Annotated in this window: 46 protein-coding genes and 2 tRNA genes (1 of these 48 cut by a window edge); 19 read left to right on the plus strand and 29 right to left on the minus strand. The window is 70.3% G+C overall.

Translation table 11 applies throughout. The features are described 5' to 3' along the window. Window positions 1-124: 124 nt before the first annotated feature. The 5 genes from ACFY16_RS01410 to ACFY16_RS01430 all read right to left on the minus strand — a co-directional run bounded on the left by ACFY16_RS01410 (window position 125) and on the right by ACFY16_RS01430 (window position 8,371). The gene (locus ACFY16_RS01410) at window positions 125-4,285 is read right to left on the minus strand and encodes an Rne/Rng family ribonuclease (RefSeq protein ID WP_390645023.1); all 4,161 of its coding nucleotides are present in this window, start codon (window positions 4,283-4,285) and stop codon (window positions 125-127) included. Window positions 4,286-4,558: 273 nt separating this feature from the next. After that, complete coding sequence (locus ACFY16_RS01415; RefSeq protein ID WP_390645024.1) at window positions 4,559-5,335, minus strand: TIGR03936 family radical SAM-associated protein; 777 nt, start codon at window positions 5,333-5,335, stop codon at window positions 4,559-4,561. Window positions 5,336-5,474: 139 nt separating this feature from the next. Continuing rightward, window positions 5,475-6,578 (minus strand): hypothetical protein, encoded by a 1,104-nt coding sequence (locus tag ACFY16_RS01420; protein WP_390645025.1) that lies wholly within the window; start codon window positions 6,576-6,578, stop codon window positions 5,475-5,477. 6 nt (window positions 6,579-6,584) lie between these two features. Beyond that, window positions 6,585-7,139 (minus strand): GNAT family N-acetyltransferase, encoded by a 555-nt coding sequence (locus ACFY16_RS01425; RefSeq protein WP_390645026.1) that lies wholly within the window; start codon window positions 7,137-7,139, stop codon window positions 6,585-6,587. Between the two features lie 86 nt (window positions 7,140-7,225). After that, window positions 7,226-8,371, minus strand: a complete 1,146-nt coding sequence (locus ACFY16_RS01430) for a glycosyltransferase (protein WP_390645027.1) — start codon at window positions 8,369-8,371, stop codon at window positions 7,226-7,228. Between the two features lie 361 nt (window positions 8,372-8,732). Here ACFY16_RS01430 and ACFY16_RS01435 point away from each other — a divergent pair, with 361 nt between their 5' ends. Next, complete coding sequence (locus ACFY16_RS01435; RefSeq protein WP_390645028.1) at window positions 8,733-9,680, plus strand: hypothetical protein; 948 nt, start codon at window positions 8,733-8,735, stop codon at window positions 9,678-9,680. Between the two features lie 65 nt (window positions 9,681-9,745). Here the strand turns inward: ACFY16_RS01435 and ACFY16_RS01440 are convergent, their stop codons facing one another. The 11 genes from ACFY16_RS01440 to ACFY16_RS01490 form a co-directional block, all read right to left on the minus strand. Beyond that, window positions 9,746-11,716, minus strand: coding sequence for a TIGR03960 family B12-binding radical SAM protein (locus tag ACFY16_RS01440; RefSeq protein WP_390645029.1), 1,971 nt, complete (start codon window positions 11,714-11,716; stop codon window positions 9,746-9,748). A gap of 70 nt (window positions 11,717-11,786) precedes the next feature. Continuing rightward, window positions 11,787-13,307: a CHAD domain-containing protein gene (locus tag ACFY16_RS01445; protein ID WP_390645030.1), complete on the minus strand. Its 1,521-nt coding sequence runs from the start codon at window positions 13,305-13,307 to the stop codon at window positions 11,787-11,789. A 202-nt stretch (window positions 13,308-13,509) separates the two neighbouring features. Beyond that, window positions 13,510-14,709: a rod shape-determining protein RodA gene (rodA, locus tag ACFY16_RS01450; protein WP_390645031.1), complete on the minus strand. Its 1,200-nt coding sequence runs from the start codon at window positions 14,707-14,709 to the stop codon at window positions 13,510-13,512. Continuing rightward, complete coding sequence (mrdA, locus tag ACFY16_RS01455; RefSeq protein ID WP_390645032.1) at window positions 14,706-16,955, minus strand: penicillin-binding protein 2; 2,250 nt, start codon at window positions 16,953-16,955, stop codon at window positions 14,706-14,708. Before mrdA ends, rodA begins: the two co-directional genes overlap by 4 nt. A gap of 89 nt (window positions 16,956-17,044) precedes the next feature. Continuing rightward, complete coding sequence (mreD, locus tag ACFY16_RS01460; protein WP_390645033.1) at window positions 17,045-17,716, minus strand: rod shape-determining protein MreD; 672 nt, start codon at window positions 17,714-17,716, stop codon at window positions 17,045-17,047. A gap of 12 nt (window positions 17,717-17,728) precedes the next feature. Next, a complete protein-coding gene (mreC, locus tag ACFY16_RS01465; RefSeq protein WP_390645034.1) occupies window positions 17,729-18,673 on the minus strand; it encodes a rod shape-determining protein MreC in 945 nt (314 codons plus the stop codon). Window positions 18,674-18,833: 160 nt separating this feature from the next. Continuing rightward, window positions 18,834-19,853 carry a rod shape-determining protein gene (locus tag ACFY16_RS01470; RefSeq protein ID WP_130436780.1) on the minus strand — a complete coding sequence of 340 codons (1,020 nt, stop codon included), beginning with the start codon at window positions 19,851-19,853 and terminating at the stop codon, window positions 18,834-18,836. A 303-nt stretch (window positions 19,854-20,156) separates the two neighbouring features. Beyond that, window positions 20,157-20,570 (minus strand): nucleoside-diphosphate kinase, encoded by a 414-nt coding sequence (ndk, locus tag ACFY16_RS01475; protein WP_351140203.1) that lies wholly within the window; start codon window positions 20,568-20,570, stop codon window positions 20,157-20,159. Window positions 20,571-20,636: 66 nt separating this feature from the next. Next, window positions 20,637-20,993, minus strand: a complete 357-nt coding sequence (locus ACFY16_RS01480; RefSeq protein WP_390645035.1) for a DUF4233 domain-containing protein — start codon at window positions 20,991-20,993, stop codon at window positions 20,637-20,639. A gap of 8 nt (window positions 20,994-21,001) precedes the next feature. After that, a complete protein-coding gene (locus ACFY16_RS01485) occupies window positions 21,002-22,522 on the minus strand; it encodes a bifunctional folylpolyglutamate synthase/dihydrofolate synthase (RefSeq protein ID WP_390645036.1) in 1,521 nt (506 codons plus the stop codon). A gap of 209 nt (window positions 22,523-22,731) precedes the next feature. Further along, window positions 22,732-25,356, minus strand: a complete 2,625-nt coding sequence (locus ACFY16_RS01490) for a valine--tRNA ligase (RefSeq protein WP_390645037.1) — start codon at window positions 25,354-25,356, stop codon at window positions 22,732-22,734. A gap of 135 nt (window positions 25,357-25,491) precedes the next feature. Between ACFY16_RS01490 and ACFY16_RS01495 the strand changes: the two genes are divergently transcribed. Beyond that, complete coding sequence (locus ACFY16_RS01495) at window positions 25,492-26,448, plus strand: hypothetical protein (protein WP_390645038.1); 957 nt, start codon at window positions 25,492-25,494, stop codon at window positions 26,446-26,448. A gap of 74 nt (window positions 26,449-26,522) precedes the next feature. On the opposite strand, the gene clpX is transcribed toward ACFY16_RS01495, so the two are convergent. The 5 genes from clpX to ACFY16_RS01520 form a co-directional block, all read right to left on the minus strand. Next, window positions 26,523-27,809, minus strand: a complete 1,287-nt coding sequence (gene clpX, locus ACFY16_RS01500) for an ATP-dependent Clp protease ATP-binding subunit ClpX (protein ID WP_390645039.1) — start codon at window positions 27,807-27,809, stop codon at window positions 26,523-26,525. A gap of 194 nt (window positions 27,810-28,003) precedes the next feature. Further along, window positions 28,004-28,684, minus strand: a complete 681-nt coding sequence (locus ACFY16_RS01505; protein ID WP_390645040.1) for an ATP-dependent Clp protease proteolytic subunit — start codon at window positions 28,682-28,684, stop codon at window positions 28,004-28,006. A gap of 142 nt (window positions 28,685-28,826) precedes the next feature. Next, on the minus strand, window positions 28,827-29,435 hold the full coding sequence (locus tag ACFY16_RS01510) for an ATP-dependent Clp protease proteolytic subunit (protein WP_030779489.1): 609 nt from the start codon (window positions 29,433-29,435) through the stop codon (window positions 28,827-28,829). A gap of 381 nt (window positions 29,436-29,816) precedes the next feature. Then, window positions 29,817-31,205, minus strand: coding sequence for a trigger factor (tig, locus tag ACFY16_RS01515; protein ID WP_390645041.1), 1,389 nt, complete (start codon window positions 31,203-31,205; stop codon window positions 29,817-29,819). A 177-nt stretch (window positions 31,206-31,382) separates the two neighbouring features. Next, window positions 31,383-31,459: transfer RNA gene (locus tag ACFY16_RS01520), tRNA-Pro, on the minus strand. A gap of 139 nt (window positions 31,460-31,598) precedes the next feature. Between ACFY16_RS01520 and ACFY16_RS01525 the strand changes: the two genes are divergently transcribed. Next, a tRNA-Gly gene (locus tag ACFY16_RS01525) sits at window positions 31,599-31,669 on the plus strand. 153 nt (window positions 31,670-31,822) lie between these two features. Here the strand turns inward: ACFY16_RS01525 and ACFY16_RS01530 are convergent. Beyond that, window positions 31,823-32,017 carry a hypothetical protein gene (locus tag ACFY16_RS01530; RefSeq protein ID WP_031130848.1) on the minus strand — a complete coding sequence of 65 codons (195 nt, stop codon included), beginning with the start codon at window positions 32,015-32,017 and terminating at the stop codon, window positions 31,823-31,825. Window positions 32,018-32,571: 554 nt separating this feature from the next. Between ACFY16_RS01530 and ACFY16_RS01535 the strand changes: the two genes are divergently transcribed. Next, window positions 32,572-33,690 (plus strand): acyltransferase family protein, encoded by a 1,119-nt coding sequence (locus ACFY16_RS01535; RefSeq protein WP_390646068.1) that lies wholly within the window; start codon window positions 32,572-32,574, stop codon window positions 33,688-33,690. Window positions 33,691-33,698: 8 nt separating this feature from the next. Here ACFY16_RS01535 and ACFY16_RS01540 read toward each other — a convergent pair whose 3' ends face one another. Together ACFY16_RS01540 and ACFY16_RS01545 are read right to left on the minus strand one after the other, a co-directional pair. Beyond that, window positions 33,699-34,160 (minus strand): HD domain-containing protein, encoded by a 462-nt coding sequence (locus ACFY16_RS01540; protein WP_390645042.1) that lies wholly within the window; start codon window positions 34,158-34,160, stop codon window positions 33,699-33,701. A 62-nt stretch (window positions 34,161-34,222) separates the two neighbouring features. Beyond that, window positions 34,223-35,404: a PP2C family protein-serine/threonine phosphatase gene (locus ACFY16_RS01545; RefSeq protein ID WP_390645043.1), complete on the minus strand. Its 1,182-nt coding sequence runs from the start codon at window positions 35,402-35,404 to the stop codon at window positions 34,223-34,225. Window positions 35,405-35,566: 162 nt separating this feature from the next. On the opposite strand from ACFY16_RS01545, the gene ACFY16_RS01550 reads away from it, so the two are divergent. Beyond that, window positions 35,567-36,817: a GNAT family N-acetyltransferase gene (locus tag ACFY16_RS01550; protein ID WP_390645044.1), complete on the plus strand. Its 1,251-nt coding sequence runs from the start codon at window positions 35,567-35,569 to the stop codon at window positions 36,815-36,817. A gap of 7 nt (window positions 36,818-36,824) precedes the next feature. Here ACFY16_RS01550 and ACFY16_RS01555 read toward each other — a convergent pair whose 3' ends face one another. Then, the gene (locus ACFY16_RS01555; protein ID WP_390645045.1) at window positions 36,825-37,634 is read right to left on the minus strand and encodes an Fpg/Nei family DNA glycosylase; all 810 of its coding nucleotides are present in this window, start codon (window positions 37,632-37,634) and stop codon (window positions 36,825-36,827) included. 67 nt (window positions 37,635-37,701) lie between these two features. Further along, window positions 37,702-38,187 (minus strand): ribose-5-phosphate isomerase, encoded by a 486-nt coding sequence (locus tag ACFY16_RS01560; RefSeq protein ID WP_390645046.1) that lies wholly within the window; start codon window positions 38,185-38,187, stop codon window positions 37,702-37,704. Window positions 38,188-38,392: 205 nt separating this feature from the next. Between ACFY16_RS01560 and ACFY16_RS01565 the strand changes: the two genes are divergently transcribed. Further along, the gene (locus ACFY16_RS01565; RefSeq protein ID WP_390645047.1) at window positions 38,393-39,868 is read left to right on the plus strand and encodes an amino acid permease; all 1,476 of its coding nucleotides are present in this window, start codon (window positions 38,393-38,395) and stop codon (window positions 39,866-39,868) included. Between the two features lie 63 nt (window positions 39,869-39,931). Here ACFY16_RS01565 and ACFY16_RS01570 read toward each other — a convergent pair whose 3' ends face one another. Next, complete coding sequence (locus ACFY16_RS01570; RefSeq protein WP_390646069.1) at window positions 39,932-41,983, minus strand: protein kinase; 2,052 nt, start codon at window positions 41,981-41,983, stop codon at window positions 39,932-39,934. Window positions 41,984-42,316: 333 nt separating this feature from the next. Between ACFY16_RS01570 and ACFY16_RS01575 the strand changes: the two genes are divergently transcribed. After that, window positions 42,317-43,039: an LPXTG cell wall anchor domain-containing protein gene (locus ACFY16_RS01575; RefSeq protein WP_390645048.1), complete on the plus strand. Its 723-nt coding sequence runs from the start codon at window positions 42,317-42,319 to the stop codon at window positions 43,037-43,039. A gap of 89 nt (window positions 43,040-43,128) precedes the next feature. Here the strand turns inward: ACFY16_RS01575 and ACFY16_RS01580 are convergent, their stop codons facing one another. Continuing rightward, window positions 43,129-43,713 carry a biotin transporter BioY gene (locus ACFY16_RS01580; RefSeq protein ID WP_390645049.1) on the minus strand — a complete coding sequence of 195 codons (585 nt, stop codon included), beginning with the start codon at window positions 43,711-43,713 and terminating at the stop codon, window positions 43,129-43,131. A gap of 468 nt (window positions 43,714-44,181) precedes the next feature. Between ACFY16_RS01580 and ACFY16_RS01585 the strand changes: the two genes are divergently transcribed. The 11 genes from ACFY16_RS01585 (at window position 44,182) to ACFY16_RS01635 (ending at window position 56,481) form a co-directional block, all read left to right on the plus strand. Continuing rightward, a complete protein-coding gene (locus ACFY16_RS01585; RefSeq protein WP_390645050.1) occupies window positions 44,182-45,387 on the plus strand; it encodes an ROK family protein in 1,206 nt (401 codons plus the stop codon). A 223-nt stretch (window positions 45,388-45,610) separates the two neighbouring features. Beyond that, window positions 45,611-46,678, plus strand: a complete 1,068-nt coding sequence (locus ACFY16_RS01590) for an ABC transporter substrate-binding protein (RefSeq protein ID WP_390645051.1) — start codon at window positions 45,611-45,613, stop codon at window positions 46,676-46,678. 5 nt (window positions 46,679-46,683) lie between these two features. Continuing rightward, the gene (locus tag ACFY16_RS01595; RefSeq protein ID WP_390645052.1) at window positions 46,684-47,553 is read left to right on the plus strand and encodes an ABC transporter permease; all 870 of its coding nucleotides are present in this window, start codon (window positions 46,684-46,686) and stop codon (window positions 47,551-47,553) included. Continuing rightward, window positions 47,529-48,263, plus strand: a complete 735-nt coding sequence (locus tag ACFY16_RS01600; RefSeq protein WP_390645053.1) for an ABC transporter ATP-binding protein — start codon at window positions 47,529-47,531, stop codon at window positions 48,261-48,263. Before ACFY16_RS01595 ends, ACFY16_RS01600 begins: the two co-directional genes overlap by 25 nt. Further along, on the plus strand, window positions 48,260-49,600 hold the full coding sequence (locus tag ACFY16_RS01605; protein ID WP_390645054.1) for an LLM class flavin-dependent oxidoreductase: 1,341 nt from the start codon (window positions 48,260-48,262) through the stop codon (window positions 49,598-49,600). The genes ACFY16_RS01600 and ACFY16_RS01605 overlap by 4 nt, the downstream gene beginning before the upstream one ends. A 14-nt stretch (window positions 49,601-49,614) precedes the next feature. Then, window positions 49,615-50,523: a TauD/TfdA dioxygenase family protein gene (locus ACFY16_RS01610; protein WP_390645055.1), complete on the plus strand. Its 909-nt coding sequence runs from the start codon at window positions 49,615-49,617 to the stop codon at window positions 50,521-50,523. A gap of 122 nt (window positions 50,524-50,645) precedes the next feature. Then, window positions 50,646-52,055, plus strand: a complete 1,410-nt coding sequence (locus ACFY16_RS01615) for an amino acid permease (RefSeq protein WP_390645056.1) — start codon at window positions 50,646-50,648, stop codon at window positions 52,053-52,055. Window positions 52,056-52,183: 128 nt separating this feature from the next. Further along, window positions 52,184-54,370, plus strand: coding sequence for an MMPL family transporter (locus tag ACFY16_RS01620; protein ID WP_390645057.1), 2,187 nt, complete (start codon window positions 52,184-52,186; stop codon window positions 54,368-54,370). A 5-nt stretch (window positions 54,371-54,375) separates the two neighbouring features. Then, window positions 54,376-55,569, plus strand: coding sequence for a sensor histidine kinase (locus tag ACFY16_RS01625; protein WP_390645058.1), 1,194 nt, complete (start codon window positions 54,376-54,378; stop codon window positions 55,567-55,569). Further along, window positions 55,566-56,204 carry a response regulator gene (locus ACFY16_RS01630; RefSeq protein WP_390645059.1) on the plus strand — a complete coding sequence of 213 codons (639 nt, stop codon included), beginning with the start codon at window positions 55,566-55,568 and terminating at the stop codon, window positions 56,202-56,204. Before ACFY16_RS01625 ends, ACFY16_RS01630 begins: the two co-directional genes overlap by 4 nt. Before the next feature lie 43 nt (window positions 56,205-56,247). Next, window positions 56,248-56,481 carry a hypothetical protein gene (locus tag ACFY16_RS01635; RefSeq protein ID WP_390645060.1) on the plus strand — a complete coding sequence of 78 codons (234 nt, stop codon included), beginning with the start codon at window positions 56,248-56,250 and terminating at the stop codon, window positions 56,479-56,481. A gap of 36 nt (window positions 56,482-56,517) precedes the next feature. On the opposite strand, the gene ACFY16_RS01640 is transcribed toward ACFY16_RS01635, so the two are convergent. Next, window positions 56,518-57,180, minus strand: coding sequence for a DsbA family protein (locus tag ACFY16_RS01640; protein WP_390645061.1), 663 nt, complete (start codon window positions 57,178-57,180; stop codon window positions 56,518-56,520). A 135-nt stretch (window positions 57,181-57,315) separates the two neighbouring features. Here ACFY16_RS01640 and pepN point away from each other — a divergent pair, with 135 nt between their 5' ends. Next, window positions 57,316-57,671: the 5' portion of an aminopeptidase N gene (pepN, locus tag ACFY16_RS01645; RefSeq protein WP_390645062.1), read on the plus strand. The gene runs 2,260 nt beyond the window's last position; only the first 356 of its 2,616 coding nucleotides appear in the window; its start codon is at window positions 57,316-57,318; its stop codon lies off the right edge, out of view.

The following is a 57,671-nucleotide window of genomic DNA, read 5'->3' on the forward strand; positions in this document are numbered from 1 at the left end:
TGGTTTTCAATAAAAAAAAACACAAACACAAAAAAAACACACCCCCACCCCCCCCCCCCCGGGCGGGCCCCCGCCCGCCCCCCCCCCCCCCCCCCCCCCCCCGCTTCCGTACGCGATTCGGAGGTCAGTCCTCCGTCGTCGCCGAGACGGACGGCGCCGTCTGCTGGGCAGCCGCCGCGGTCTTCTTGGCGGCGGTCTTCTTCGCCGTCGCCTTCGTGGCCGTGGCCTTCTTCGCCGTGGCCTTCTTGGCGACCGTCTTCTTGGCGACCGTCTTCTTGGCCGCCGTCTTCTTGGTGGCGGCCTTCTTCGCCGTGGCCTTCTTGGCCGTCTTGCGAGCGGCCGTCTTCTTGGCCGGAACCGCTTCCTCGGCCTCGACCTCGGCAGCAGCCGGGGCTTCGGCGGCGGGTGCTTCCTCCGCCGGGCCGGACGGGACGACCACCACGGCCGCCTCCTCGGACGCCGTCGGAGCCGTGGCCTTGCGCACCGCCCGGCGCCGCGGACGGGCCGGAGCGGCGCTCTCGACGGGCGCCTCAGCCGGAGCCTCGGGCTCCACCGCAGCCGTCTCAGCCTGCGGTTCGACCACCGGCGCGGCCTCGGCGACCGTGACCACGGCGGCCTCCGCCCCGGCGGGCGAACCGGCCGGCGCGGACACCTTCCGGGTCGCACGACGGCGCGTACGGCCCTTCGGTGCGGCCTCCTCGACGACCGGAGCCTCGGCGACCGGAGCCTCGACGACCGGGTCCTCGACCGCGACCGGCTCGGCCTGCGCGACGGCAGCCGGCTCCGGCACCACCGGCAGCTCGGCCTCCACCTCGGGCTCCGCGGCCTTCGGCTCCTCGGCCCGGCCCCTCGGCTCCTCGCTCTGCGCGGCCCTGCCCCGCGGCGCGCCGGCCGGGGCCGAAGCCCGCCGGCTCGTCCGACGCCGGGAACGCCCACGCGTGGCCGCTGCCTCCGCCTCGGCGACGCTGCTGTACAGCTCCTCGTCCGGCGCGAAAGCCTCCATGAGCGGCTCCGCCACCGGCAGCGCGACCGGCTCGGCGACCTCGGCGAACGCCTCGGCCTCGGCCTCGATCTGCGCCTCCTGCTCGGCGGTCTCGACGGCGACCGCCGCCTCGTGCTCGGGCACCTGCCCGTCACCGCCACGCCCGCGCTTCTTGCGCTTGCCGCCGCCACCGACAGCCGTCGGCTGCTCCATGTGCACGATGACACCGCGCCCGTTGCAGTGCACGCAGGTCTCGGAGAAGGACTCCAGCAGGCCCTGGCCGACCCGCTTACGGGTCATCTGCACGAGCCCCAGCGAGGTCACCTCGGCCACCTGGTGCTTCGTACGGTCCCGGCCCAGGCACTCCAGCAGCCGGCGCAGCACCAGGTCGCGGTTGGACTCCAGCACCATGTCGATGAAGTCGATCACGATGATGCCGCCGAGGTCGCGCAGCCGCAGCTGGCGCACGATCTCCTCGGCCGCCTCCAGGTTGTTCCTGGTGACGGTCTCCTCGAGGTTGCCGCCCTGACCGGTGAACTTGCCGGTGTTGACGTCGACGACGACCATCGCCTCGGTCCGGTCGATCACCAGCGAACCGCCGCTGGGCAGCCAGACCTTGCGGTCGAGCGCCTTGGCGAGCTGCTCGTCGACCCGGTACGTGGCGAAGACGTCGACCTCGGAGGTCCACTTCGACAGGCGCTCGGCCAGGTCGGGCGCGACGTTCGCGACATAGCCGTGGATGGTCTCCCAGGCGTCCTCGCCGCTGACGACGACCTTGGAGAAGTCCTCGTTGAAGATGTCGCGCACGACGCGGACGGTCATGTCCGGCTCGCCGTACAGCAGGGTCGGGGCGTTGCCGCTCTTCGCCTTCTTCTGGATCTCCTCCCACTGCGCCTGCAGCCGCTCGACGTCCCGGCGCAGCTCGTCCTCGCTCGCGCCCTCGGCGGCGGTGCGCACGATGACGCCCGCGTCCTCGGGGACGATCCTCTTGAGGATGGTCTTCAGCCGGGCCCGCTCGGTGTCGGGCAGCTTGCGGCTGATGCCGGTCATCGAGCCCTCGGGGACGTACACGAGATAGCGGCCCGGGAGGGAGACCTGGCTGGTGAGGCGGGCGCCCTTGTGGCCGATCGGGTCCTTCGTCACCTGGACGAGAACCGACTGGCCGGACTTGAGCGCGCTCTCGATGCGCCGCGGCCCGTTGGCCATCCCCAGCGCCTCGAAGTTGACCTCACCGGCGTAGAGGACGGCGTTGCGTCCCTTGCCGATGTCGATGAAGGCGGCCTCCATCGACGGCAGCACGTTCTGGACCTTGCCCAGGTAGACGTTGCCGACGTACGAGGTCGCCTGCTCCTTGTTGACGTAGTGCTCGACGAGCACGCCGTCCTCCAGGACGCCGATCTGCGTACGTTCGCCGAACTGCCGGACGACCATCACGCGCTCGACGGCCTCACGGCGGGCCAGGAACTCGGCCTCGGTGATGATCGGAACGCGGCGGCGGCCCTGCTCCCGGCCTTCCCGGCGGCGCTGCTTCTTGGCCTCCAGGCGGGTCGAGCCCTTGATGGACTGCACCTCGTCGGACGGCTCGGCGGGCTTGCGGGGCTCGCGGACCTTGACGACGGTGCGCTCGGGGTCGGTCTCGGCGGGCTCGGCGTCGGTGGCGGAGTCACCGGCGCGACGACGGCGACGACGGCGACGACGGCTGGTGGAGCTGGAGCCGCCGGCCTCGTCGTGGGCGTCCTCCTCGGCCTCCTCGGCGTCCTCCTCGGCCTGCTCGGCGGTGTCCTCGGCGTCCTGCTCGGCCTGCTCGGCGGCGAGTTCGTCGGACTCGTCCCCGGACTCGCCCTCGGCGGGCTCGCCACGACGACGGCGACGGCCACCACGCCGACGGCGACGGCGCGAGCCGGTCTCCTCGGCCTCGTCACCCTCGACGCCGTCCTCGGCCGACTCGTCGGTCTCTTCGGTCTCGTCCTGGGCGGCGACGTCGGTGACCTGGGCGGCCTCGGCCTCTTCTGCGGAGCCGGCACCCCGGCGCCGACGACGGCGCCGCGACCCGGCCTGCTCCTCCGCGGACGCGGCGGCCTCGGCGGCCTCGGCGGCCTCCGCAACCTCAGTGACCTCGGCGGCCTCCGCCGTCTCGTCGGTCTCCTCGACCACCGCGGCTTCCTCCGCTGCCTCGGCGGCGGCCTGAGCGGCGGCCCGCTCCGGCGTCTGGAACCTCGGCTCGGCGAACACGGGCGCCTGGAACACGGCGACCGCGGGCCGCGCGGGCCGACGCGGGGCATCGGCCTCGGCGGCCTTCGACTTCGCGGGCTCGGAGAACCCGATCGCCGCCTGCCGCACGGTCCGGCGGCGCGAACGGCGCGGAGCGCTGTCCTCGTCGGCCTGGGCCTGCGGGGCGGGAGCCTGCGCGGCGGGAGTTTCGGCGGCTGCCGGTGCCTCCGCCCCGGCGACAGCGGCCTCGGGCGCCTCGGCGGCGCCGGCCGGAGCGGTCACGCGGCGCGTGACGCGCCGACGGCCACGACGCGGAGCGGCCTCCTCGGCGGCCGCCTCCGGCTCGGCGCTCACCTGAGCCTCGACAACCTGGGCGGTCTCAGCAACCTCAACTGCCTCAGCTGTCACGGGGACCTCGGCGGCGGCCGGCGCCTCGGCGGGCGCGGAGACTCGACGGGTCGCACGGCGACGCGTACGACCGACGGGCTCGGCCTCGACGGCGGCAGCAGCAGCCACGGGCGCCTCGGCGACCTCTTCGGTCTCTTCGGTGGTGGGGGAAGCGGCGGGCGCCGCCACACTGCGCGTGGCCCGACGGCGGGTGCGACGCGGAGCCGCCTCCTCAGCCGGCACGCCGGACTCACCGGAAGCGGCAGAAACAGTGGAAGCGACGGTCTCGGCCGCCGGCTCCGCCGCGGTCGCGGCGGGCACCACCGTCTCGGCGGCCTCCGCGGCGGCCGGTGCTCCGGCGGGCGCGGACGCACGTCGCGTCGCACGACGACGCGTACGACCGGCGGGTGCGGCCTCGGCGGCGGCAGCCGCGGGCGCCTCGGTGTCGGTGTCGGCCTCTGCCGCCACGGCGACCACCTCGGCGCTCTCGTCCTTCTGGTACTCGTCGCCCTTTTCGGCCTCGAGATCGGCGGCCTCGGCAGCCGGTATGGCCGGCGTGGTGACCTCGGCCGGGGCCTCGGCGGCGACCGGCGGACCGGCCGGGCGGGATGCGGCACGGCGCCGACGGCGCGGCGGCAGGGTGTCGCTTGGGGTGTTCGATGCGGAGTCCTTGACGGACTCTGTCGGTTCGGTCGGCTCGAGCATGCGGGCGTTTCTCCCGTCAGGCTCCCGGGCGCCGCGCCTGGTCCGGCGTCGATCATGTCGATCGCCGTTGACGTCCGCGGCTCGCGCAGTGCGCGATGGCCGCCGTCCGGGGCGCGGGCGCCGCACGGGAGCTCTCTGTGTCCTGTCTCGCCGGTTCCGTACGCCGAATGCGTACGGCCTGGCGAAAGTCTTGTGGTCGGTGCGCTGCCCGACCCAGGTGGCTCCCGAGTACGAGGGCGGCGCTACGACGTCCGTCCCTTCGCGGGACCTTCCCTACGCCGGCGCCTTCGCGGCGGCAGTGGCGCCGGCCATGTGGGGCTCGGTCGCTGCTGCCTCGCGGTCGGGCGCGAGCGGGTCGGTCACCGTGCCGGTCTCTTCATCGAGCAGCCCCTGCGCCAGCCTGGTCACCGCTACGGGGACCGGCGGCGCCAGGTCGGCCACGGCGCGGAGACCGGACAGGACGTCGTCGGGTCGTACGGCAGGCGTCACGTGCCGAACAACCAGCCGCAGTATCGCACAGGGCTGGTCGATAGGCCTATCAGCCTGTGCACTGTGGGTTTCCGTGCTCTCGAGTTTCGCGACCGCCGGGCGGGCGTCGAAGGTGCGCATGCCGTTCTTGGTCAGGCGCTGGACCTCGACGGTCCCGGCGGCGTTGAAGGCCTCGACCGCACGACGGGCGTCCGCCGGATCGACGCCGTCCAGCCGCAGCTCCCACACGGAAGCCGTCAGCCGGTCGGCGAGTCCCGACGTGCGCACCTCGACCGCGTCGACGATGTCGAGCCCGTCGGGCAGCGACTCGTCGAGGAGGACGCGCAGCGTCTCCGGGTCGCGGGTCGCGGCGAGCGCGATCTCCAGGTACTCCGCCTCACTGCCCGTGCCGGTGGGTGCGGCATTGGCGTACGACACCTTCGGATGCGGCGTGAAACCCGCCGAGTACGCCATCGGCACCTCGGCACGGCGCAGCGCACGCTCGAAGGCGCGCTGGAAGTCACGGTGGCTGGTGAACCGGAGGCGGCCGCGCTTGGTGTAGCGCAGTCGGATGCGCTGCACCGCGGGTGCGGGCGGCGGGCCTTCGGGCTGTCGCTTGCCCAGTGGAACTTCTCCTTGTGTACGGCGGACGGTCCGTGGCGCCTCCCCGCGCCGCGGGGAGCATTCCGGCTGACGCCTGCCCGGCGTCGTCCAGTCCGGATCACCCCCGCGTCGGCGGGGACACTTCGCGCCCGGTCCTCTCTTCTAGGGTACGCGTCTTCTCCGGCGCCGGTTCCCGGCGGCCCACCGCTTCCGGCTGCCGGGGCTCGCCGAAGAGCATGCGCCGCATGTCGGCACGGGCCTGCCGCACGGAGTCACGGGCGGCGGCGAGCGCCTGCCGGGTGGCCCGGCCGACAGCGCGCGCGACCTCGGCGGCGGGCCGCAGCAGGGTGTCACGGACCACGTGCCCCACAGGGGTCAGCACCGTCCGGTACACCCACCGCACCGGCTCCACGAAGATCCACCGGAAGAGGGTCCCGAGGAACCGTCCGACGGCGAGGGAGACGCGTCCGGCGACCCGCCAGGCGTGCCCGAGAGCGTCCCCGGCCTCACGTGCGACGACGGCGAGGACCCGGCCGACCGGCACGAGCACCCAGCGCCACAGGACCAGGACGGGCAGCACGACCAGGACGCGGGTGATCCAGTACAGGACCAGGCCGATTCCGGTGACGACCGCACCCGCCAGCCAGGCGATCGCCCGCCCCACGGGCGCGAGGAGCCACTCGTACATCCACCCGGCGGGCACGACGACCAGGTACCGCACCAGCCACGCCACGACCGTGTACAGCCCGGCCCCGAGGCCGGCGAGCACGAATCCGACGCCCCGGAGGACCCACATCACCCCGTGCCCGATCGGCGTGAGCACGCGCGCGTACACCCAGGCGAACCCTGCGCCGATCCCCCGGGCCAGCCACGCGAGGGCATGCCCGGCCGGCGTCAGCACGTACCGGTAGAACCACACGCACGGCACGACGAGGAGCACCTTGCCCGCCCAGGCGAGCGCGACAGCGAGGGGAACGACGACATACCGCCACAGCCCCACCCACGGCCACACGAACAGCGCCCGGCCCACCCACACCAGCGCCCGCCCGAGCGGGTGCAGCACCGTGCGGTTCAGGAACCGCCCGCCCACGACGAGCGCGTCCCACACCATCCGTACCGGCACGACCAGCACCAGCACGACGATCCGCACCGGGATGCGGATCGCGACGGCGAGGCACCCCTCGGGGTCCTGCTGCCGCGGAGGCGGCTTCTCGAGGTCCATGTCCACCTAGACGCCTCGGACGCCCGTCCGGATCCAGTACCGCAGCTTCCCGCCCCGCTCGTCCTCGAATTCCCCGCCGTTGGCCTCGATGACCTTACGGGAGGCGGTGTTGGTGGTGTCGCAGGTGACGAGGACACGGTCGAGACCGAGGGCACGGGCGTACGGCAGGGCGTCGCGGAGCATGGCGGTCGCGTGTCCCCGGCGGCGGGCGGACGCGCGTACGTCGTAGCCGATGTGACCGCCGAGCTCGCGCAGGAACGGGGTGAGCCGGTGCCGTACGGTGAGGCGGCCCAGGTACGCGTCCCCCTCCGCGTACCAGAAGGTGGTGCAGTGCACCCAGCCGGGCCGGGACGTCGGTCTGCTCTCGTCGGCGTCGGCGACCAGCCGCGCCACATACGCGTCGAACGCGCCGGGGTCGGGCCAGCGCTCGCGCCACTCCCGGATCTCCTGCCCGAGGCCGGTCCCGTCCCCGGGCAGACCTCGACCCTCGGCCTCGAACTCCTTCATGGCGGACACGAAGGATGCGTGGAGGCGGACATGAGGGGTCGTCAACTGCGGCATCGCCTCAGTGTCGCGTCGCCGGGCGGGGCCCGCCACAGAGTTTCCCGGCTGGAACGGCAGGCGCGGCCGGAGCGGCGGTCAGGGGTTCATTTCCGCCGGGCGGCCTTTCCGGCCCGTGCGGCCTTCGGTCTGCGCACGACGGCGGTCGGGGCGGGTACGGCGACTGCGCGTCCGGCGGAGAACTCCCGGTTGATCTCGGTCTGGCGGCGGATGGCGTCGGGCAGGTCCGGCATCGCGAGCAGCCTGTCGCACGCCTGGACGGAGGCGGCGTACTCGCCCACCCAGTAGGCCGTGATGGAGAACTCGAAGAGCAGGCCCCACCGGTACACCCAGGACTTGGTGAAGAGCAGGTCGTCCGGTTCCGGTCGGCCGACGACCTCGCGGAGGAGGGCGTGGGCGGTGCGGTAGCGGCCCTGGATGCGCAGCCGCGAGGCCAACTCGTAGCAGGCTTCGAGGCGTTGGGGTCGTGACTCCCAGGCGCGGGAGAACGTGTCCATCGCCCCCGGCCAGTCGCCGGTCCGCTCCGCCCGGAGGAGGCCGGCCTCCAGGAGCGAGCAGTAGACCTCCTCGGCCCAGCCCCCCATGCCGGCCCGCCGCTCGTACAGGGCGATCGCCTCCTCCGCGTGCCCCAGGTCCCGTTCGGTGTTGGCCAGGTAGAAGACGGTGCGCGGGTTGGCGGGGTCGCGTTCGAACTCGGCGCGCAGCAGGCGGGCGTCGCGCTCGAACTTGTCGCTGCGGCTGCCGCCGTCGGCATGGTCCTCGATCACCAGCGCGTCGAGGTTCTCCTGCACGTCGGGCTCGTCGGTGCACGGGTACTCGTGGGTGACGCCTTCGTAGCGCCAGGCCCAGTCACCCCGCATGAGGTGCTTGAAGCGGTGCTGGGTCCCCGGGGTGTCATAGCGCAGCATGTACGAGCCCGCGGTCAGCCGGGGCAGCGGGGCGTCCTGGCGCATCACGTGGTCGGCGTCGAGGGTGAGGATGTAGTCGGCCTTGCCGCGGGCGTGCCGGATGTTCGCGGTCCGGTTGTGCCCGAAGTCGACCCACGGCTCTTCGCGGAGCTCGCCGGGAATGCCTTCCAGCACCTTGCGGATCAGGTCCTGTGTGCCGTCGGTCGAGCCGGTGTCGGAGATGACCCAGGTGTCGATGAGGTGGCGTACGGAGCCCAGGCACCGCTCGATCACCTGCGCCTCGTTCTTGACGATCATGCAAAGGCAGAGGGTCTGCTGCTTCACGGCGTCACCTGTCCGTCTCCGTCCGTCTCGTGGGCGTCAACGTGACACACGCCCTCTCCGTGGCCGTCGACCCACGCGGAAACCGGGCCGCAACGCTCCCCGATCGGCCGCGCACAAGGCCAGTTGGGTGGCCGCGGGCACAGAATGACCCATCCGAACGCACCGATTAGTCCTATAAGTCGATAAATAAGCCCGTTTCGACCAGTTGCGCGCGCCGGGCCGTCGCGATCACGCCAGGCTCGCACTCGGGTTCGGCGGATGACTCGAACCGGTTGAGGCAAGGAGCGCACAGATGAGTCCTGAGCACAGGACGGCTTCGCCTCTCGGGCCAGTGGCCCGGGAGCGATTCAAAAGGGCGGGCATGTTCGTCTCGCTCGCGTTGGTCATGGCGGCCGGCATGGTCAGCCCGGCAGCCGCGACGGCGCGCGGCATGGCCGACCACGCGACGGCGACGGCCGGCCACGGCGGCGACAAGTGCAGGGCGGGCACTCAGAAGTCCCTGGCGAGCGAGGCCGACAGCAAGGGCGGCTGCAAGGGCCCGACGGGCCCCACCGGCCCGAGGGGTCCGAAGGGTTCGAAGGGCGACAAGGGGCCGAAGGGTTCGAAGGGCGACAAGGGGCCCAAGGGTGACAAGGGCCATAAGGGTGACAGGGGACCCAAGGGTGAGAGGGGACCCACCGGCCCGACCGGCCCCCGGGGCCCCCAGGGCCCCACGGGACCCACCGGAGGCACCGGCGCCCAAGGCATCCAGGGCGTGACCGGGCCGACAGGCCCCACCGGCCCCACCGGAGGCACAGGACCCACCGGAGGCACCGGTACCCAAGGCATCCAGGGCGTGACCGGGCCGACAGGCCCCACCGGCCCCACGGGCTCGACCGGAGCCACGGGCCCGACCGGAGCGTGCGCCGAGATCGACGGCTTCCAGGACCAGCAGGTCTACGAGGTTCGTGCCGCGGTGAGCGGCACCATCACCTACGCGGGCATCCGGGACGTCCGCCCCAACTTCGACCACACCTTGCGATGGACCGACCTCAGCAACAGGACCGGCTATCCGAACGGCGGCCAGGCGGGCTTCGCCTGCGCAGCCTCCATCAATGAACACAGCCAGGGAATGCAGGATCTGGCGGGCATCAAGATCGACGTCATGACCACCACGGGTCAGGTCTTCGAGATCATCTGCACCGAGAGCCACACCAACAGCACCCCAGCCATCCTGACCTGCCCCAACCCCTCCCTCCCGACCCTGGCCTGGCAGCCACTGAACTCGCCGGAGCCGGGCAACAACAACAACCGCCACGGCAAACGCTGACCGACGACGAAAAGGGGTGCCCGAAGGGTCGACAGACCCTTCGGGCACCCCTTCAGACACTCGGCTCAGTGACTGTGCGCCGCACTCCCCGCCGGCTGCTTCACCGTCAATGGCAGCAGCTTCTTACCGGTCGGGCCGATCTGAATGGTCGTGTCCATGGCCGGGCACACCCCGCAGTCGAAGCACGGCGTCCAGCGGCAGTCCTCGACCTCCGTCTCGTCGAGGGCGTCCTGCCAGTCCTCCCAGAGCCAGTCCTTGTCGAGACCCGAGTCCAGGTGGTCCCAGGGCAGGACCTCCTCGTACGTCTTCTCTCGCGTCGTGTACCAGTCGACGTCGACGCCGAAGGGGGCCAGCGCCTTGTCCGCGCAGCTCATCCAGCGGTCGTAGGAGAAGTGCTCGCGCCAGCCGTCGAAGCGGCCGCCGTCCTCGTAGACCGCGCGGATCACGGCGCCGATGCGGCGGTCACCGCGGGAGAGCAGGCCCTCGACGATGCCGGGCTTGCCGTCGTGATAGCGGAAGCCGATCGAGCGGCCGTACTTCTTGTCGCCGCGGATCTTGTCGCGGAGCTTCTCCAGGCGGGCGTCCGTCTCCTCCGCGGAGAGCTGCGGCGCCCACTGGAAGGGGGTGTGGGGCTTGGGGACGAAGCCGCCGATCGAGACCGTGCAGCGAATGTCGTTCTGGCCGGAGACCTTGCGGCCCTCGGCGATCACGTTCATCGCCATGTCGGCGATCTGCAGGACGTCCTCGTCGGTCTCCGTCGGCAGGCCGCACATGAAGTACAGCTTCACCTGACGCCAGCCGTTGCCGTACGCGGTGGAGACCGTACGGATCAGGTCCTCCTCCGAGACCATCTTGTTGATGACCTTGCGCATGCGCTCGCTGCCGCCCTCCGGCGCGAACGTCAGGCCGGAGCGGCGGCCGTTACGGGTCAGCTCGTTCGCCAGGTCGACGTTGAAGGCGTCCACGCGGGTCGACGGGAGGGACAGACCGATCTTGTCCTCCTCGTAGCGGTCCGCCAGGCCCTTCGCGATGTCGCCGATCTCCGAGTGGTCCGCGGAGGACAGGGAGAGCAGGCCGACCTCCTCGAAGCCCGTCGCCTTGAGGCCCTTCTCGACCATCTCGCCGATGCCGGTGATGGAGCGCTCGCGCACCGGGCGGGTGATCATGCCCGCCTGGCAGAAGCGGCAGCCGCGGGTACAGCCGCGGAAGATCTCCACCGACATGCGCTCATGCACGGTCTCGGCGAGCGGGACCAGCGGCTGCTTGGGGTACGGCCACTCGTCCAGGTCCATCACCGTGTGCTTCGACACGCGCCACGGGACGCCCGACTTGTTGGGGACCACGCGGGCGATACGGCCGTCGGGCAGGTACTCGACGTCGTAGAACGCCGGGATGTACACCGATCCCGTCTTCGCCAGGCGGAAGAGGACCTCCTCGCGGCCGCCGGGACGGCCCTCCGCCTTCCACTCGCGGATGATCTTCGTCATGTCGAGCACGGCCTGCTCGCCGTCGCCGATGATCGCCGCGTCGATGAAGTCGGCGATCGGCTCGGGGTTGAACGCCGCATGCCCGCCGGCCAGCACGATCGGGTCGTCGAGCCCCCGGTCCTTCGACTCCAGGGGAATCCCGGCGAGGTCCAGGGCCGTGAGCATGTTCGTGTAGCCCAGCTCCGTGGAGAAGGACAGGCCGAACACGTCGAAGGCCTTCACCGGGCGGTGGCTGTCCACGGTGAACTGCGGGACGCCGTGCTCGCGCATCAGCGCCTCGAGGTCCGGCCACACGCTGTACGTGCGCTCGGCGAGGACGCCCTCCTGCTCGTTGAGGACCTCGTAGAGGATCATGACGCCCTGGTTGGGCAGTCCGACCTCGTACGCGTCCGGGTACATGAGCGCCCAGTGGACGTCACAGGACTCCCACGGCTTGACCGTGGAGTTGAGCTCTCCGCCGACGTACTGGATCGGCTTCTGCACATGCGGGAGCAGAGCTTCGAGCTGCGGGAAAACAGACTCGGCAGCCTCGGCGGCTTCGGCAGGCATTTCGCAAACCTTCGTAGGCAGACAGGGGTGACCATCAAGCCTAACGCGGCCGGAGAGCTCCCCCGCACGCTCAGACGGGCGCCCCGGCCTTGATCTCCTTCCAGACCTCGGGCAGCTCCGCCTCCGCGGCCGCCGCCCGCTGCTCCTCGCGCCCGTACAGCAAGCCGTACGTGAACGCGCTCTCCCCCGCCGCGTGCGCCACCGCGGACAGCTCGCGCAGCGTCTCGCGGGCCATGACGCTGTCCTGGTGGTCGCCGAGCAGCGTCTGCAGCGACTTCATGGACTTGACCAGGGCGGTTGCCGGGTCGCCGAGGGCCGGTGCGGCCGCCTCCGCCGCGTACCGGGTCCGCTTGGCCTTCTTGCGGGCCTCGTGCAGGGCGAGGTCGCGGTCGTGCCCGGGCGCCAGGTCCAGCGCCTGTTCGACCAGCGCGGAGACCTTGCCGAAGTCCTTGCGTACGGCCTTGGCGAGCACCTTGCCGGGCTTGCCGGCGGCCGCCTTCCGCGACGGCGGAGCGGCGAGCAGCGCGTCCAGGCTGTCGAGCAGCGTCAGATACCGCTCGGAGTCCAGGACGCCGGTCAGCCGGCTGCGCGATCCACCGCGCCGGGCGCCCGCCCAGGTGTCCAGCCTGGTGCGGACCGGGCCGGAGACCAGCGTGCGGGACAGGTCGTCGAGCGCGGCCGTCAGGCGTTCGGTGAGCACCTCGCGGTCGCGGTCCACGCCCAGCTCACCGGCGAGCCACTTCAGCTCCGCGCCGATCGGGTCGGTGACGCCCCGGTCGAGGACCTTGCCGTAGGAGCGGAAGGCACTGCGCAGCCGGCGGGTGGCGACGCGCATGCTGTGCACGGAGTCGGGCGCGTCCTGGCGCACGGCCGGGTCGAGTTCGACGACGGCGTCGCGCTGGGCCCTGACGTACGCCAGGACGTGGTCACCGGCCGTCACGGGCTCACCGGGCGGCTCCTCGCCTTTGCTCCGCTTCTTCCCGTTCTTGCCGCGAGGAGCCGTCTCGGCCAGCGCCCGGGCCAGCTTCGACGCCGACTTCGACGGCCGTACGCCCGCCTTGCGCAACCGCTTCTCCACCGCGTCGAGAAACGCCGGGTCGCCGCCGTCGGCGAGCTCCACCTCGATCTCGGTCCACTGAGCGCTGCCGCCGTCCCCGAGGAGCCGGTCCGCGCGTACGGCGTCCACGCTCGCCTCGGCGAGCAGCCGGCCCTCCGCGTCGACGAGGTCGCGCACATCGCGCTCGGAGCGCAGCCGGACCACGGGCAGCAGTTCGGCGTCGCGGACGCGGGAGCGGACGAGGGAGGCGAGGGTGGAGGGGACGGTGTCGGACAGCGGGGCGCGGATCTCGTCCCGAACGCCGGGGCCGACGGGGAACTTCAGATGCCAGCCGGCGTCGGAGCCGCCGGTGCGGCGGCGCAGGGTGATCGAGGCCGCGGCGAGGCGCAGGCCGGCCGTGTCGTAGTAGGTCGCGTCCAGGTGTGCGACGCCCTTGTCGAGGACGGCCGAGACCCCGGCGACGCCGGTCAGGTCGGGCAGGCCACTGTCGTCGGACTCGTACTTTCGCTCGATCTCGCGCTTCGTGTCCGCCATGACCTGAATCTAGTGCCAGTCGGGGCCGGGCGGCAGAGGGCACCGAAGGTGAATCGCGGGCGGACTGCGGCCGACCAGGAGGTGACGAGCGCCCGGAACGGGAGGCCCGCCGGGGCGGGACCTCCGCGTGGTGGGTCCGGCCCTCTCCGCCCCACCGCGCCCGCCCACCGGCGGCACGCGAACCGGCCCCACCGCCGGAGGCCTACGCCGACATGGGCCGCTGCATCCGGATCGACTGCAACAGCCCTATGGCCACCCAGACCGCGAACATCGACGAGCCGCCGTACGACACGAACGGCAGTGGCAGACCGGTGACCGGCATGATGCCGAGGGTCATGCCGATGTTCTCGAAGGCCTGGAAGGCGAACCAGGCCACGATGCCGGCGGCGACGACGGTGCCGTACAGCTCGGTCGTCTCGCGGGCGATACGGCAGGCGCGCCACAGCACGACGCCGAGCAGCAGGATGATCAGGCCGGCGCCGACGAAGCCCAGCTCCTCACCCGCGACCGTGAAGACGAAGTCCGTCTGCTGCTCGGGTACGAACTGGCCGGTGGTCTGCGAGCCGTGGAAGAGGCCGGCGCCGGTGAGGCCGCCGGAGCCGATCGCGATGCGGGCCTGGTTGGTGTTGTAGCCGACGCCCGCGGGGTCGAGCTCGGGGTTGGCGAAGGCCGCGAAGCGGTTGATCTGGTACTCGTCCAGGATGTGCAGCTGCCAGACGGCGATCGCGCCGAGCGTGCCCGCGCCGATCAGGCCGAAGACCCAGCGGTTGGAGGCGCCGGAGGCGAGCAGCACCCCCAGCACGATGATCACCATGACCATGACCGAGCCGAGGTCGGGCATGAGCAGGACGACCATCATCGGGACGGCGGCCAGGCCCAGGGCCTGCAGGACCGTGCGCTGGTCGGGGTACTGCCGGTCGCCCGCGTCGACCCGGGCCGCCAGCAGCATCGCCATGCCCAGGATGATCGTGATCTTGACGAACTCCGAGGGCTGCAGCGAGAAGCCGCCGCCGAGCACGATCCACGAGTGCGCGCCGTTGACGGTCGAGCCGAGCGGCGTGAGCACCGCGAGGATGCCGAGCACCGAGAGGCCGTAGAGGATCGGTACGGCGTTGCGCAGCTGGCGGTGGCCGAGCCAGACCGTGCCGATCATCAGGGCCAGCCCGATGCCGGTGTTCATCAGGTGCCGGAGCAGGAAGTAGTACGGGTCGCCCTGGTTGATCTCGGTGCGGTTGCGGGTCGCGGAGAAGACGAGCAGCGAGCCGATCCCCGACAGGGCCAGTCCCGCCAGCAGGATCGGCCAGTCGAGCCGGCGGGCCAGCGAGTCACGGGCGAAGACCCGGGTCCAGCCGGCCCGCCTGGGCCCGTAGCCGGAGACGGAGAAGCTGTTCGCGCCGGTCATGTGAGCATCCTCCGGCTTCCCCTCTTGCGAGGTCGCCTGCGGGTGTCGCGGTTGCCCGTGCCGGGCGAGGCGGTGGTCGCCGCGGGCTGCGACTCGTCCGGGGCGGTCGTACCCTTCGGGGTGGCGTGCAGGTCCTTGGCCGGGTCGCGGGGAACCTTGGGGCTGGCGATCGTGCCGTCCGTGCGGACCGTGGGCAGGTTCTTCTCCGGGGTGGACAGCAGCGCCTTCTTCTTGTCGATCGAGCCGTCCGCCTGAACGCCGTACATGGCGCTGTAGATGTTGCGCACGGCCTCACCGGAGGCGCCCGAGCCCGTACCGGCCTGGGAGATCGTCATGATGATCGTGTAGTCCTTGGTGTACGTCGCCAGCCAGGACGTGGTCTGCTTGCCGTAGACCTCGGCGGTACCGGTCTTGGCGTGCAGCGCGATCTGGTCCTGCGGCCAGCCGCCGAACTTCCAGGCGGCGGTACCGCGGGTGACGACGCCCGCGAAGGCCTCGTTCATGCCCTTGAGGGTCGCGTTGCTGACCGGCAGCTTGCCGTGCGACTTCGGCTTGATCTCCTGGACGGACTTGCCGTCGGCGCTGACGATCGCCTTGCCGATGGTCGGGGTGTACATCGTGCCGCCGTTGGACACCGCCGAGTAGATGACGGCCTCCTGGATCGGGGTGACGAGGGTGTCACCCTGGCCGATGGAGTAGTTGATCTCGTCACCCTCGCGCATCTTGTTGCCCTCGAGGCAGTTCTCGTACTCGATCCTCTCCACGTACGAGCCGTCCTTCTTGCCGGACTTGCACCAGGCGTCCTTGTTGGCCTTCCAGTAGTTCTCCTTCCACTGGCGGTCCGGGACGCGGCCGTTGACCTCGTTGGGCAGGTCGATGCCCGTCTCCTTGCCGAGGCCGAACTGGTGGGCGGTCCTGAAGAACCAGTCCTTGGGCTCGCCCTTCTTGGGGTTGATGCCGCCGTCCTTCTTCCACTCCCGGTCCGCGAGTCCGTAGAAGACGGTGTCGCAGGAGACCTCCAGGGCGCGGCCGAGGGAGATGGGGCCGAAGCTCTCCCCCTCGAAGTTCTTGAAGACCTGGCTGCCGACCGAGTAGGAGCTGGTGCACGGGTAGCCACCGTCCCACTCGTAGCCGGCCTGGACCGCGGCGGCCGTCGAGACCACCTTGAACGTCGAACCGGGCGCGGACTGACCCTGTATGGCCCTGTTGAGCAGCGGGTAGTCGGAGTTCTTGCCGGTGAGCCGCTTGTAGTCCTTGGCGGAGATGCCGCCGACCCAGACGTTCGGGTCGTACGTCGGGGCGGACGCCATGGCCACGATCCGGCCCGTCTTGGCCTCCATCACCACCACCGCACCGGAGTCGGCCTTGTAGTTCTCGCCGGTGATCTTGTCGAACTGCTGGCGGGCCTTCTTCATCGCGTCGTTCAGCTCGTACTCGGCGACCCGCTGGACGCGGGAGTCGATGCTGGTGACGAGGCTGGAGCCGGACTCGGCGGGGTCGGCCTCGGCCTGGCCGATGACGCGGCCGAGGTTGTCGACCTCGTAGCGGGTGACGCCGGCCTTGCCGCGCAGCTCCTTGTCGTACTCGCGCTCCAGGCCGCTGCGGCCGACCTGGTCGGAGCGCAGGTAGGGCGAGTCGCTGTCCTGGGCCTGGGTGATCTCGTCGTCGGTGACGGGCGAGAGGTAGCCGAGGACCTGGGCGGTGTTGGACTTGCCGGGGGCGGGGTAGCGGCGCAAGGCCTCCGGCTCGGCGGTGATGCCGGGGAAGTCCTCGGCGCGTTCACGGATCTGGAGGGCCTGCTTTGCGGTGGCCTCGTCGGTGATGGGGATCGGCTGGTAGGGCGAGCCGTTCCAGCACGGCTGGGGCGTCTGCGCGTCGCACAGCCGGACCTTCTGCATGACCTCCGCGGGATCCATGCCGAGGACGCCGGCGAGCTTGGTGAGGACCGCCTTGCCGTCGTCCTTCTGCTTCAGCAGGTCGGTACGGGAGGCGGAGACCACGAGCCGGGTCTCGTTGTCGGCGAGCGGCACTCCGCGCGCGTCCAGGATCGAGCCGCGCATCGCGGGCTCGACGACCTGCTGGACGTGGTTGCCGGAGGCCTCCTTGGCGTACGCCGCGCCCTCACGGATCTGGAGGTACCACAGACGGCCACCGAGGGTGCCGAGCAGGGAGAGGACGAGGATCTGGATGACGACGAGACGGATCTGGACCCGTGGGGTCCGTCCGGTCTCAGGAATATTGGTCACAGCGGCTGCCTCCCCCTCTCAGTGGTGAGTACGTGTCGTACGTGTCATATACGACGGACCTGTGAGGCCTCCGGCCAACTCCCGCCTGGTCACAGCCGCTTGACCCCCTTGATGCGGCCGGCCCGCGCGCTGCGGGCCCGGGCCGCCTTCACCCGCAGCCCGCCGCGCGGGCCGCCGACGCGCAGGCCCGTGCCGGCGGAGAGCCAGCCGGAGGAGATGTCGGTGCCCTTGGCGGCCGAGTTGGCCTCGGACAGCGGGTCGTTCTCGGCGCGCCGGGCCAGCCACATGATGCCGGGGACGACGAACGGGGCGAGCAGCAGGTCGTACAGGGCGGCGGTGAACAGCAGGCTGCCCAGGCCGACATGGCGGGCGGCGGTGTCGCCGATGAGGGCGCCGACGAGGGCGTACAGCAGCGTGGAGCCGATCGCGGCGGCGACCACCACGACCATCGGGCGGGTCGCCGACTTCAGTCTGCCGTTCTCCGGTTTGGCGAGCCCGGCGAGGTAGCCGATGACGCACAGCACCAGGGCGTAGCGCCCGGCGGCGTGGTCGGCGGGCGGGGCGAGGTCGGCGAGCAGCCCGGCGCCGAAACCGACGAGGGCGCCGCCGACATGACCGTAGACCAGGGCCAGGCCCAGGACGCCGAGCAGCAGCAGGTCGGGGACGGCGCCCGGGAGATGGAGGCGGGCGAGGACGCTCACCTGGAGCACCAGGGCGACGACGATCAGCGCCGTGGAGAGCAGGATCCGGTTGACGCGCATGGGATTCAGCTCCTACTGCTGGTCGTTCTGGTCGTCGAGGGGCGCGTTCGCGGACGGGGTGATGGTGATGGTGACCGTCGGCGTGGGGGTCGGCTTGGGCTTCTGCGGGAGCACCGTGTCGCGCGGATCCTTCGTCGGGGCCTGGACGACGACGCCGACGATGTCGAGCTTGGTGAAGCTGACGTACGGCGTGACGTAGAGGGTGCGGGTGAGGTTGCCGCCGGAGGGGTCGACGCGGGAGACCACGCCGACCGGGACGCCCGGCACGAAGGGCTTGTCGGCCTCCGAGCCGAAGGTGACCAGACGGTCGCCCTTCTTCACCTCCGCCTTGCCGTTGAGCAGTTCCACACGCAGCGGGCGGTCGCCCTGACCGGAGGCGAAGCCGAGCTCGTCGGTGGACTCCATGCGGGTGCCGACGGTGAAGTCGGGGTCGTTGGCGAGCAGGACGGTCGCGGAGTTCGGGCCGACCGTGGTGACGCGGCCGACCAGACCGTCGCCGTTCAGGACGGTCATGTCGCGGGTGATGCCGTCGTTGGCCCCGACGTCGATGGTGACGGTCCAGGAGAAGCCCTGGGCCGCTCCTATCGCGATGACCTGGGCGCCCTTGATGCCGTACTGGCCCTGGCCCGCGATCTTCAGCATCTTGTCGAGCTGTTTGAGGCGGCTGGCGTTGCGGTCGTCGCTGCCGAGCTTCGCCTTGAGAGCCGCGTTCTCCTTCTCCAGGAGGGCGAGCCGGTCGTGGCGCTCGTCCGAGTCGCGGACCGCGGAGACCGCGTTGCCGACCGGGGCGACCGCCGACGACACTCCGTCCTCGATCGGGCCGAAGACCGCGGCCGCGGCCTGTCGGGCACCGTCGACCGGGGAGTCCTCCCCGCCGCGGATGTCCACCGTGATCAATGCGAACGCGATGGCGATCAGCAGCACCAGGAGCAGCCGGCTCTCTCGTGTGTCCCTCACGTGCGGCGGCCGTGCCTTCCTCATAGATGTGCGTGCAGGTGTCTACGTACGTGCAGGTGTCTATGACGTGCAGGTGTTTATGGGTGTGGAGCTTATGCCGATATCAACGATCCGCCGCACGAGGGGAGATCGTCTCGTACGGCGGAATCGAAGAGTTACCTCATCTGCGCGGCGCGGCGTCCAGGACCTGCTGGAGCGCCTCGAACTCCTCGACGCATTTGCCGGAGCCAAGCGCGACGCTGTCCAGCGGATCCTCGGCGATGTGGATCGGCATGCCGGTCTCCCGACGCAGCCGCTCGTCCAGACCGCGCAACAGGGCTCCGCCGCCGGTGAGAACGATTCCTCGGTCCATGATGTCGCCGGAGAGCTCCGGCGGGCACTTGTCGAGGGTCGTCTTGACCGCGTCGACGATCGCGTTGACCGGCTCCTCGATCGCCTTGCGGACCTCCGCCGCGGAGATGACGACGGTCTTCGGCAGCCCGGAGACGAGGTCCCGGCCACGGATTTCGGTGTGTTCGTCAGCGTCGAGGTCGTACGCCGAACCGATCGTGATCTTGATCTGCTCGGCCGTGCGCTCACCCAGGAGGAGCGAGTACTCCTTCTTGATGTGCTGGATGATCGCGTTGTCCAGCTCGTCGCCCGCGACGCGGATGGACTGGGCGGTGACGATGCCGCCGAGCGAGATGACCGCGACCTCCGTGGTGCCGCCGCCGATGTCCACCACCATGTTGCCCGTGGCCTCGTGGACCGGCAGGCCGGAGCCGATGGCGGCCGCCATGGGCTCCTCGATGATGTGCACCTGACGGGCGCCGGCCTGGGTCGACGCCTCGATGACGGCGCGGCGCTCGACGCCCGTGATGCCCGACGGCACACAGACGACGACCCGCGGACGAGCCAGATACCGCCGCTTGTGGATCTTCAGAATGAAGTAGCGGAGCATCCGCTCGGTGATCTCGAAGTCGGCGATCACGCCGTCCTTCAAAGGACGGACGGCAACGATGTTGCCGGGCGTGCGCCCGATCATCTTCTTCGCTTCGGCGCCGACCGCGAGGATGCCACCGGTGTTGGTGTTGATCGCGACGACGGACGGCTCGTTGAGTACGATCCCGCGACCCCTGACGTACACCAGCGTGTTGGCGGTCCCGAGGTCGACAGCCATGTCACGGCCGATGAACGACATTGAGTTCCCCATCAGGATTCGACTGGCCTTCCCGCTGGCTTTTGAGGGCTTTTCAGGTCGGCGAGGTGGGTGCTGTGACGTGAAGGCTTCCATCGTAGACGCGCCTGCACGAACACTGCGCGAGGGTCTTCGCCATTGTCAGCAGATGCCGGGGCGCCTCGCTTGTGGAGACGGCCCAACGGAGGCACACGTTCCCCCGATCGGCACGCATATACCGAAGGACGGCCGAAAATGTACGGCCGTCCCAGGTCAGGCGATGTGAGGGAGGTGACGGTCCCTCAGAAAAATCCGCGAAAAATTCGCTCAGACACGACCCGGGAAGAAAATCTTCACTTCGCGCTCGGCGGACTCCTCGGAGTCGGAGGCGTGAATCAGGTTCTCGCGGACAATCACCCCGAAGTCCCCCCGGATGGAGCCGGGAGCCGCGGCGATCGGGTCGGTCGGACCGGCCAGCGCCCGCACACCCTCGATGACCCGCTCGCCCTCGACGATGAGCGCCACGACCGGGCCGGACGACATGAACTCCACCAGCGGCTCGTAGAAGGGCTTGCCCTTGTGCTCGCCGTAGTGCTGCTCCAGCGTGTCCTGGTCCAGGGTGCGCAGCTCCAGCGCGGTGATCTGCCAGCCGGCCTTGCGCTCGATACGGCTGATGATCTCGCCGGTCAGGCCACGACGGACGGCGTCGGGCTTGAGCAGGACCAGGGTGCGCTGGGTCACGGGAGGGCTCCTTCTTACTGACAGGTGTGCGGTGGGATGAGGTTACAGGGCGTGTTTGTGCGCCCGTTACGCAGCGTCAGCCGGGGCGGCGTCCGCCTGCGCCGCGAATCTCGCCTTCGCCTCGTCGATCTTGCGGCCGAAGTGCACCGAGGCCCACCACAGCGCCGCGAACAGCGCCCCCAGGAAGAACATCGTCGGGACGACGAAGCCGGAGGCGATCAGCGCGATCTGCAGCGCCCAGCCCAGGGCGACGCCGCCCGGCCGGGTCACCATGCCGCACAGCGCCACGCACAGGAACATCGCGATGCCGCTGACCGTCCACACTGTCGACATGGACAGGTCGGGGTCCTTCATCGCGACCAGCGCGGCGAAGCCGATGACGAAGACCTCGCCGATCAGGGTCGAGGAACAGAGCGTACGCACGGCAGAAGTCAGCCCCTTCCCCGGAGCAGCAGTCGGGCCTCGCCGACGGTGATGACGGAGCCGGTGACGAGCACGCCACCACCGGCGAACTCGCCCTCCTCCTCGGCGAGTGTGATCGCGGCCTCCAGCGCGTCGGGCAGCTGCGGCTCGACCTGCACACGGTCGTCGCCGAACACCTCCACGGCGATCGCGGCGAGCTCGTCGGCGTCCATCGCGCGGTGGCTGGAGTTCTGAGTGACGACGATCTCCGCGAAGATCGGCTCGAAGGCCTCGAGGAGCCCCCGTACGTTCTTGTCACCGCTGGCCCCGACCACGCCGATCAGCCGGCTGAAGTCGAAGGCCTCCTCGATCGCCTCCGCCGTGACCCGCGCGCCCGCCGGGTTGTGCGCGGCGTCCAGGACGACGGTGGGCGACGTCCGTACGATCTCGAGCCGCCCCGGCGAGGTGACGGCCGCGAAGGCCTTGCGGACCGTGTCCGGGTCCAGTGTCTCCGCCCGCTGGGCGCCCACACCGAAGAAGGCCTCGACGGCGGCGAGCGCGACGGCCGCGTTGTGCGCCTGGTGAGCGCCGTGCAGGGGGAGATACACGTCGTTGTACTCGCCGCCCAGACCGCGCAGGGTGAGCAGCTGCCCGCCGACGGCGACCTGCCGGGCCACGACCCCGAACTCCAGGCCCTCCCGGGCCACGGTGGCGTCCACCTCGACGGCCTTCTTCAGCAGCACCTGCGCCGCCTCCACCGGCTGCTGGGCCAGGATGACCGTCGCGCCCTGCTTGATGATGCCGGCCTTCTCGGTGGCGATCTCGCCGTGGGTCTCCCCGAGCCGGTCGGTGTGGTCGAGGTCGATGGGGGTCACGACGGCGACGTCCGCGTCGATGACGTTCGTGGCGTCCCAGCTGCCCCCCATGCCCACTTCCACGACGGCGACGTCGACGGGCGCGTCCGCGAAGGCGGCGTACGCCATGCCGGTCAGCACCTCGAAGAAGGACAGCCGGTACTCCTGCTGTGCGTCGACCATCTCGATGTACGGCTTGATGTCGTGGTAGGTCTCCACGAACCGCTCGGCGGGGATCGCCCCGCCGTCCAGGCTGATCCGCTCGGTGATCGACTGCACATGCGGCGAGGTGTACCGCCCGGTGCGCAGCTCGAAGGCGCCGAGGAGGGCCTCGATCATGCGGGCGGTGGAGGTCTTGCCGTTCGTCCCCGTGATGTGGATGGACGGATACGACCGCTGCGGGTCCCCCAGCACATCCATCAGCGCGGAGATCCGGCTGACGGACGGCTCCAGCTTGGTCTCGCCCCAGCGTGTCGCCAGCTCCGTCTCGACCTCGCGCAGGGCCTTGTCGACCTCGGGGTCCTCCGGCCGCCCCGGCACGTCGGCCTGCGGCGGCCCGCCCTGCGTCCGCAGGGTACGGCTGCCGGCCTCGATCACCGCGAGATCGGGGTCACGCTCGGTCTCGGCCTCGACGATCTCCTCGAAGGGGTCGAGCGGGTCGGGCTGCTCGCTGCTGTCTGGGGGGAGCTCACTCACGGGGCCAGTCTACGTACACCCGACTGCGGGCAGGCCTGCCGCCGGGCTGCGACCACCCACGGCGCCGGTCTGCGGGCAGTCGTGCCGCCGGGGCGGCGGGTGGGCGCAGGCGGCACCCCGTCAGCGGCGCGCTGCGCGGCCCACCCCTTTGGCACGCGAAGGCCCCCGGAACCTTGCGGTTCCGGGGGCCTTCGCCGAGGTACGGGTCGCTACGCCTGCGGCAACCGCTCCAGCTGCGCCTGAATCCGCGCGATGTCCTCGTCCGCCTTGGCCAGACGGGTGCGGATCTTCTCGACCACGTTGTCCGGCGCCTTCGCGAGGAACGCCTCGTTGCCGAGCTTGGCGTTCGCCTGGGCCTTCTCCTTCTCGGCGGCGGCCAGGTCCTTGGCGAGGCGCTTGCGCTCCGCCGCCACGTCGATCGTGCCGGAGAGGTCGAGCGCGACCTCGGCACCCGCGACCGGCAGGGTCGCCGTGGCGGTGAAGGAGTCGCCCTCCGGCTGCAGCCGCAGCAGCTGGCGGACGGCCGCCTCGTGCGGGGCGAACGGCGTGCCGTCGAGGCTGAGCCGGGCCGGGACCCGCTGACCGGGCTGCAGCCCCTGGTCGGCACGGAAGCGCCGGACCTCGGTGATGACCGACTGCAGGCTCTCGATCTCCCGCTCGGCGTCGCCGTCCCGGAATCCACTGTCCGTCGGCCACTCGGCGACGACGACCGACTCGCCGCCCGTGAGGGTGGTCCAGAGGGTCTCCGTCACGAACGGGACAACCGGGTGCAGCAGCTTCAGCGTGACGTCGAGGACCTCACCCAGGACGCGCTTGCTGACCTCGGCCGGCTCGCCGCCCGCCTGGAACGTCGTCTTGGACAGCTCGACATACCAGTCGAAGACCTCGTCCCAGGCGAAGTGGAAGAGGGCGTCCGAGAGCTTGGCGAACTGGAAGTCCTCGTAGAACGCGTCGACTTCGGCGACGACCGAGTTCAGGCGGGAGAGGATCCAGCGGTCCGTCGCCGACATGGCGGACGCGTCCGGCAGCGGGCCCTCGACCGTGGCGCCGTTCATCAGCGCGAAGCGCGTGGCGTTCCAGATCTTGTTGGCGAAGTTGCGGGAACCCTGGACCCAGTCCTCGCCGATCGGGACGTCGACGCCGGGGTTGGCGCCGCGGGCGAGCGTGAAACGCAGCGCGTCCGAGCCGTACTTGTCCATCCAGTCCAGCGGGTTGACCGCGTTGCCGAAGGACTTCGACATCTTCTTGCCGAACTGGTCGCGGACCATGCCGTGCAGGGCGATGGTGTGGAACGGCGGGGTGCCGTCCATCGCGTACAGGCCGAACATCATCATCCGGGCGACCCAGAAGAAGAGGATGTCGTAGCCGGTGACCAGGACGGAGTTCGGGTAGAACTTCGCGAGGCTCTCGGTCTGTTCGGGCCAGCCCAGCGTGGAGAACGGCCAGAGTCCGGAGGAGAACCAGGTGTCGAGGACGTCGGTGTCCTGACGCCAGCCCTCGCCGGTCGGCGGCTCCTCGTCGGGGCCGACGCAGACGACCTCGCCGTTCGGGCCGTACCAGACCGGGATCCGGTGGCCCCACCACAGCTGGCGCGAGATGCACCAGTCGTGGAGGTTGTCGACCCAGTCGAAGTACCGCTTCTCCATCTCCTGCGGGTGGATCTTGACCTTGCCCTCGCGGACCGCGTCACCGGCGGCCTTGGCGAGCGGGCCGACCTTGACCCACCACTGCATGGAAAGGCGCGGCTCGATGGTGGTCTTGCACCGCGAGCAGTGGCCGACGGAGTGGACGTACGGCCGCTTCTCGGCGACGATCCGGCCCTCGGCGCGCAGCGCGGCGACGATGGCCGACCGGGCCTCGAAGCGGTCCAGTCCCTGGAAGGGGCCGTGCACGGTGATGACCGCGTGCTCGTCCATGACGGTGATGGCCGGCAGGTTGTGGCGCTGGCCGATCTCGAAGTCGTTCGGGTCGTGGGCCGGAGTGACCTTGACGGCACCGGTGCCGAACTCGGGGTCGACGTGCTCGTCGGCGACGACCGGGATGGAGCGGTCGGTGAGCGGCAGCCGGATGAGCTTGCCGACGAGGTGCTTGTAGCGCTCGTCGTCCGGGTGGACCGCGACGGCCGTGTCACCGAGCATCGTCTCGGCACGCGTGGTCGCGACGACGACCGTCTCGTCACCGTCGCCGTACTTCAGCGAGACCAGCTCGCCGTCGTCGTCCTGGTACTCGACCTCGATGTCGGAGATCGCGGTGAGACAGCGCGGACACCAGTTGATGATGCGCTCGGCGCGGTAGATCAGCTCGTCGTCGTAGAGCCGCTTGAAGATGGTCTGGACGGCCTGGGAGAGACCCTCGTCCATGGTGAAGCGCTCACGCGACCAGGCGACACCGTCGCCCAGGCGCCGCATCTGGCCGGAGATCTGCCCACCGGACTCGGCCTTCCACTGCCAGACGCGCTCGACGAACGCCTCACGGCCCAGGTCGTGCCGGGACTTGCCCTCCTTGCCGAGCTCGCGCTCGACGACGTTCTGCGTGGCGATGCCGGCGTGGTCCATGCCGGGCTGCCACAGCGTCTCGTAACCCTGCATGCGCTTGCGGCGCGTCAGGGCGTCGATGAGGGTGTGCTCGAACGCGTGCCCGAGGTGCAGGCTGCCCGTGACGTTCGGCGGGGGGATGACGACGGTGTACGGAGGCTTGTCGCTCTTCGCGTCCGCCTCGAAGTAGCCGCGCTCTACCCAGCGCTCGTACAGCGGCCCCTCTACATCGGCCGGCGCGTACTGGGTCGGCAGTTCGGTGTGGGGCGCTGGTGGCTGCTGCTGAGCGTTCTCGGTCACGGGCCCAGTTTAGGGGTGTCACCGGGCAGTCCCGAAACGCGTTTGTTCTGTAACGGTGAGGGCCCCGATGCAGTGAGCCGGCTGTGTCTGAGCCAGGATGTCAGGAACACATAAGCTCTGGAGGGGAACCCAGTAATGAGTCACAACCAGCCGGGCCCGTACGGCGGGCAGCCTCAGCAGCCCGGACCGTACGGTCAGCCGGGCCCCTACGGCCAGCAGCCGCAGGCCCCCCAGCCCGGCTACGGCTACCCCCAGCAGCCGCAGGCCCCCCAACCCGGCTACGGCTACCCGCAGCAGGCCCCGCAGGGTGTGCCGCCGCAGCCGAACGCGTACGGACAGCAGCCTCCCTACGGACAGCAGCCGCCGTACGGACAGCAGCCCTACGGCGCTCCCCAGCCGCCCGCTCCCAGCGGCGGCGGCAAGAAGAAGACGGCGATCATCCTCGGCGCGGTGGCGGTCGTGGCCGCGATCGCGGTGGGCGCGTACCTGGTGATCGGCGGGGGCGGCGGCTCGGACGTCGCCGACGACGGCCCGCACAAGCTGACCACGCCGGCGACGGTGCTCACCGACTACAAGAAGTCCGACAGCGTCGACAGCGGCGGCTTCGACGAGAACGACGTCAAGGACGCCGAGAAGCACGGCGTGAAGAACGCCAAGGACGTGCACGCCGGTTACCAGTCCGGGGACGAGACCAACTACCTCGGCATGAAGATGATCAACTTCATGGGCGTGTACGGCGACATCGACGACCCGGAGGCGGTCGTCGACGGGATGTTCTCCGAGATGAAGAAGAACGCGAGCGCCGACGACGGCGAGGCCGTCGGCAGCCCGAAGGCGTTCACACCGAGCGGTCTCGACGGTGCGGTCCTCAAGTGCCAGGAGACCAAGGTCAAGGACGACGAGTCGTCGTCCGACGCGGGGTCCGGGCCGAGCGAGATCAGCATGCCGGTGTGCATCTGGGCGGACCACAGCACGCTGGGCGTCGTCATCCACGTCGACCTGGCGGACGCGATGTCCGGCAAGGCCGCCGACCTGCCGGGCGCGGCCGACCTGACGACCAAGTTCCGCAAGGAAGTACGCGTCAAGGCCTGAGGTCGTACGGCGCGGTAACGGTGAAGGGGCCCCGGTCGGTTGACCGGGGCCCCTTCACCGTGTGCGTGCGGCGGTTACGCCGTCTTCTGCTCGCCCGAGCCGCGGCCGCGGGCGTCGCGCGGGATCAGGGTCGGGTTCACGTTCGAGTGAACGACGTCCGCCGTGATGACGACGCGGGCCACGTCCTTGCGGGAGGGGACCTCGTACATCACGGACATGAGGACTTCCTCCATGATGGCGCGCAGGCCTCGCGCGCCGGTCTGGCGGAGGATGGCCTGGTCGGCGATGGCCTCCAGGGCCTCGCGCTCGAAGTCCAGCTCCACGCCGTCGAGTTCGAAGAGGCGCTGGTACTGCTTCACGAGCGCGTTGCGGGGCTCGATCAGGATCTGGAGGAGGGCCTCGCGGTCGAGGTTGTGGACCGACGTGATGACGGGGAGCCGGCCGATGAACTCGGGGATCATGCCGAACTTGACCAGGTCCTCGGGCATGACGTCCTCGAACTGGTCCTTGGCCTCCAGCTCGCGCTTGGAGCGGATCGTCGCGCCGAAGCCGATGCCCTTGGCGCCGGCCCGGGACTCGATGAGCTTCTCCAGGCCCGCGAAGGCGCCGCCCACGATGAACAGGACGTTCGTCGTGTCGATCTGGATGAACTCCTGGTGCGGGTGCTTACGGCCGCCCTGCGGCGGGACCGAGGCCGTCGTGCCCTCCAGGATCTTCAGCAGCGCCTGCTGCACGCCCTCGCCGCTCACGTCGCGCGTGATCGACGGGTTTTCACTCTTCCGCGCGACCTTGTCGATCTCGTCGATGTAGATGATCCCGGTCTCGGCCTTCTTGACGTCGTAGTCGGCCGCCTGGATCAGCTTGAGCAGGATGTTCTCCACGTCCTCACCGACATACCCCGCCTCCGTCAGCGCCGTCGCGTCGGCGATGGCGAACGGGACGTTCAGCATGCGCGCGAGGGTCTGGGCGAGGAGCGTCTTGCCGGAGCCCGTGGGTCCCAGCAGAAGGATGTTGGACTTCGCCAACTCGATGGCGTCCTCGCGGCCTTGACCGCCGCCGTTCTCGCCGGCCTGGACCCGCTTGTAGTGGTTGTACACCGCGACGGAGAGCGCCTTCTTGGCCGCTTCCTGACCGACCACATAGCCCTCGAGGAACTCGTAGATCTCACGGGGCTTCGGGAGTTCCTCCCACCGCACCTCGCTGGTCTCCGCGAGCTCTTCCTCGATGATCTCGTTGCAGAGATCGATGCACTCGTCGCAGATGTACACACCGGGGCCTGCGATGAGCTTCTTGACCTGCTTCTGGCTCTTGCCGCAGAACGAGCACTTGAGCAGATCGCCGCCGTCACCGATGCGTGCCACGGTGTGCTTCCCCTTCGCCTGGGAGACGCCTGGACGCTTACGAGTCCAGCGGCTCCTGGTGCTGCCTTATGTCCGACGGTACCTTGCCCGGCCCCCCGTTCGGGCCCCCCTTGGCAGGGTTCACTTTGTCGTGCACCTTGTCGCGCACTTCGGAGAACCCTGCCGAGGGGCGGCAGACGATACATGCCTCCGCGTCAGCGGACGTTGAGGTTGTTCATCTTCCGGGTGGAGATGATCTGGTCGATCAGGCCGTACGAGAGCGCGTCCTCGGCCGTGAGGATCTTGTCGCGCTCGATGTCCTCGCGGATCTTCTCGATCGGCGTGGTGGAGTGCTTGGCCAGCATCTCCTCCAGCTGCGCGCGCATCCGGAGGATTTCGTTCGCGGCGATCTCGAGGTCCGAGACCTGGCCGCGGCCGGTCTCGCTGTACGGCTGGTGGATCAGCACGCGCGCGTTGGGCAGCGCCATGCGCTTGCCCGGCGTACCGGCCGCGAGAAGGATCGCGGCGGCGGAGGCCGCCTGGCCCATGCAGACCGTCTGGATGTCCGGCTTCACGAACTGCATCGTGTCGTAAATCGCAGTCAGCGCGGTGAAGGAGCCGCCGGGGCTGTTGATGTAGACCGAGATGTCGCGGTCGGGGTCCATCGACTCCAGGCACAGCAGCTGCGCCATGACGTCGTTGGCCGAGGCGTCGTCGATCTGGACGCCGAGGAAGATCACGCGCTCCTCGAAGAGCTTCGCGTACGGGTCGTACTCGCGGATGCCCTGGGAGGTGCGCTCCACGAAGCGCGGGATGACGTAGCGGGACTCGGCGGTGGGGCCGGTGTACTCGGCGCGCATACGGTCGTAGATGCCGCTGCCGGGGAAGTCGTTCACGGTGTCTCCTGAGAGGGGCTGGGGCGGTGGCTGGGGGCTGGAGGAGGCGCGTACGGCCCTGTGAGGGCCTGGGCCCGTCGGCGGGGCCTTCCGGGGGAACCCGGGGCCTTGGCCGGGCCCTACGGGCCCGCACGGGCCCTTGCTAGGCCGCCCCGGTACCGCCGCCGCCCGGCATGCCGGCGGCCGTGGGGATCACGTCGTCGATGAGGCCGTATTCCTTGGCCTCGAAGGCGTCGAACCAGCGGTCGCGGTCCGAGTCGCGGGTGATCTGCTCGACCGACTGGCCGGTGTGCTGGGAGGTGAGCTCCGCCATGCGCTTCTTGGTGTGCAGCAGCCGCTCGGCGTGGATCTTGATGTCCGAGGCCGAGCCGGCCAGGCCGGCGGAGGGCTGGTGGATCAGGATCTCGGCGTTCGGCAGCGCGAAGCGCTTGCCGGGCGTACCCGCGCTGAGCAGGAACTGACCCATCGAGGCCGCGAGGCCCATGGCGATCGTCACCACGTCGTTCTTGATGAACTGCATGGTGTCGTAGATCGCCATACCGGCCGTGATCGAACCGCCCGGGCTGTTGATGTAGAGGTAAATGTCCTTGTCCGGGTCGGCGGCAAGGAGCAGCAGCTGTGCAGTGATCTTGTTCGCGATGTCGTCGTCGACCGGCTGGCCGAGGAAGATGATCCGCTCGCCGAGCAGCCGGTTGTAGACCTGGTCGCCGAGGCCACCACCGATGGAAGGCTCGCCGGCGGCGGAGGGCATCAGATTCGTCACGTATCCACCTGCTCGTCTTACGACGGCGCCGGGCCGTCTCACGTGTTCTGCCGGGGCTCGGGGCCGTCCGGCCGTTTCCGGGGACTCCCCTGCCCTCGTACTCATGGACCCTAACGCGCGGGTCCCTTCGGGGAATCCCGCAAAAGGAACTGTTCGCTGTGAGCGCAGGTCACTCAGTGGCGTGGGGCGGAATTCGGGGCGCCGTGGGACTTTCGGCGGTGGGCGGCCGCGGGTGCGTCGTGGCTGGTCGCGCCCACGCGGCGGAGCCGCACGAGATCACAGCCCCGCGCCCCTTCAGGGCGCGAAACGGGCCCCGGGGACATGTGTCCCCGGGGCCCGTTCGTACGTACGTCAGAAGCGGCGCGGGCGTCAGGCCTCGGGCTTCTCCTCGACCTCGGCCTCGGTCTCGGCCTCGGGCGCCTCGGTGGTGGCCTCCTCGGCCTCCTCCTCGTCGTCCAGGTCGATGACCTCGCCGTTGGTGTCCTTGACCGTGGCGGCCTCTACGACGAGGGCCAGGGCCTTGCCGCGGGCGACCTCGCCGACGAGCAGCGGAACCTGACCGCCCTCGACGACCGCCTGGGCGAACTGGTCGGGGGACATGCCGGAGGAGGCGGCGCGGCGCATGAGGTGCTCGGTGAGCTCCTCCTGGTTGACGTTGAGCTTCTCCACCTTGACGAGCTCGTCCAGCACGAACTGGGTCTTGATGCCCTTGACCGCGGCCTCACGGGTCTCGGTCTCGAACTCCTCCTCGGTCTTGCCCTGGATCTCCAGGTACTTCGCGAGGTCGAGGCCCATCTGGCCGAGCTGGTGGTGCTCGAGGTTGTGCTTACGGGTGTTGATCTCGTCCTCGAGCAGCTTCTCGGGGACCGGGACCTCGACCAGCTCGAGCAGCTTCTCCAGGACGCGCTCCTGGGCCTGCGTGGCCTGGTCGTACTGCTTCATGTTCTCGAGGCGCTTGCGGCTGTCGCCCTTGAGCTCGTCGAGGGTGTCGAACTCCGAGGCGAGCTGCGCGAAGTCGTCGTCCAGCTCGGGCAGTTCGCGCGCGGCGACCTGGGTGACCTTGACGGTGACCTCGGCCTCCTTGCCGGCCGCCGAGCCGCCCTTGAGCTCGGAGGTGAAGGTGGCCTCGCCACCGGCCTCCAGGCCCTTCACGGCCTCGTCGATCCCGTCCAGCAGCTCACCGGAGCCGATGGTGTAGGAGACGCCGTCGGCGACGCCGTCCTCGAGGACCTCTCCGTCGACCTTGGCCTCCAGATCGATGGTGACGACGTCGCCGTCCTGGGCGGCGCGCTCGACGGGGCTCGTCGACGCGAAGCGCTCGCGGAGCTGCTCCACCGACTTCTCGACGTCCTCGTCCGACACCTCGACGGCGTCGACCTCGACCTCGATGCCGGAGTAGTCCGGGATCTCGAGGGACGGGCGGATGTCGACCTCGGCGGTGAAGTTCAGCGTCTCGCCGTCCTTCAGCTCCGTGATGTCGACCTCGGGCTGGCCCAGCACGTTGAGCTCGGCCTCGTTGACCGCGTCCGTGTAGAACTTCGGAAGCGCGTCGTTGACCGCCTCCTCCAGGACCGCACCGCGGCCGAACCGCTGGTCGATGACGCGCGCCGGGATCTTGCCCTTCCGGAAGCCCTTCACCGTGACCTGCTGGTTGATCTTCTTGTACGCCGCGTCGAGGCTGTCCTTGAGCTCCTCGAAGGGCACCTCGACAGTGAGCCGAACCCGAGTCGGGTTCAGGGTCTCCACGGCGCTCTTCACGGTTCGGTCTCCTTGTGGCTGACTTCTTGGTTTCTGCCGGGACCCGACGGGTCCGGCGGATTTCGTCGCCCGGAGACTTCAGACGTGAGACACACGGGCGCGCAGCTTGCATAGTAACCGCAGCGGCTGCCCGCTCCCAAAGGCGATCACGTGGGGTGATCACATGTGGTGACTGAATGGTCGGGGTGGCGGGATTTGAACCCACGGCCTTCCGCTCCCAAAGCGGACGCGCTACCAAGCTGCGCCACACCCCGTCTGGTGCGACACGTAGGGTACATGCACGCAGGCAGTGAGGCTGCCGCATTTCCTCCGGGCGAACGGGGTGTGCGGCGACGGCGCACGAACCGCTACGATGCATCTGTGTCGCGGTCGTCCGACCTGCGGCGCTTCCGTGCGGGCGTAGCTCAATGGTAGAGCACTAGTCTTCCAAACTAGCTACGCGGGTTCGATTCCCGTCGCCCGCTCTCTACGGCCCGGGGCCGGACCGAGGATTCAGTCCTCGGTCCGGCCCCGAGGCGTTTTCCGGGGCCGGACGCCGGTTTCCGACCATTCCGGTCCCGGCCCGGGACCGACCCGAGGCCGATCCAGAACCGGTCGATCAGCTTCCGATCGATCGGTCAGAAGCTGATCGAGTTGATCGTGTCCGCTATCGAGTTGAGGAAGCGGTTTATTGACGGGGCCATGCCCGTCGAGGCGAGGAAGAAGCCGAACAGGATCGCCACGATCGCGGGGCCCGCCTTGATCGAGCCGCCCCGGATCAACACCACCAGGATGATCGCCAACAGCAGCACCACGGACAGTGAAATGGCCACAACTGATCACACCCTCGGTCGGTTCGCTCTCCCGGCCAGGGGATGCCGGCCCCGCGCACCCCCGCCAGAACCATCGTGCCACCAACACGGCCCACGTATGCGGCACGTGACGCATCATCGGCCACGATCGAGACGCGCCCGCCCGCGCGTTCAACCGTCCGACGAACCCCGTACAGCAATTCGAAGGTGCACCCGCACAGGGAATTACAGGGATCGTTTCCGTGTCCACACAACGCGTGCGCAGCGAATTCGAATTGTGGGCAGAGGTGCGTGGCGGGCACTTACCCCACTGGTCTTATGCACCCTTTCGTCGGGATGAATTGCGACATCAGGGGAGGAACTGCCGCACCCTGGATGCCCTGCCCTGTGGGCGTCATCACGTCGGCAGAGAGGTCGACTTCGGGCAATCTCGGGGTAGCCGGACCCGATAAGCCATATTGACGTGGAGGGTTTTACGGAAAGCCATGGACGACGCTAGGGTGCCTCAAATGTTCCACGCTGCCTCGCCCCCGCCGCATGTCCAGCAGGACCAGAACAAGCAGAACAAGCAGAACATGCAGAACAATCCCGACAATCGGTCGCAGGACAGACAGCCCAAGCAGCGCGACGCGTTCTTCGACAACGCCAAGTACCTGGCGATCGTGCTGGTGGCCGTGGCCCACTCCTGGGAGCCGCTGAAGGGCGACAGCCGGATCCTGCAGGGCGCGTACATGATCGTGTACGCGTTCCACATGCCGGCGTTCATCGTCATCTCCGGCTTCTTCTCGCGGAGTTTCGACGCGCGTCCGGACCGGCTCAAGCGGCTCGTCACCGGCGTCGCCGTGCCGTACATCCTCTTCGAGACGGCCTATCCGCTCTTCAAGCGGGTCGTGGACCATGCCCCGGACCAGGAGATCAGCCTCCTCGACCCCTGGTATCTGACCTGGTTCCTGTGCGCGCTGTTCATCTGGCGGCTCACCACGCCGATCTGGAATCTGGTGCGCTGGCCGCTGCCGCTCGCCCTCGGCGTCGCCGCGCTCGCGTCCGTCACACCGAACATCGGTGACGACCTGGACCTCCAACGTGTTCTGCAGTTCCTGCCGTTCTTCGTGCTGGGCCTGTGCCTGAAGCCCGAGCACTTCCGGCTGGTGCGCCGCCGTTCGGTGCGGATCCTGTCCGTGCCGGTGTTCGCGTTCGCGCTGGCCTTCGGCTGGTGGGCGGTGCCGCGCATGAACGTCGCATGGCTCTACCACCGCGACTCGGCGCAGCAACTGGGCGCGCCCTGGTGGGCCGGCCCGGTGATGCAACTGGCGCTGTTCGGCTGCTCGCTGCTGCTGACCGCCTGCTTCTTCTCCTGGGTGCCGGGCCGGAAGATGTGGTTCACGGCGCTCGGCGCGGGCACGCTGTACGGCTATCTGCTGCACGGCTTCCTGGTCAAGGCCGGCGAGTACCGCGGCTGGTTCGACCACGCCTGGCTGCACCGGCCGCTCGGCGAGATCCTCGTGAGCGTCCTCGCGGCCGCGGCCGTGACGCTGTTGTGCACGCCGCCCGTGCAGCGGGTGTTCCGGTTCGCGATGGAGCCGAAGATGGCGTGGGCCTTCAAGCGGGACGCGGCCGAACTGGCCCGCGAGCGCGAGAAGAAGGAACAAGGCGCACAGAACGGACAGAGCGTGCGCGACAAGGTCGGTGTCTAGGGCCGGAGTCAGCGGCCCGGTTCGGTTTCCGGTTCCTTGAGACCGAGAAGTGCGCGCATCCGCGCGTACTTCTCGGTCAGTCGTGTGCGGGTGGCCTCGTCGAGGACCGCCAGGCGCGCCGGGTCCGCGTTGTGCGCCAGGTCCGCCTCCTTCACCAGCAGCGCGCCGGGAGTGGCGAGGATGCGCCGCGCGTACGCAGTCGGCTCCTCGCCCTTCCGCTTGGTGACGGCGAGCACGATGTCCTTCGTACGGCGGGTCAGCGCGGCCTCGTGCAGCCACTGTGCGGACAGCGCGTCGTCCTCGACCGAGTCGTGCAGCCAGGCCGCCGCGATCTGCTCGTCGTCCCCGCCGCGCTCGCGCACGCCGTCCGCGACGGCCCGCAGATGCTCGGCGTACGGCCGCCCGGCCTTGTCGGTCTGTCCCTCGTGCGCGGCCCGGGCCAGGGCCTCGACCTCGGAGAGAGTCAGCATGGGTGCCTTTCCAAGGCCCTTCCGTGGCCTTTCGTCGGCCTTCGTCGGCCTTCAGCGGCCTTTCATCGGACGGCGGCTGCCGCGGTCGGGCCCTCACGGCAGACCAGCAGCAGCGCCCGGTCGTCGTTGACGTCCTTCGCCACCGCCTCGATGAGGTGCCAGGCGGCTCCCTGGAAGCCGCCGGCCACATAGCGGTCGGCCTCGCCGGTGAGCCGGTCGATGCCCTCGACGATGTCGCGGTCGGAGGTTTCGACGAGGCCGTCGGTGAACAGCATCAGGACGTCGCCGGCGCGCAGGGTGCCCTTCACGGGGTCGAACTGGGCGCCGTCGTACACGCCGAGGAGCGGGCCCTCGGCGGCCTTCTCCTCCCAGCGGCCGCTGCCCGCGCTGAGCTGGAGGCCCGGCGGGTGTCCGGCGGAGTAGAGCTCGTAGTCGCCGGAGTCCAGGTCCAGGACCAGGTGGATGGAGGTCGCGAAGCCCTCGTCCCAGTCCTGGCGCAGGAGGTAGCCGTTCGCGGCCGGGAGGAAGGCGTGCGGGGGGAGCGAGCCGAGCAGGCCGCCGAAGGCGCCCGACAGCAGCAGGGCGCGTGAGCCCGCGTCCATGCCCTTGCCGGAGACGTCGGTGAGCACGACCTCCAGGGTGCGGCCGCCGTTCGTACGGGCCGCGACCACGAAGTCGCCGGAGAAGGACTGGCCGCCGGCCGGGCGCAGCGCCATCTCGCGGTGCCAGCCGCGCGGCAGCTTCGGCAGCTTGCTCTGCACCCGGATGCGTTCGCGCAGGTCGAACAGCATGGTGCCGCCGCGCCGCCAGGGCACACCGACCCGGCTGCGGAACTGGGCGATCAGCAGTCCTACGAAACCGCAGGCCGCGACGACCAGGACCACGCCCGGCGTGACCCGGGAGGGGCCCTCCGTGTAGGGGCCCAGCTTCACCGACTCCACGATCAGGGCCGTGGCCGCCGCGGCGTACAGGCCCAGCAGGCTCGCCGGGCGCAGCAGCAGGCCGCCCGCGACGATCGGCAGGACCAGCGCGGCCGGCGAGCACCACACGGAGTTGGCGAGCGTCGTGGCCGCGATCAGGGGGATGGTGAGGAACAGTCCGGCCAGCGCGATCCAGTCCGAGCCGTCCCCTCGGAAGTAGTCCACCGCGGATCTGCGCACGCCGACGCGGGCCCGGTGCCATTGCATCTTCAACCGGGCCGTGAACGTATCGGCCGCTGCGCGCCGCTCTCGTCCTGCTGCCATTAGTTCGGGACCCTATCCATCGGACCAGCTGCTTGGCACGGGAGGTCCCACTTGTCCCCCGTCCGAGGTTCGACTTCACAGTGAACTTCACGGAAAGCCGTTGCGCTGTGGGCACGGAGAAATTCGTTCGCTCGTCCCGCATTGCCCTGGTACGCATGGTTCATGGTGACTGACTTGCCCGACGGGGCGACCGACCTGCGGGTGCTGCGGCAGGACGACTGGGATCAGTGGTACGGCAACCTGCTGCGCGCCTTCGGTGGCGGCGAGGAGTCGGCCGAGGAGCGGGAGTTGTGGCACGAGCTCGCCGACTTCGACCGTTCGCTGGGTGCGTGGGACGGGGACCGGTGCGTGGGTTCGGCGGGGGCGTTCGCCTTCCGGGTGACCGTGCCGGGCGGCGCCTCGGTGCCCGCGGCGGGCGTCACGATGGTCGGCGTGGCCGCCACGCACCGCCGGCGCGGCATTCTGACCTCGATGATGCGGCGGCAGCTGGACGACGTACGCGCGTGGGGCGAGCCGCTGGCGGTGCTCACCGCCTCCGAGCCCGAGATCTACGGACGGTTCGGGTACGCCCCGGCGACCTTCGGTGTCAGCGCCGAGATCGACACCGATCGGGTACGGCTGTCCGTGCCGGACGGTACCGATGCCGTACGTCTGCGGTACGAGCAGCCGACGGACGCCCTGGACGCGTGTGAGTCCGTGTACGCGCGGACGGTGCTCTCGCGTGCGGGCATGCTGGCCCGGCAGCCCGGCTGGGAGCGGGTGTGGCTGCTCGACTCGGAGCACGAGCGGGGCGGGGCGTCACCGCTGCAGTGCGTGGTCGCCGAGCGGGACGGGGAGCCCACGGGGTACGCCCGCTTCCGGGTCAAGCTGGAGTGGACGGACTCCGGGCACAACGGCCAGGTGGTCCTTCAGGACCTGGCGGCGCTCGATCCGGCGACCGAGGCGGCGCTGTGGCGTTTCCTGTTCGGCATCGACCTGACGACGTCACTGAAGGTGCGCGGGCGGCCCGTCGACGAGGCGTGGCAGCACCAGGTGTCCGACATCCGGCGGTGCCGGCTGCGGGTGCGGGACTCGTTGTACCTGCGTCTGGTGGAGGTCGGGGCGGCGCTGGAGGCGCGGACCTACCTGGCGCCGGTGGACGTGGTGTTCGAGGTCGAGGACGCGTTCTGTCCGTGGAACTCGGGGCGTTGGCGGTTGACGGGAGTCGCGAAGGGGGCGTCGTGCGTCCGTACGACGGATGCGGCTGATCTCGCCCTGTCCGTACGGGAGTTGGGCGCGGCCTATCTCGGCGGGGTGTCGCTGGCCTCGCTGGCGGGGGCCGGGCGCGTGCGGGAGATACGGCGGGGGGCGCTGGCCGAGGCTTCGGTGGGGTTCGGGGGGCTGGTGGCGCCCTGGCTGCCGCACGGGTTCTAGCAGTACGTCACTTTTTCTGGCAGGTCGGGCACCAGAAGAGGTTGCGGGCGGCGAGGTCGGCGGTGCGGATCTCGTCGCCGCAGATGTGGCAGGGGCGGTTGGCGCGGCGGTAGACGTAGACCTCGCCGCCGTGGTCGTCGACGCGGGGCGGGCGGCCCATCGCCTCCGGGGTGTGTTGCGGGCGGACCGTGTCGATGCGGTTGTTGCGGACGCCTTCGCGCATGAGCTCGACCAGGTCGGCCCAGATCGCGTCCCACTCGGCGGGGGTGATGTCCTTGCCGGCGCGGTAGGGGTCGATGTGGTGCCGGAAGAGCGCCTCGGCGCGGTAGACGTTGCCCACGCCGGCGATGATCTTCTGGTCCATGAGGAGGGCGGCGATCGTCGTACGGCTGCGGCGGACGCGGGCGTACGCGGCTGCCGGGTCGGCGTCCTCGCGGAGGGGGTCGGGGCCGAGGCGGTCGTGTATCGCCTGCTTCTCGGCGTGCGTGATCAGTGCGCAGGTGGTGGGGCCGCGGAGGTCGACGTACGCGGTGTCGTTGGCGAGGCGGAGGCGGACGGTGTCCGTGGGCGGCGGCGCGGGGGCGTCGCCGAAGCCGACCTTGCCGAAGAGACCGAGGTGGATATGGATCCAGTCGGCGTCCCGGAAGCCGAGGAACAGGTGCTTTCCGTGGGCGTCGGTGGTGTTCAGGGGGGTGCCGTCGAGAAGTGCGGCGGCGTCGCTGAACTTGCCCTGGGGGCTCGAGACGCGTGCCGCCCGAGCGGAGAAACGCGCGGCGTAGTCCTGCGCGAGCCGGTGAATCGTGTGCCCCTCTGGCACGTGACCTCGTCCTTTCCACCCACCCGCCCGTCTCGGTCCTTCGACGGGCGGGTCTCGGAAAACCTGCCTACTGCTGCGGGTGGTGCGCCGGGATCGGCGGGAGGTCGCCCGTCGTCTCGTAGTCGGACAGCATGTCGATGCGGCGGATATGACGCTCGTCACCGGAGAACGGGGTGTTGAGGAAGGTCTCGACGAACTTCGTCGCCTCCTCCTCCGTGTGCATGCGCCCACCCACCGCGATCACGTTCGCGTTGTTGTGCTGCCGGCCGAGGGACGCCGTCTCCTCGCTCCAGGCGAGAGCCGCCCGTACGCCCTTCACCTTGTTCGCGGCGATCTGCTCGCCGTTGCCGGAGCCGCCGATCACGATGCCGAGGGAGTCGGGGTCCGCGGCCGTCCGCTCCGCGGCGCGGAGGCAGAAGGGCGGGTAGTCGTCCTGGGCGTCGTAGATGTGGGGGCCGCAGTCGACGGGGTCGTGACCCGCCGCCTTGAGCCATTCGACGAGGTGGTTCTTGAGTTCGAAGCCCGCATGGTCGGAGCCGAGATACACGCGCATGGGACGAGTGTGACACGGGTGTTGCGGGGTAGCAGCTCCGGGTGCCGCGGCGGAAAAGTGTGAGCAAGACTACAGAACCTCAGGGAAACCTCAAGTAACAATCCGGAATCAAAGGTTCCCGAATCCCTGAGCCTCCGTTTCACTGGTCCAACTCGTACACCGCTCGTACGGAGCCCCCCTCAAGCGGCGCAAAGGAAATCCGTCCATGACTTCGCAGCCGACCCTGACGAAGGCCGGAAGTGGCCAGGGAGACCCTGGAGAACCCGGTTCCGGTCTCCACGCCGGTCTGAAGAACCGCCACCTTTCGATGATCGCCATTGGTGGTGTCATCGGCGCCGGCCTGTTCGTCGGTTCCAGTACCGGTATCGCCACCACCGGACCCGGCATTCTCCTGTCGTACGCCCTCGTCGGCACGCTCGTCGTGCTGGTGATGCGGATGCTCGGTGAGATGTCCGCGGCCAATCCGACGTCCGGTTCCTTCTCCGCCCACGCCGACCGGGCCCTCGGCCGTTGGGCCGGTTTCTCCATCGGCTGGCTCTACTGGTTCTTCTGGGTGGTCGTGCTGGCCGTCGAGGCGACCGCCGGTGCCAAGATCCTCGAGGGATGGATCCCCGCCGTCCCGCAGTGGGGCTGGGCCCTGATCGTGATGGTGGTGCTCACCGCCACCAACCTCGTCTCCGTCGGTTCGTACGGCGAGTTCGAGTTCTGGTTCGCCGGGATCAAGGTCGTGGCGATCGGTGCGTTCATCGTCGTCGGCGCGCTGGCCGTCTTCGGCGTGCTGCCCGGCGCGCACACCGACAAGGCAGGACTCGGGAACCTGACCGACCACGGCGGGTTCCTGCCCAACGGGCCCGGCGCGATCCTCACCGGTGTGCTGCTCGTCGTCTTCTCCTTCATGGGCAGCGAGATCGCCACGCTGGCCGCCGGTGAGTCCGAGAACCCGCAGCGGGCCGTGACAAAGTCGACCAACAGCATCATCTGGCGCATCGGAGTCTTCTACCTCGGCTCGATCCTCGTGGTCGTCACGCTGCTGCCGTGGAACGACCCCTCCATCAAGAAGGACGGCTCGTACGTCGCCGCCCTCGACTCCCTCGGTATCGCGCACGCCGGTCAGATCATGAACTTCATCGTGCTGACCTCGGTGCTGTCCTGCCTCAACTCCGGTCTCTACACGGCCTCCCGCATGGCCTTCTCGCTCGGCCGGCGGGGCGACGCGCCGAAGGCCTTCGCGCGGACCACGTCCCGCGGTGTGCCGATGGCGGCGATCATCGCCTCCGTCCTCTTCGGCTTCGTCGCCGTGTTCTTCAACTACAAGTTCCCGGACTCGGTCTTCCTCTTCCTGGTCAACTCCAGTGGTGCGGTGGCCCTGTTCGTGTGGCTGGTGATCTGCTTCTCGCAGCTGCGCATGCGGAAGATCATCCAGGCCGAGGCGCCGGAGAAGCTGGTCGTGAAGATGTGGCTGTACCCGTACCTGACCTGGGCGACGGCCGCACTGATCGTGTTCGTCCTCGGCTACATGCTGACCGACACCGAGGGTGAGAGCAGCGGGCGTACGACCGTGCTGCTGTCGCTGCTGGTCGCGGCGGTCGTGATCGTGATCGCCGTGGTGAAGGAGAAGGTCCGCGGCAGCCGCCAGGCTGCTGTGGGCGAGGTCGAGGCCGACAAGGTGTCCGTGGGCTGACGTCTGCGGCCTCATCGCCGCGCGTGAGGGGAGGGAGCCCGCGGGTTCCCTCCCCTCACGCGTTCACAGGACGGTGAAGTCCTCCTTCACCTGGTTGTACGTCTTCACGGCCTGGGGCTCGGTCTCCGGCTGGTACCAGGTGTTGATCTGGTACGACTTCCCGTTCGCGTTGAAGCCCAGCAGGCTGGCGTGCCACTGGGTGCCCCTGAGGGTGAAGGTGTACTCCCAGACGACCGCCGGGTTGCCGCGGAACGTCGTCTCCTCCAGGCGGATCTTGCGGTAGCCCCGACCCTGGTGGGCGTTCTGCTCCGAGGTCCGCCAGGTGTCCATCAGGTCGCCGCGGGCCAGGGAGGACTTGGCCACGAGTTCCTGTCTGCCGTCGGGTGAGGTGTAGTGCACCTCCGCGCCCGTCTTCACGTCCCTCCGCCAGCCCTTGGGCGTCACCCACGCGAACCCGCCTGCCTCCTGGTGCGCGCCCGGCGGCAGGCTCGGGGGCCGGGAGGTGCCCTCGACCGTGGGCGAGGGGGTACCGGTGGACGTCTTCGGTGAGGCGGACGGTGAGGATGCCCCTGCCCCGGTGTCGTCGGGCGAGGAGGACGCCGTCGCCAGCACGATCCCCGCGACCGCTCCCGCGGTGACCACGCCTACGGCGGCGACGAGGGCTGCCGTACGGCGCCGGCCTCGCCCGGGGGTGGCCGGGCGGGCGGGACCCGGCGGGTCGCCCGGCCCCAGTACGGGCACCGGGCGCCGCTCCGTCACCGCCTGCGCCTGCGCCCGGGCGACTCCGGTGCCCATGGCGTTGGAGGACGTCTCGGAACGCTCCGTGGAGGAGTTGGTGGTGTGGGGGGCAGGGGGTGCGGTGTGTTCGGTACGGGTGGCGGTTTCATGGAGCGCGGGTGCGGGCCGCGCTTCCTCGGTGGGCGTCGGGCTCTGCGGCGGTATCGCGTCCTGTACGGGGGCGGGGGTGGGGGCGGGCTGCCTGGGGTCACGCGGGGCGTCCACAAAGGCCGGCGTGGGCTTCTCCCCCGGGGCCCGCGGAAGGACTCGGGTCGCCGGCTCCGACACCGGTGTCTGCCGGAGTGGCAGCACCTCGGGGTCGGGGTCGAGGGCGGGCGCCGGGGTGGCCCCTGAGGGCGCCTCGGGGACGGGCGGTGGTCCGGGCTGCGGGTCGGGGACGGGCGGTGGTACGGGCTGCGGGTGGGAACCGGGCAACAGACCCGACTGCGACTCAGAACCGGGCAACGGACCCGACTGCGGCTCGGGGGCGGGCGGATGTGCGGGTGCGGAAGCGAAGGGGGTCCCGGACACCGGCGCGGGGGGAGAGAGGGATCCGGAGGTGGGTGCGGGGGGAGAGAGGGATCCGGAGACGGGCGCCGGGAACGCGACCGGTTGCAGGGCGGACTCCACATCCTGGAGGGACGGGCGTGCCGCCGGGTCCTTCTCCAGGAGCGCGGCCAGGATGTCGCGCAGCGGGCCTGCCGTGGCGGGGAGTTCGGGCTCCTCGTAGAGGACCGCGTGCAGGGTCGCCAAGGTCGTGTCGCGAGAGAAGGGGGAGCGGCCGCCCAGGGCCGCGCAGAGGGTCGCACCCAGGGACCAGACGTCGGACGGCGGGCCCTGGCGGCGGCCGGAGATTCGTTCGGGGGCCATGTAGTCGGGTGAGCCGACCAGCATGCCGACCATGGTCAGCGCCTTCGCGTCCTGGATCGCGGCGATGCCGAAGTCCGTCAGGACGACGCGTCGTCGGCCGGTCTCCACCAGGACGTTGCCCGGTTTGATGTCACGGTGCAGGACGCCCCCGGCATGCACCTGCCGCAGTGCCGCGACCAGGCCGAGGCCGATGCGTGCCGTCTCACGCGGGCTCAGTGGGCCGTCCTCCGCCAGGGCCCGTTCCAGGGAGCGGCCGGCCACCAACTCCATGACGATCCACAGGCGTTCGCCCTCGTCCACCACGTCGTACACGCGCACGACGTGGGGGTGGTCGATCCGGGCCGTCGCCCGGGCCTCGCGCAGTGTGCGCTCGCGGCGGGTGCGGGTGTCCTCCGCGTCGGGTCCGTCGATGCGCATCTCCTTGACGGCGACCAGGCGGTCGAGCGTTTCGTCGACAGCCCGCCACACGCGCCCCATTCCGCCCTGGCCGATGCTTTCGACCAGCCGATAGCGCCCCGTCACCAGCAGCCCTGGAACACCGCCGCTCCTCGCGTTTCCCGCGTTTCCCGCACTTCCCCGGTCTTCCCCGTTTCCCCTGTTTCCCGCATTACTCGAGTTTCCCGAGTTTCCCGAGTTCCCCCGCAATCCGCTGCACCCCCCTCACCGGCAGTCCGGTCGGTCTCCCCTGGCACACAATGGTCACACTTGATGCCGTACCAGCATAGTGCGGAGAAATCTTGTGGTACCTCTTCAAGTACTGCGAATTCAGGCGCAGTCCAGGGGGACCCAAGGGGGACGAACATGAGTTCTCGTCGGATGACGGCCATTGCGGGATCGCTGGTCACGGCATCTTTCTCGGCCGTGATGATCCTTCCGTTCACGGCCACCGCCGATGACCAGGGACCGGGCAGCAGCAAGGGGGGAAAGGTCGTTGACGAGGCACCGGCGGGCGTGAAGCTGACCACGCTGCTGCCGGAGAAGATCTCGGTCGACAACAGTTCGAAGAAGACGGCGATTACCGCCACGGTGAAGAACGAAGGGACCGAGGACAGCGGCGACATCAGGATGTGGGTGGTCGGTTTCGACGGCCTCGAGGTCACGAACGTCCAGGGTTGCTCGGCGATCGCGGAAAAGGATCTTCCGCCGGGTTCGAACAGCGGTTTCAATTGCGCCGTCGGCAATCTCGCGGCGGGCAAGTCGAAGTCGTACGACGTGTCCGCGACGTACGACCTGAGCAAGACCGGGAAGATCTGCCTGCCCGTTCAGACCGCAGACGGGAAGAAGACCTTCTGGCAGCAGGGACCGGTCCCGTTCGGCACGACGAACCCGTCGCCGAACGCCCCTGCCACCCCGCTGCTGCTCGGCACCGACAACCAGCCCGTGGCGCCGGGCGGTGACGAGCTGCCCAAGACCGGCGTAGGACGCGACGTCCTGCCGCTGGGCGCGGCCGGCGCGGCACTCGTCGCGGCGGGTGCGGCCGGGCTGTGGTGGTCGCGGCGGCTGCCGCGCGCGCGGCAGAACTGAGCGAGCGCGGAGGAAGAAACAGCGAAGAGGCTCGCCGGGCGCAGTCGCGGCACGACCCGGCGAACCTCTTCCGCGTTCGAACTATGACGTCAGCGCTTGATCAGCTTCCAGGCGGCGGGCAGCGCGCCCATCGCCAGGGCCGCCTTCAGGGCGTCGCCGATCAGGAACGGGGTGAGGCCTGCCGCGATCGCGGCGGAGGCGGACAGGTCGGCGGCCAGCGCCAGGTAGGGGACACCGACGGCGTAGATGATCGCCTCGCCCAGCAGCATCGTGCCCGCCATGCGCAGGACGGAGCGGTCGGCGCCGCGGCGGGCCAGGGCGCCCACGACGGTGGACGCGAGGAGCATGCCGAGGATGTAGCCGAAGGACGGCGCGGCGGAGCCGGAGGTGCCGTCGGCGAACCACGGCACGCCCGCGATGCCCGCCAGCGCGTACAGGGCGAGGGCGAAGACGCCGCGGCCGGCGCCGAGGGCGGTGCCCACCAGCAGGGCGGCGAAGGTCTGCCCGGTCACCGGCACCGGGGAGCCCGGGACGGGGACCGAGAGCTGGGCCGCGAGGCCGGTGAGCGCGGCGCCGCCGAGCACGAGGGCGATGTCCCGGACGCGGGAGGCGGGCAGGAGGTCGGCGAGGACCTGTCCTGGGCGGGCGGTGGCAGTGGCGGCGGCGGTGCTCATGGGGACTCCGCGGGGTGAGGGCAGCGAGGGACATCGTGACGCTATCCCAGCGATCACGGGGTGATCACCGTCAGCGCTCGACAAAGGGGGGATCAAGGGCTTGGTGGGCTTCGCACAAAGGAAGCTGGTTACGCATGGTTCAGCGTGATGCCGGTCACTGAGGTCGGGTGGCGTGAGCAACGGGAGTGGTACGGCGGCCATCTGTAGGGTTTCGCCAATGCGGGCGGCGGGCGCTGTGGGTGCCGTCTCGCCCGTCGGTCGCCGTCTGGGCAGGGGTCGGACGCTTTGCTAACTTCGAACGCATGGTTGCCCAGGCCCGGTACTTCTCGTCGCGTCGCTATGTCGACCTGCGACGCCAGGGCACGGCCACCTGTCGCCTCTCCTGGTGAGGCGGACGGAGCGATCCGGTGCGCGCCTCACGTCAGCAGACGGCGCAGTGTCGGACCGGCTCCCCGAGGAAGATGCCCCATGCCCCGTACCGCGGCACCCACCCTGACCTCCCCCGTCCCCCGTATCGCGGACAGCGACCGGCGCCGCACCAGCGCCAGTGTCATCCTGCGTTCGGTGCTGGAACACGGGCCCGTCGCGCGCAGCACCATCGCCCGACTGACCGGGCTGTCTCCGGCCTCCGTCACCGACCACTGCGCCCGGCTCGCCGACCTCGGGCTGATCCAGGAGGCAGCCGTTCCCCGGCGCAGCAACGGGGTGGGCCGTCCGCACGTCCCCGTGGACCTGGACGGCTCACGGTTCGTGGTGGGCGGGGTGCACGTGGCCGTGCCGTACACGACCGTCGCGCTGCTCGATCTGCGCGGCCGGGTGGTGGCACGGCGGGAGTTGAAGCATCGGAGTCCCGATCCCTCCGAGGTGCTGGCGCGGGCCGCCGACGGGCTGGGGGCGCTGCTGGCCGGCGCTCCGGGCAGCCGGGCCGTGGGGGTCGGGGTCGCGGCCGGCGGCTGGGTGGACCGGGATTCGGGGACCGTCGTCGAGCATCCGCTGCTCGGGTGGCGGGACGTGCCGGTGCGGGACGCGGTCGGTGACCGCACCGGGCTGCCGGTGCACGTGGACGGACACGCACGGGCGTTGGTGAACGCGGAGCGGCTGTTCGGGCGGGCGCGCGGCAGCCGGAGCGTGCTGCACCTGTTCGTCGGGAACATGGTCGACGCGGCGTTCGCCACCAATGACGAGGTGCACCATGGCCCGCGCTCACAGGCGGGCGCCATCGCGCATCTGCCGCTGGCCGGCGGCACCGAGCCCTGCGCGTGCGGGCGGGTGGGCTGTCTCCAGGTCGAGCTCAGCGAGCGGGCCCTGTGCCGGCGGGCCCGCGAGGCCGGGGTGATCGACGGCGTCAACCCGATGCATGTGGTCGCCGCGGCCGACGCCGGGAACCCGGTGGCCGTACGGCTGTTGGGGGAGCGCGCGCGGATGGTGGGGCGGGCGGCGGGGCTGCTGCTGGACGTGCTGAACCCGGAGAGCGTCGTCGTCACCGAGGTCGGGGCGCTGTACCGGGAGGACTGCCTGGCCGCGCTGCGGGAGGAGGTCGGGGCGGAGCGGAGCGCCGCCGTCTCGCCGAGCAGTTTCCCCGACTCGGTTCTCGCGGTGGCGGGCGGCGCGGTCGCCCTGGACGTGCTCTACCGGGATCCGCTGGCTGCGGACGTCTCGCCCGCGCTGACTTAATTCAGAAACTCCGAATGTTGACAGGCCTTACGCGGAGACAGGAACATCTTTCTCATGAGCTGTCGCACCTTCTGTTGCTGACGCCCGGAGCGCCGGGAGCGCGCCCCTCTCCGCGCATTTCGCCGTGTGAGTTCCTTGTGTGAATTCCTTTTTTCCGGGTCCTGCCGTACCCGGAATTCCGCCTGCCTGTGTCTGTATTTTCCGTTCCCCTGGGGGTCCTCCCATGCCCGTTTCCCGTGCGCCCGGCGTCGACCGACGCCTCTTCCTCGCCTCTTTGCTCGGCGCCGCCGCGGGGGTCGCCGGTCTCAGCGGCTGCGCCGAGAGCAGCGCCGCCGCGGACAGCAAGGGCGCCTCGACGGCTCCGCTCGCCGACAAGGTGCCCGCCGGCACGAGCCTGAAGATCGCCTCCTATCAGGGCACGCAACAGTTGCAGTTCAAGCTGGCGAAGCTGCCCGAACTGCCCTTCACGGTGTCGAGTTGGCTGAACATCGGGGCCGGCCCCGATGTCATCAACGCCTTCCGGGCGAAGTCGCTCGACCTTGCCAACAATGCGGGTATTCCGCCGATCCAGGCGCATTACCAGGGATTCGACGCGAAGATCGTCGCGATCAACATCACGCGCAAGCCGAACTACGTCTTCGCCACCAAGCCCGGCAGCGACATCAAGAGCGTCGACGACTTCCGCGGAAAGAAGCTGGCGTTCTCGCAGGGGCAGGCACAGGGCGTCGTCCTGCTGCGGGCGCTGAAGCAGGCGGGCCTGAAGTACGACGACGTGAAGCTCGTCCCGCTGACCAGCAACCAGTTCCTCACCGCCCTGCAGTCCGGCCAGGTCGACATCGCCCCGCTCGGCAACACCCAGTCGCCCGCCTACCTCAAGCAGTACGAGTCCAAGGGCGCCCGCGTCATCACCACCGACGTCGTCGACCTGCTCAACCTGCTGTGGGCGCCGACGTCCGTGCTGAACGACAAGGCGAAGGCGGCCGCCGTCGCCGCCTACATCCCGCAGTGGGCGCAGGGCCTGGTGTGGAGCTACGAGAACCCGGACGTCTGGAACGAGGAGTTCTACGTCAAGACGCAGAACCTGACCCTCGACCAGGCCAAGTCGATCACCGCGCTCGCCAACAAGCCGCTGTTCCCGCCGAGTTGGGACGAGGCCGTCAAGTGGGAGCAGGAGACCGCGGACCTCCTCGCGGAGGGTGGCTTCGTGAAGAAGTTCGACGTCTCCTCGCTCTTCGACCACCGCTTCGAGGGCATCGCCGCCAAGTCCGTGGCAGCCGAGTACCGGAGTTGACCGCCATGACCACCAGCGCAAGCACGACCACGAGCACGACCGTGACCGCGGTCCCCGCCGTCGCCGTCGACGACGACGGCCCCCGGGTCCGCCGCCGACGCCGCGGACTCGCCCCCGGCAAGCCTCTGCCCGCCTCCCGGCTCGTCGGCCCCCTGTTCGTCATCGCCCTGTGGGCCGTCGCATCCGCCGCCGGACAGCTGGACACCGGCGCGATCCCCGCGCCCTGGACGGTGGTGAAGACCGGCGCCCACCTGTGGACCGACGGGACGCTGACCACCGACATCCTCACCTCGCTGGAGCGCGCCTCCTACGGCTTCGCGATCGGCCTGACCGCCGGCGTGGTGCTGGCCCTCGCGTCCGGGCTCACCCGGACCGGGGAGGCGCTGATCGACGGGACGGTGCAACTCAACCGGGCGATCCCGACCCTCGGTCTGATCCCGCTGTTCATCCTCTGGCTGGGCATCGGCGAGACCTTCAAGATCGCGATCATCGCCATCGTCGTCTACATCCCGATCTACCTCAACACGCATGCCGCGCTGTCCGGCATCGACAACCGGTTCGTCGAACTCGCCGAGGTGCAGGGGTTGTCGAAGCTCCGGTTCATCCGGCAGATCGTGATCCCCGGCGCCCTGCCCGGCTTCTTCGTCGGGCTGCGGCTCGGAGTGACCGGATCCTGGCTCGGCCTGGTCGTCCTGGAGCAGATCAACGCCACCAGCGGCCTCGGCTACATGATGTTCCAGGCGCAGAACTACGGCCAGTCGGACGTCATCCTGGTCGGCCTCCTCATTTACGGCGTCTTCGGTCTCGTCTCCGACACCGCGGTCCGTCTCATCGAACGGAGGGTGCTGTCGTGGCGCCGCACACTGAGCAACTGACCCGTCCGGCCGTGCAGTTGCGCGGCCTGACCCGGTCCTTCGAGGGCCGTACCGTCCTCGACGGCATCGACCTGGACCTTCCCGCCGGCCAGTTCACGGCCCTCCTCGGGCACAGCGGCTCCGGCAAGAGCACACTGCTGCGGGCCGTCGCCGGCCTCGACCACAACGTCGCCGGAAGCGGTCAGCTCACCGCCCCGGAACGGGTGTCCGTGGTCTTCCAGGACTCCCGGCTGCTGCCCTGGCGGCGGATTCTCGACAACGTGCTCCTCGGCCTCGACGGCAAGGAGGCGGCACGGAAGGGCCGCGAAGCCCTCGCCGAAGTGGGGCTGAAGGACCGCGAACGGGCCTGGCCCAACGAGCTGTCCGGGGGCGAGGCACAGCGCGCCGCCCTGGCCCGCTCGCTGGTGCGCGAGCCCGAACTGCTCCTCGCCGACGAACCGTTCGGCGCGCTGGACGCGCTGACCCGGATCAAGATGCACAACCTGCTGCGCGAGCTGTGGGAGCGCCACCGGCCGGCCGTGCTGCTCGTCACCCACGACGTGGACGAGGCGATCGTGCTCGCCGACCGGATTCTCGTCCTCGACCGGGGCCGTATCGGCCTCGACCTGTCCATCGACCGACCGCACCCGCGCTCCTACCGGGACCCGCTGCTCGGCGAGTACCGGGAGCGGCTGCTCGCCGCCCTGGGCGTGACGGAGGACCACGCATGACCCGGCACCTGCACCTGAACGCGTTCCTGATGAACACCGGCCACCACGAGGCGTCCTGGCGGCTCCCCGAGAGCGACCCCTACGCCCACGTCCAGCTGGAGCACTACGTCCACCTGGCCCGGATCGCCGAACGCGGCACCTTCGACTCCCTCTTCCTCGCCGACGGCCCCCAGCTGTGGAACAGCGTGGCCCAGCGTCCCTCGGGCGCCCTGGAACCGCTCACGCTCCTCACCGCCCTGGCGACGGCGACCCGGCACATCGGCCTGATCGCCACGGCCTCCACCTCCTACAACTCCCCTTACAACCTGGCCCGCAAGTTCGCCTCCCTCGACATCATCAGCGGCGGCCGGGCGGGCTGGAACATCGTCACCACCGCGGGCGCCGAGGCCGCCCGCAACTTCGGTCTGGACACCGAGCCCGCCCACGCGGAGCGCTACGCACGCGCCGCCGAGTTCCTCGACGTCGCCCTCAAGCTGTGGGACAGCTGGGAGGACGACGTGATCGTCGCCGACAAGGCGGGCGGCGTCTGGGGCGACGACGCCAAGATCCACCCGCCCCGGCACAAGGGGACGTACTTCAGCGTCGAGGGCGCCCTCAACGTGCCCCGTACACCGCAGGGCTACCCGCTCCTCGTGCAGGCGGGCTCCTCGGAGGACGGCAAGCGGTTCGCGGCCCGGTACGCGGAGGCGGTGTTCACCGCCCAGCAGACCCTGAAGGACGCGCAGGACTTCTACGCCGATCTCAAGTCCCGCGCTTCTCAGGAGGGCCGCGACCCCGACCACATCAAGGTGCTGCCCGGCATCGTCCCGGTCATCGGCTCGACGGAGGCCGAGGCGCTCGCCGACGAGCGGGTCCTGGAGGACCACATCGTGTACACGCACGGGGTGGGCCGCCTGGAGAACCTGCTGCACCTGGAGCCGGGCACCCTCGAACTCGACGGCCGGCTCCCCGCCGACCTGCCGCCGGAGAGCGCGATCGAGGGCGCGAAGAGCCGCTACACGCTCGTGGTGGAGCTGGCCCGGCGCGAACGCCTCACCGTCCGGCAGCTCATCGGGCGGCTCGGCGGCGGCCGCGGGCACCTCACCTTCGCCGGTACGCCCGAGCAGGTCGCCGACGCGATCGAGGGGTGGTTCACCCAGGGCGCCGCCGACGGCTTCAACATCATGCCCGCGGTGCTGCCCTCCGGCCTCGACGCCTTCGTCGACCACGTCGTCCCGATCCTGCGCACCCGGGGCCTCCTCCGCACGGAATACGGCCCACGGCAGACCCTGCGGGAGCGCTACGGCCTCCCGCGCCCCGCCAACCAGTACGTCGACGTCGCACCCGCACTCGTCTGAAAGGAACGGCAGACATGGCCGACATCCAGATCCGCAAGGTCACCGCGAACATCGGCGCCCAGATCTCAGGCGTCGACATCACCGAGCCGCTCGACGAGGAGACCACCGCCGCCCTGCGCGAGGCGCTCAACGTCCACAAGGCCCTCGTCTTCGACGCGGAGGGCCTCGACGACGAGGGCCAGCAGACCTTCGTCCGCAGCTTCGGGGACGTCACCACCGCCCACCCGACGGTGGCCGCCGTCGACGGCGCCCCGAACGTGCTGCCCGTCGACAGCGAACGCGGCCGGGCCGCCAACCACTGGCACACCGACGTCACCTTCGTCCTCAACCCGCCGCAGGCGAGCACCCTGCGCAGCATCACGATCCCGCCGTACGGCGGCGAGACCCTGATCGCCAGTTCGGCGGCCGCCTACCGCGACCTGCCCGAGTCGCTGCGCCGGCTCGCGGACACGCTGTGGGCGGAGCACACCAACGACTACGACTACGCCGTACCGGAGGAGGAGATCGACGAGGAGCAGGCCGCCCAGCGCGCCCTGTTCACGTCGATCAAGTACCGCACGGTCCATCCGGTGGTCCGCGTCCACCCGCTGACCGGTGAGCGCGGGCTGTTCATCGGCGGCTTCGCCCAGCGCATCGTGGGCCTGTCGCCGGGCGAGTCCCGCAAGATCCTCGACCTGCTGCAGGCGTACGTGGTCCGGCCGGAGAACATCCTCCGCCATCGCTGGTCGGAGAACCAGCTGGTCCTGTTCGACAACCGCATCACCCAGCACTACGCCGTCGACAACTACGACGGCCTGCCGCGCCGTCTGCACCGGGTGACCGTCGCCGGCGACGTGCCGGTCGGCATCGAGGGCAAGGAGAGCTACTCGATCGAGGGCGACGCCTCGCACTACACGACGGTCGCCACCACGACCGCCGCGTAACCGGGGCGCTACGACCCGTAAAGCACGCGTCCGGATAGTGGGCGGCCGCTCCCACATAGCGGAGAGGCCGCCCAGACTGTGGGAGTTTTTGACCATCCCCCCGCACTGAACGAGCCGCGCCCATGCCCAGCAGCAGCACCCCCGTCGAGACGCCGCCGCAGAAGGACCAACAGGACGGCGCCTCCCCCTCCCCCCACTCCCTCTCCCACGGGCTGAAGCAGCGCCATCTGTCGATGATCGCCCTGGGTGGCGTCATCGGCGCCGGCCTGTTCGTCGGCTCCGGCGCGGGCATCGCCGCCGCCGGGCCGTCGATCGTCGTGGCCTACGCCGTCTCCGGCCTCCTTGTGATGCTGGTGATGCGGATGCTCGGCGAGATGTCCGCCGCCCACCCCTCCTCGGGGTCCTTCTCCGCGCACGCCGAGCGGGCCATCGGCCCCTGGGCGGGCTTCACCGCCGGCTGGTCCTTCTGGGTCCTGCTGTGCACGGCCGTCGGCCTGGAGGGCATCGGCGCCGCGAAGATCGTCACCGGCTGGCTGCCGGGCACGCCCGAGTGGGCCTGGGTGGCCCTCTTCATGGTCGTCTTCTGCGGGGCGAACCTGGCCGCGGTGAAGAACTTCGGCGAGTTCGAGTTCTGGTTCGCGGCCCTGAAGGTCGGCGCGATCTCCCTGTTCCTCGTGCTGGGCGTGCTGGCCCTGGCCGGCGTTCTGCCGGGCACCGACTCCCCGGGCGCCTCGAACCTCACCGACTTCCTCCCGAACGGGGGCGAGGGCCTGGTCATCGGCCTGCTGGCGTCGGTCTTCGCGTACGGCGGCCTGGAGACGGTGACGATCGCCGCCGCCGAGTCGGAGAACCCGGTCAAGGGCGTGGCGAGCGCGGTCCGTACGGCGATGTGGCGCATCGCGCTGTTCTACATCGGCTCGATGGCGCTCATCGTCACCCTCGTCCCCTGGGACTCGAAGGAGGTCGTCGAGAAGGGCCCGTACGTCGCCGCCCTCGACCACCTCGGCATCCCGGGCGCCGGCCAGCTGATGAACGTGGTCGTGCTGGTGGCGCTGCTGAGCGCGATGAACGCCAACATCTACGGCTCCTCGCGCATCGCGTACTCGCTGGTGGAGCGGGGCCAGGGCCCGAAGGCGCTGGGGAAGGTGTCCGGCGGGGTCCCGCGCGCCGCCGTCCTCGCCTCCTGCGTCTTCGGTTTCGCCTGCGTGGTCCTCAGCTACTGGCGGCCCGACGACGTCTTCCCCTGGCTGCTGAACATGATCGGCGCGGTCATCCTGGTCGTCTGGATCTTCATCGCCGTCTCGCAGCTGCGGCTGCGCGGCAGGCTGGAGCAGGAGGCGCCGGAGAAGCTGGTCGTGCGGATGTGGGCGTTCCCGGTGCTGACGTGGGTCGCGCTGGCCGGGATGGCGGCGATCTTCGTCCTCATGGCCCGCGAGCCCGACACGCGCGTGCAGCTGTACTCGACGGGCGGGATGACGCTCGTCCTGGCCGCGGTCGGGTACGCCTGGCAGCGGGCGCGCGCCAGGAGCTGAACCCGCGCGCTCACCGAAAGGCCCTCACGTCGAACACGTGGGGGCCTTCGCGTCCACCGATCGGTGGACGGCAGGTTCAACCGAGCACCCGTGTCCCCCGACTGCCCTGCTCAGCGAGGCTTTCGGGCATGAGAACACTGACTGTACGCATGGCGCGCTCGAGCGCGCGGCACCCCTGGCGGGCGCTCCTGGGCTGGCTGTTGTTCGTGGCGCTGTGCCTGGGAGTCGGCAGCGCCGTAGGCACCAACAGCGCGAAGACGGCCGACTACCGGGTCGGCGAGGCCGGCCGGGCCGAGGCCATGGCCGCCGAGGGGCATTTGGAACGCCTGTCCGCCGAGCAGGTGCTGATCTCGGCCCGCTCCGGCGCCCTGGACGAGCGGGCCGCCGCCTCCGCCGCGACGGACCTCACCGCCCGGATGAAGCGGCTGCCCGAGGTCGCGGGCGTGGCCGCCCCGGTACGGTCCTCCGACGGCCGCGTCCTCATGGTCGAGGTGTCCGTCAAGGGCGAGGAACGGGACGCGAAGGACAAGGTCGACGCGCTGGTCGCGCAGACCGGGGCCGTACAGAAGGACCATCCGGAGCTGCTGCTCGAAGAGACCGGAAGTCCCTCCATCAGCAAGGGGGTCGACCAGCAGCGCGGCGACGACCTGGCGCTGTCCGAGAAGATCACGCTGCCGGTCACGCTCGTCACCCTGCTGGTCGTGTTCGGCTCGCTCACCATGGCCGCGGTACCGCTGCTGCTGGCGCTGTCGTCGATCGCGGCGGCCGTCGGGCTGGCCATGGTCGCCTCGCATCTCTCTCCCGACGCCGGGGTGGGCACGAACGTCATCCTCATGATCGGCCTCGCGGTCGGCGTCGACTACACGCTCTTCCATCTCAAGCGGGAGCGGGAGGAGCGGGCCCGCTCGGGTGGCCGGCTGAGTCCGGAGGCGCTGGTGGAGCTGGCGGCGGCGACCTCGGGGCACGCGGTGGTGGTGTCCGGGCTCGCGGTCGTCGCCTCCACCGCGACGCTGTACCTGGCCTCCGACGTGATCTTCTCCTCGCTCGCGACGGGCACGGTCGTGGTCGTCCTGGTCGCGGTGGCCAGCTCGCTGACCGCGCTGCCCGCCCTGCTCACCGTGCTCGGCAGGCGGGCCGAGCGCAGGGCGCGGCGGCGGGCGGAGCGCGGGAAGCCGGCCCGACGGACCCGTAAGCCGGAGGACGGCGGCCGGTTCTGGACGGCGCTGCTGCGGCCCGCCGCCCGGCATCCGCTCGCCACTCTCTGCGCCTCGGTCCTCGCCCTGCTCGCCCTGGTCCTGCCGCTGACCGGCCTGAACATCACGGAGATGAGCCGGGACACGCACTCCCGCGAGATCCCCGCGATGCGGGTGTACGACCGGCTCAACGCCGCGTTCCCCGAGCACCGGGTCACCCACCAGGTCGTCGTACGCGCCGACGCCTCGCACGGCACGGAGGTCGGCGGAGCGCTGCGCGAGCTCGCCGAACGCGCCGACGCCGACCCGCTGTTCGCGGGCGCCTCCCGGATCCGGACCTCCGCCGACCACCGGATCAGCACGCTGGAGCTGAGGGTGCCGTACCTCGGCGACTCGCCGCAGGCGTACGACTCCCTGGACCACCTGCGCGACGACTACCTGCCGGCCACCGTCGGCCGGGTCGCGGGCGCCGAGTACGGCGTGACCGGTGACGTGGCCCGCTACACCGACTATCCCGCCCACCAGAACAGCAAACTCCCCTTGGTCCTCGGGGCGTTGCTGCTGGTGACCTTCCTGATGACGCTGTACGCGTTCCGCTCCGTCGTCCTCGGCCTGCTCGGTGTCGTGCTCAACCTGCTGTCGGCGGCGGCCGCGCTCGGCCTGCTCGTCCTCGTCTTCCAGCACACCTGGGCCGAGGGGCTGCTCGACTTCCACTCCACCGGCTCCATCGGCTCGCGCGTACCGCTGTTCCTCTTCGTGATCCTGTTCGGGCTGTCCATGGACTACCAGGTGTTCGTGGTCAGCCGGATCAGGGAAGCGGTGCTCGCCGGAACGCCCACGCGGCAGGCGGTCCTCGACGGGATCCGGCGCTCGGCGAGCGTGGTGACCAGTGCCGCGGTGGTGATGACGACCGTCTTCGTGAGCTTCGTCTTCCTGCACATCATCGAGATGAAGCAGATCGGCTTCGTGCTCGCGGCGGCCGTCCTCCTCGACGCGTTCGTCGTCCGTGTGCTCATCCTGCCGTCGGCGCTCCTGCTGCTCGGCGAGCGGACCTGGTGGCCGGTACGGCCGGTCCAGCGGGCCGAACCCGCCCCCGAGAACACCCTGGTCGACGTACGTTGATCGGTATGACAGCTCTCGCCGGACCGTCCGCCGATGCCTTCTGGTCCACCTCATTGCACCGGTGGAACACGGTGTGCTGGGTGCTGTTCGCCGCGATGGCCGTCGGGATCGCCACGATGGGGCGGCCCGGCGGCAGCACCTACGCGGCGCTCGCGCTGCTCGCCGGCGTGGCACTGGGCTTCGCCGTGCTGCTCCGTTTCCCCGGCAATCCCGTGGTACGGCCGCACGGCTATCTCACCGTGCTGGTGCTGGCGCTCGGCGGGCTGGCGTATCTGCGCACCAGCTACGCGGCGCTGTTCATGGTGACGCTGCCGCACTACTGGATGTTCGGGCGGACGCCCAGGGCCTCGATGGGGTTCCTGGGGCTGGCCACCGCCGGGACACTGGTGGGGAGTTGGGTGCAGCAGGGCTGGTCGGCGGAGTTCTTCGGGGAGACCACCGTGTCCACCCTGATCGTCGTCGCCGTGGGGGTACTGATCGGGCTGTGGGCGCACGCGGTGGTCGAGCAGAGCATCGAACGCGCCCGGCTGATCGACGAGTTGAAGCGGACTCAGGAGCAGCTGTCCGAGGCGCACCAGCGGCAGGGCGCGGCGGACGAGCGGGAGCGGATGGCGCGGGAGATCCACGACACGCTCGCGCAGGGCTTCGCGTCGATCGTCGTCCTCGCGGAGGCGGCCCGGGCGGGACTCGCCGCCGACCCCGGGCGCAGTGCGCGTCAGCTGCGCTCGATCGAGTCGACGGCTCGCGAGAACCTCGCCGAGGCCCGCGAGCTGGTCGGCTCGGCGGGGCAGCCGGGCGGGGCGGCGGCCGGGTCGGTCGACCGGACGCTGCGCCGGATCCTGGACCGGTTCGCGGAGGACACCGGGCTCACCGTGGAAGCGGAGCTGGCCGACCTCGACTGCGACCAGCAGACCCGGATCGCGCTGCTGCGCTGCACCCAGGAGTCCCTGGCGAACGTGCGCAAGCACGCCCGCGCGTCCACGGTCGGGGTGATCCTGGCCCGGCGGCCGTACGGGGTGGAGCTGGAGATCACCGACGACGGCACCGGGTTCGTGGTGGAGGCCTCGACGGGCTTCGGGCTCGACGGGATGCGCAAGCGGCTGGCGGAGCTGGGCGGGCGGCTGACGGTGACGAGTTCGGTCGGGGACGGGACGAGGGTCCTGGCGGTCGTTCCGCCGGGCGGCGAGGGGGCGGCATGAGCGAGGGGAAGCTGCGGGTCGTGGTGGTGGACGACCACACGGTGATGCGGGCCGGGGTGATCGCGCTCCTCGACGGCGAGGCGGGCATCGAGATCGTCGGCGAGGCGGGCGACGGCCGGGCGGCCCTCGACCTGGTCGCCCGGCACGACCCCGATGTGGCGCTGGTGGACCTGCGCATGCCGGTGCTGGACGGGGTCAGGACGACGACCGAGATCGTCGCCCGTCACCCGCGTACCCGGGTGCTGATCCTGACGACGTACGACACCGACGCCGACATCGAGCGCGGGGTGGAGGCGGGCGCCATCGGCTATCTGCTGAAGGACACGACCCGCGAGCAGCTGGTCGACGCGATCCGGGCGGCGGCGCGCGGCGAGACGGTGCTCGCGCCCCGGGTGGCGGAGAAGCTGGTCGCGCGGATGCGGCGCCCGGCCCAGGATCCGCTGACCGCGCGCGAGACCGACGTCCTGAGCGCGGTGGCCGACGGGCTGACCAACGCGGAGATCGGCCGCCGGCTCGTCATCTCCGAGGCCACGGTCAAGACCCATCTGCTCCGGCTGTTCGCCAAACTCGATGTGAACGACCGGACGCGGGCGGTGGTGGTGGCGTTGGAGCGGGGGCTGCTGCGGGGACCGTAACGCGTACGACACGACGGCGCGTACGACACGAGGGGAGCAATCCATGGCCACCAAGTACCTGGACTGCCGGAACTGTGGCGACATGCAGGACTTCAGGCCGCTGACGGACGAGGAGAAGGCCGCCGTCAGGACGATCGTCGAGGTGCGGTACGTGCACGACTACTGGCGCTGCACCGCCGTCGGCTGCCTCCGCTTCCAGCGCTGGTACGCGAAGGGGGACGGGGCGAGCCTGCCGGAGGAGTTCCGGGTGCCCGCCCCGCCCGATCCGCAGGAGTGACCGCCGGCGGTTCGCCGGCGGTCGGCTACGGGACGCTCACAGGTTGCTGAAGTCCGGGCCCTTGGTCCGGGTGCGCTTGATCTCGTAGAAGCCCGGGACCGAGGCGACCGCGAGGGTGCCGTCCCAGAGGCGGGCGGCCTCCTCGCCCTTCGGGGCGGGGGTGACGACCGGGCCGAAGAAGGCGATCTGCTCGCCGTCGGCGCCGGGGACGGCGATGACGGGGGTGCCGACGTCCTGGCCGACCTTCTCGATGCCCTCCTTGTGGGAGGCGCGCAGCTCGGCGTCGAACTCGAAGTCCTCCTGGTCGGCGTACTCGATGAGGTCGGCGGGCAGGCCGGCGTCCTCGAGGGCGGCCGCGATGGCCTCGAGGGTCGGGCCCTCTTCGTTGTTGTGGAAGCGGGTGCCGAGCGCGGTGTAGAGCGGCCCCAGGACCTCGGCGCCGTGCTTCTGCCAGGCCGCGGTGACCACGCGCACCGGCTTCCACGCCTTGGTGGCGAGCATGTCGCGGTACTCCTCGGGCAGCTCGTCCAGCCGGTTCTCGTTCAGCACCGCCAGGCTCATGATGTGCCAGCGGACCTCGATGTCGCGGACCTTCTCCACCTCCAGCACCCACCGGGACGTCATCCAGGCCCAGGGGCACAGCGGGTCGAACCAGAAGTCGACGGGAGTCTTGGCGGAAGCGGTCGCGGTGTCGGACATGGCTCTCCTCGGGATGCGGTCTTTGGAGTCGCAACACCTGCCTGGACCACCCCATTCCCGGGTGCCCGGCGTCAGGGGCGCATGGCAGGATCGGTCCTGTCCACATGCTGAACACCACCCGAGGGAGTGCCGCTCGTGCCCGGTGAGAATCTGACCCGCGACGAGGCCCGGGAGCGGGCCGCCCTGCTGTCCGTCGACAGCTATGACGTGTCCCTGGACCTCCGCTCCGCCGTCGGAGACGGGGAAGGCGGCCGGGACGGTGAGCCACGCACCTTCCGCTCGGTGACCACGCTGCGCTTCCGCTGCAACGAGCCGGGCGCCGCCACCTTCGCGGACCTGATCGCGCCGAGCGTCACGGCCGTCACGCTCAACGGCAAGGACCTCGACCCGGGGGCCGTCTTCGACGGGTCGAGGATCCTGCTGGAGGATCTCGCCGCGGACAACGAGCTCGTCGTCGACGCCCAGTGCGCCTACTCGCGCACCGGCGAGGG

Origin of the sequence: Streptomyces sp. NPDC001315, from assembly GCF_042896175.1 — a bacterium.
In the GTDB taxonomy this organism is placed as follows: domain Bacteria; phylum Actinomycetota; class Actinomycetes; order Streptomycetales; family Streptomycetaceae; genus Streptomyces.

Bases quoted from the DNA above. Each gene is read 5' to 3' on its own strand.
- ACFY16_RS01410 (WP_390645023.1), bottom strand. From the start codon at position 4,285: ATGCTCGAGCCGACCGAACCGACAGAGTCCGTCAAGGACTCCGCATCG.
- ACFY16_RS01420 (WP_390645025.1), bottom strand. From the start codon at position 6,578: ATGGACCTCGAGAAGCCGCCTCCGCGGCAGCAGGACCCCGAGGGGTGC.
- ACFY16_RS01425 (WP_390645026.1), bottom strand. From the start codon at position 7,139: ATGCCGCAGTTGACGACCCCTCATGTCCGCCTCCACGCATCCTTCGTG.
- ACFY16_RS01435 (WP_390645028.1), top strand. From the start codon at position 8,733: ATGTTCGTCTCGCTCGCGTTGGTCATGGCGGCCGGCATGGTCAGCCCG.
- ACFY16_RS01440 (WP_390645029.1), bottom strand. From the start codon at position 11,716: ATGCCTGCCGAAGCCGCCGAGGCTGCCGAGTCTGTTTTCCCGCAGCTC.
- ACFY16_RS01445 (WP_390645030.1), bottom strand. From the start codon at position 13,307: ATGGCGGACACGAAGCGCGAGATCGAGCGAAAGTACGAGTCCGACGAC.
- rodA (WP_390645031.1), bottom strand. From the start codon at position 14,709: ATGACCGGCGCGAACAGCTTCTCCGTCTCCGGCTACGGGCCCAGGCGG.
- mreD (WP_390645033.1), bottom strand. From the start codon at position 17,716: ATGCGCGTCAACCGGATCCTGCTCTCCACGGCGCTGATCGTCGTCGCC.
- ACFY16_RS01470 (WP_130436780.1), bottom strand. From the start codon at position 19,853: ATGTCGTTCATCGGCCGTGACATGGCTGTCGACCTCGGGACCGCCAAC.
- ACFY16_RS01495 (WP_390645038.1), top strand. From the start codon at position 25,492: ATGAGTCACAACCAGCCGGGCCCGTACGGCGGGCAGCCTCAGCAGCCC.
- ACFY16_RS01510 (WP_030779489.1), bottom strand. From the start codon at position 29,435: ATGCCCTCCGCCGCCGGCGAGCCTTCCATCGGTGGTGGCCTCGGCGAC.
- ACFY16_RS01535 (WP_390646068.1), top strand. From the start codon at position 32,572: ATGCAGAACAATCCCGACAATCGGTCGCAGGACAGACAGCCCAAGCAG.
- ACFY16_RS01540 (WP_390645042.1), bottom strand. From the start codon at position 34,160: ATGCTGACTCTCTCCGAGGTCGAGGCCCTGGCCCGGGCCGCGCACGAG.
- ACFY16_RS01545 (WP_390645043.1), bottom strand. From the start codon at position 35,404: ATGGCAGCAGGACGAGAGCGGCGCGCAGCGGCCGATACGTTCACGGCC.
- ACFY16_RS01550 (WP_390645044.1), top strand. From the start codon at position 35,567: ATGGTGACTGACTTGCCCGACGGGGCGACCGACCTGCGGGTGCTGCGG.
- ACFY16_RS01560 (WP_390645046.1), bottom strand. From the start codon at position 38,187: ATGCGCGTGTATCTCGGCTCCGACCATGCGGGCTTCGAACTCAAGAAC.
- ACFY16_RS01565 (WP_390645047.1), top strand. From the start codon at position 38,393: ATGACTTCGCAGCCGACCCTGACGAAGGCCGGAAGTGGCCAGGGAGAC.
- ACFY16_RS01575 (WP_390645048.1), top strand. From the start codon at position 42,317: ATGAGTTCTCGTCGGATGACGGCCATTGCGGGATCGCTGGTCACGGCA.
- ACFY16_RS01580 (WP_390645049.1), bottom strand. From the start codon at position 43,713: ATGAGCACCGCCGCCGCCACTGCCACCGCCCGCCCAGGACAGGTCCTC.
- ACFY16_RS01585 (WP_390645050.1), top strand. From the start codon at position 44,182: ATGCCCCGTACCGCGGCACCCACCCTGACCTCCCCCGTCCCCCGTATC.
- ACFY16_RS01590 (WP_390645051.1), top strand. From the start codon at position 45,611: ATGCCCGTTTCCCGTGCGCCCGGCGTCGACCGACGCCTCTTCCTCGCC.
- ACFY16_RS01595 (WP_390645052.1), top strand. From the start codon at position 46,684: ATGACCACCAGCGCAAGCACGACCACGAGCACGACCGTGACCGCGGTC.
- ACFY16_RS01605 (WP_390645054.1), top strand. From the start codon at position 48,260: ATGACCCGGCACCTGCACCTGAACGCGTTCCTGATGAACACCGGCCAC.
- ACFY16_RS01610 (WP_390645055.1), top strand. From the start codon at position 49,615: ATGGCCGACATCCAGATCCGCAAGGTCACCGCGAACATCGGCGCCCAG.
- ACFY16_RS01615 (WP_390645056.1), top strand. From the start codon at position 50,646: ATGCCCAGCAGCAGCACCCCCGTCGAGACGCCGCCGCAGAAGGACCAA.
- ACFY16_RS01620 (WP_390645057.1), top strand. From the start codon at position 52,184: ATGAGAACACTGACTGTACGCATGGCGCGCTCGAGCGCGCGGCACCCC.
- ACFY16_RS01625 (WP_390645058.1), top strand. From the start codon at position 54,376: ATGACAGCTCTCGCCGGACCGTCCGCCGATGCCTTCTGGTCCACCTCA.
- ACFY16_RS01630 (WP_390645059.1), top strand. From the start codon at position 55,566: ATGAGCGAGGGGAAGCTGCGGGTCGTGGTGGTGGACGACCACACGGTG.
- ACFY16_RS01635 (WP_390645060.1), top strand. From the start codon at position 56,248: ATGGCCACCAAGTACCTGGACTGCCGGAACTGTGGCGACATGCAGGAC.
- ACFY16_RS01640 (WP_390645061.1), bottom strand. From the start codon at position 57,180: ATGTCCGACACCGCGACCGCTTCCGCCAAGACTCCCGTCGACTTCTGG.